The 42,217-nt window shown below is 69.4% G+C and carries 32 protein-coding genes and 1 pseudogene; 14 read left to right on the forward strand and 19 right to left on the reverse strand.

All coding sequences use genetic code 11. The features are described from left to right. Positions 1–214: 214 nt before the first annotated feature. On the reverse strand, positions 215–2,686 hold the full coding sequence (gene leuS / locus ACWD3H_RS42030) for a leucine--tRNA ligase (RefSeq protein WP_451959006.1): 2,472 nt from the start codon (positions 2,684–2,686) through the stop codon (positions 215–217). A 555-nt stretch (positions 2,687–3,241) separates the two neighbouring features. On the opposite strand from leuS, the gene ACWD3H_RS42035 reads away from it, so the two are divergent. Then, positions 3,242–5,539 carry a hypothetical protein gene (locus tag ACWD3H_RS42035; protein WP_451958986.1) on the forward strand — a complete coding sequence of 766 codons (2,298 nt, stop codon included), beginning with the start codon at positions 3,242–3,244 and terminating at the stop codon, positions 5,537–5,539. A gap of 124 nt (positions 5,540–5,663) precedes the next feature. On the opposite strand, the gene ACWD3H_RS42040 is transcribed toward ACWD3H_RS42035, so the two are convergent. From ACWD3H_RS42040 to ACWD3H_RS42055, 4 genes are all read right to left on the reverse strand, one after another. Beyond that, positions 5,664–6,839: a cytochrome P450 gene (locus ACWD3H_RS42040; protein ID WP_355626010.1), complete on the reverse strand. Its 1,176-nt coding sequence runs from the start codon at positions 6,837–6,839 to the stop codon at positions 5,664–5,666. A 109-nt stretch (positions 6,840–6,948) separates the two neighbouring features. Further along, positions 6,949–7,797, reverse strand: coding sequence for an alpha/beta fold hydrolase (locus ACWD3H_RS42045; protein WP_451958987.1), 849 nt, complete (start codon positions 7,795–7,797; stop codon positions 6,949–6,951). 70 nt (positions 7,798–7,867) lie between these two features. Continuing rightward, positions 7,868–9,124: a cytochrome P450 gene (locus ACWD3H_RS42050; protein ID WP_451958988.1), complete on the reverse strand. Its 1,257-nt coding sequence runs from the start codon at positions 9,122–9,124 to the stop codon at positions 7,868–7,870. Positions 9,125–9,201: 77 nt separating this feature from the next. Then, positions 9,202–10,764, reverse strand: coding sequence for a GMC family oxidoreductase (locus ACWD3H_RS42055; protein WP_451958989.1), 1,563 nt, complete (start codon positions 10,762–10,764; stop codon positions 9,202–9,204). Positions 10,765–10,929: 165 nt separating this feature from the next. On the opposite strand from ACWD3H_RS42055, the gene ACWD3H_RS42060 reads away from it, so the two are divergent. Beyond that, a complete protein-coding gene (locus tag ACWD3H_RS42060; protein ID WP_451958990.1) occupies positions 10,930–12,462 on the forward strand; it encodes a long-chain-fatty-acid--CoA ligase in 1,533 nt (510 codons plus the stop codon). Positions 12,463–12,556: 94 nt separating this feature from the next. On the opposite strand, the gene ACWD3H_RS42065 is transcribed toward ACWD3H_RS42060, so the two are convergent. The 5 genes from ACWD3H_RS42065 to ACWD3H_RS42085 form a co-directional block, all read right to left on the reverse strand. Continuing rightward, positions 12,557–14,947, reverse strand: coding sequence for a galactose-binding domain-containing protein (locus tag ACWD3H_RS42065; protein ID WP_451958991.1), 2,391 nt, complete (start codon positions 14,945–14,947; stop codon positions 12,557–12,559). Positions 14,948–15,648: 701 nt separating this feature from the next. Next, positions 15,649–16,908: a class I SAM-dependent methyltransferase gene (locus tag ACWD3H_RS42070; protein ID WP_451958992.1), complete on the reverse strand. Its 1,260-nt coding sequence runs from the start codon at positions 16,906–16,908 to the stop codon at positions 15,649–15,651. Between the two features lie 14 nt (positions 16,909–16,922). Beyond that, entirely contained in the window at positions 16,923–18,281 is a 1,359-nt protein-coding gene (locus ACWD3H_RS42075) for an FAD-binding oxidoreductase (RefSeq protein ID WP_350925905.1), read from the reverse strand. A 110-nt stretch (positions 18,282–18,391) separates the two neighbouring features. Beyond that, a complete protein-coding gene (locus ACWD3H_RS42080) occupies positions 18,392–19,372 on the reverse strand; it encodes an NAD(P)-dependent oxidoreductase (protein ID WP_451958993.1) in 981 nt (326 codons plus the stop codon). 1 nt (position 19,373) lies between these two features. Beyond that, a complete protein-coding gene (locus tag ACWD3H_RS42085) occupies positions 19,374–21,038 on the reverse strand; it encodes a serine/threonine-protein kinase (protein ID WP_451958994.1) in 1,665 nt (554 codons plus the stop codon). Positions 21,039–21,242: 204 nt separating this feature from the next. On the opposite strand from ACWD3H_RS42085, the gene ACWD3H_RS42090 reads away from it, so the two are divergent. The 6 genes from ACWD3H_RS42090 to ACWD3H_RS42115 all read left to right on the forward strand — a co-directional run bounded on the left by ACWD3H_RS42090 (position 21,243) and on the right by ACWD3H_RS42115 (position 25,601). Next, complete coding sequence (locus tag ACWD3H_RS42090) at positions 21,243–22,376, forward strand: CaiB/BaiF CoA transferase family protein (protein ID WP_451958995.1); 1,134 nt, start codon at positions 21,243–21,245, stop codon at positions 22,374–22,376. Continuing rightward, positions 22,376–23,029: a nitroreductase family protein gene (locus tag ACWD3H_RS42095; protein ID WP_451958996.1), complete on the forward strand. Its 654-nt coding sequence runs from the start codon at positions 22,376–22,378 to the stop codon at positions 23,027–23,029. The genes ACWD3H_RS42090 and ACWD3H_RS42095 overlap by 1 nt, the downstream gene beginning before the upstream one ends. 199 nt (positions 23,030–23,228) lie before the next feature. Continuing rightward, complete coding sequence (locus ACWD3H_RS42100) at positions 23,229–24,467, forward strand: cytochrome P450 (protein ID WP_350964217.1); 1,239 nt, start codon at positions 23,229–23,231, stop codon at positions 24,465–24,467. A gap of 196 nt (positions 24,468–24,663) precedes the next feature. Then, entirely contained in the window at positions 24,664–24,804 is a 141-nt protein-coding gene (locus ACWD3H_RS42105; RefSeq protein WP_355558893.1) for a hypothetical protein, read from the forward strand. A 20-nt stretch (positions 24,805–24,824) separates the two neighbouring features. Next, positions 24,825–25,055 (forward strand): helix-turn-helix transcriptional regulator, encoded by a 231-nt coding sequence (locus ACWD3H_RS42110; RefSeq protein WP_350925919.1) that lies wholly within the window; start codon positions 24,825–24,827, stop codon positions 25,053–25,055. Positions 25,056–25,067: 12 nt separating this feature from the next. Beyond that, positions 25,068–25,601, forward strand: a complete 534-nt coding sequence (locus ACWD3H_RS42115) for a hypothetical protein (RefSeq protein WP_451958997.1) — start codon at positions 25,068–25,070, stop codon at positions 25,599–25,601. A 36-nt stretch (positions 25,602–25,637) separates the two neighbouring features. Here the strand turns inward: ACWD3H_RS42115 and ACWD3H_RS42120 are convergent, their stop codons facing one another. Next, positions 25,638–26,105 carry a GyrI-like domain-containing protein gene (locus tag ACWD3H_RS42120; protein ID WP_350925923.1) on the reverse strand — a complete coding sequence of 156 codons (468 nt, stop codon included), beginning with the start codon at positions 26,103–26,105 and terminating at the stop codon, positions 25,638–25,640. A 134-nt stretch (positions 26,106–26,239) separates the two neighbouring features. Between ACWD3H_RS42120 and ACWD3H_RS42125 the strand changes: the two genes are divergently transcribed. The 3 genes from ACWD3H_RS42125 (at position 26,240) to ACWD3H_RS42135 (ending at position 29,390) form a co-directional block, all read left to right on the forward strand. Continuing rightward, positions 26,240–27,679 (forward strand): GuaB1 family IMP dehydrogenase-related protein, encoded by a 1,440-nt coding sequence (locus tag ACWD3H_RS42125; RefSeq protein ID WP_451958998.1) that lies wholly within the window; start codon positions 26,240–26,242, stop codon positions 27,677–27,679. Between the two features lie 248 nt (positions 27,680–27,927). After that, on the forward strand, positions 27,928–28,731 hold the full coding sequence (locus ACWD3H_RS42130; RefSeq protein ID WP_451958999.1) for a general stress protein: 804 nt from the start codon (positions 27,928–27,930) through the stop codon (positions 28,729–28,731). A 383-nt stretch (positions 28,732–29,114) separates the two neighbouring features. Further along, on the forward strand, positions 29,115–29,390 hold the full coding sequence (locus ACWD3H_RS42135) for a hypothetical protein (RefSeq protein WP_451959000.1): 276 nt from the start codon (positions 29,115–29,117) through the stop codon (positions 29,388–29,390). Between the two features lie 141 nt (positions 29,391–29,531). Here ACWD3H_RS42135 and ACWD3H_RS42140 read toward each other — a convergent pair whose 3' ends face one another. The 3 genes from ACWD3H_RS42140 to ACWD3H_RS42150 form a co-directional block, all read right to left on the reverse strand. Further along, positions 29,532–30,482, reverse strand: coding sequence for a carbohydrate ABC transporter permease (locus tag ACWD3H_RS42140; RefSeq protein ID WP_355558907.1), 951 nt, complete (start codon positions 30,480–30,482; stop codon positions 29,532–29,534). Positions 30,483–30,528: 46 nt separating this feature from the next. Then, positions 30,529–31,503 (reverse strand): carbohydrate ABC transporter permease, encoded by a 975-nt coding sequence (locus ACWD3H_RS42145; protein WP_355558910.1) that lies wholly within the window; start codon positions 31,501–31,503, stop codon positions 30,529–30,531. 82 nt (positions 31,504–31,585) lie between these two features. Further along, complete coding sequence (locus ACWD3H_RS42150) at positions 31,586–32,941, reverse strand: ABC transporter substrate-binding protein (protein ID WP_355558913.1); 1,356 nt, start codon at positions 32,939–32,941, stop codon at positions 31,586–31,588. Positions 32,942–33,134: 193 nt separating this feature from the next. Between ACWD3H_RS42150 and ACWD3H_RS42155 the strand changes: the two genes are divergently transcribed. After that, a complete protein-coding gene (locus ACWD3H_RS42155) occupies positions 33,135–34,514 on the forward strand; it encodes a GH1 family beta-glucosidase (RefSeq protein WP_451959007.1) in 1,380 nt (459 codons plus the stop codon). Further along, the gene (locus ACWD3H_RS42160; RefSeq protein ID WP_451959001.1) at positions 34,511–35,509 is read left to right on the forward strand and encodes a LacI family DNA-binding transcriptional regulator; all 999 of its coding nucleotides are present in this window, start codon (positions 34,511–34,513) and stop codon (positions 35,507–35,509) included. Before ACWD3H_RS42155 ends, ACWD3H_RS42160 begins: the two co-directional genes overlap by 4 nt. On the opposite strand, the gene ACWD3H_RS42165 is transcribed toward ACWD3H_RS42160, so the two are convergent. The 5 genes from ACWD3H_RS42165 to ACWD3H_RS42185 all read right to left on the reverse strand — a co-directional run bounded on the left by ACWD3H_RS42165 (position 35,493) and on the right by ACWD3H_RS42185 (position 41,142). Further along, the gene (locus tag ACWD3H_RS42165; RefSeq protein ID WP_451959002.1) at positions 35,493–36,488 is read right to left on the reverse strand and encodes a LacI family DNA-binding transcriptional regulator; all 996 of its coding nucleotides are present in this window, start codon (positions 36,486–36,488) and stop codon (positions 35,493–35,495) included. The genes ACWD3H_RS42160 and ACWD3H_RS42165 overlap by 17 nt on opposite strands. A 9-nt stretch (positions 36,489–36,497) precedes the next feature. Next, positions 36,498–37,916, reverse strand: coding sequence for a GH1 family beta-glucosidase (locus ACWD3H_RS42170; RefSeq protein WP_451959003.1), 1,419 nt, complete (start codon positions 37,914–37,916; stop codon positions 36,498–36,500). Beyond that, positions 37,913–38,764, reverse strand: a complete 852-nt coding sequence (locus ACWD3H_RS42175; RefSeq protein ID WP_451959004.1) for a carbohydrate ABC transporter permease — start codon at positions 38,762–38,764, stop codon at positions 37,913–37,915. The genes ACWD3H_RS42170 and ACWD3H_RS42175 overlap by 4 nt, the downstream gene beginning before the upstream one ends. Further along, positions 38,761–39,735 (reverse strand): carbohydrate ABC transporter permease, encoded by a 975-nt coding sequence (locus tag ACWD3H_RS42180; protein ID WP_355558928.1) that lies wholly within the window; start codon positions 39,733–39,735, stop codon positions 38,761–38,763. The genes ACWD3H_RS42175 and ACWD3H_RS42180 overlap by 4 nt, the downstream gene beginning before the upstream one ends. A gap of 102 nt (positions 39,736–39,837) precedes the next feature. After that, positions 39,838–41,142, reverse strand: coding sequence for an ABC transporter substrate-binding protein (locus tag ACWD3H_RS42185; RefSeq protein ID WP_451959005.1), 1,305 nt, complete (start codon positions 41,140–41,142; stop codon positions 39,838–39,840). A 615-nt stretch (positions 41,143–41,757) separates the two neighbouring features. Here ACWD3H_RS42185 and ACWD3H_RS42190 point away from each other — a divergent pair. Then, a pseudogene (locus ACWD3H_RS42190) lies at positions 41,758–42,123 on the forward strand (FKBP-type peptidyl-prolyl cis-trans isomerase); the annotation flags it as partial. Between the last annotated feature and the right edge of the window lie 94 nt (positions 42,124–42,217).

Raw genomic sequence — 42,217 nt, forward strand, 5'->3', positions numbered from 1 at the left:
CACCCCGCCCCCCACCCCCCCCCCGGCCCCAACCGCTCCACCCCCCCCCCCCCCCGGGCCCCCCCCCCCCCGCCGGCGGGGGGCCGCCCCCCCCGGCGTGTTTTCGGATGACGGTACGACGAGCGGCGGGCAGTGCCCGAGCCGGATGAGCCGAACGTCGGCCGGCCCATGAACGTTCGGGGGCGCACGCTGGACGCGCGCCCCTCTCGAACGTCTACGGGACGATGTTGACCAGCTTGGGCGCGCGCACGATGACCTTACGCGGCGCGCCACCGGGCAGGAACGCCTGGACCTTCTCCGACGCCAGCGCCAGCGCCTTCAGGTCCGCCTCGGAGATCTCCGGAGAGACCTCCAGCCGGTCGCGCACCTTGCCCGCGACCTGGACGACGCAGGTGACGGAGTCCTGGACGAGCAGCGCCGGATCCACCGCCGGCCAGCCCGCGACCGCGACCGAGCCGCTGTGTCCCAGCCGCTCCCAGCCCTCCTCGGCCGCGTACGGCGCGACCAGGGAGAGCATGACCGCCAGCGTCTCCGCGGCCTCCCTGACCGCGGGGTCGGCGGCGCCGGGCCCGGAGTCGATGGCCTTGCGGGCCGCGCTCGTCAGCTCCATCATCCGGGCCACCGCGACGTTGAAGCGGTGGGAGTCGACCAGCCTGGTGACCTCGTCGATCGTGCGGTGCACGACCTTGCGCAGGTTCAGGTCTCCACCTGCGAAGTCGACGCCGGGAGCGGAGGCCGCCCCTGCCTCGGCCATCACGCGGAACGCCCGGGCCAGGAACTTCTGGGACGCGGCCGGCGAGACGTCGGCCCAGTCGATGTCGTCCTCGGGCGGGCCGGCGAAGACGACGGTCAGCCTGACCGCGTCGACACCGTAGGCGTCGATCTGCTCACCCAGGTCGACGCCGTTGCCCAGCGACTTGGACATCGCCTTGCCCTGGTTGATGACCTGCCCCTGATTCAGCAGGCGGGTGAAGGGCTCGACGAAGTCGACCATCCCCATGTCGTGCAGGACCTTGGTGAAGAACCTGGCGTACAGCAGGTGCAGCACGGCGTGCTCGACACCCCCGACGTACTGGTCGATCGGGCCCCACCTGCGGACGCCCTCGACGTCGAACGGGCCGTCCTCGTAGGAGGGGTTGACATAGCGCAGGAAGTACCACGAGGAGTCGACGAAGGTGTCCATCGTGTCGGTGTCGCGCCTGGCCGGGCCGCCGCACTTGGGACAGGAGACGTTGACCCAGTCTTCGGCCGAGGCCAGCGGGGAGACCCCCTTGGGTGCCAGGGCCTCACCCCGCAGGTCGGGCAGGGTGACGGGCAACTGGTCGTCGGGGACGGGGACCTCGCCGCAGTCGGCGCAGTGGATGATCGGAATCGGGCAGCCCCAGAAGCGCTGGCGGGACAGCAGCCAGTCGCGCAGCCGGAAGTTGACCGTGAAGCGGCCGGTGCCCCGCTCGCTCAGCACCTCGATGATCTTCCGGATCGCGTCGGCCTTGGTCAGGCCGTCCAGCGGGCCGGAGTTGACCATCGCACCGTCACCGGCGGTGGCGATGCCGGTCTCACCGGGGTCGGCCAGGCCGGTGTGTACGACGACCCGTACCGGCAGGTCGAAGGCGCGGGCGAAGTCCAGGTCGCGCTGGTCGTGCGCGGGCACGGCCATGATCGCGCCATGACCGTAGTCGGACAGCACGTAGTCGGCCGCCCAGACCGGCATGCGCTCCCCGTTGACCGGGTTGATCGCGTACCGGCCCAGGAAGACGCCGGTCTTCTCCTTCTCGGTGGACAGCCGGTCGATGTCGGACAGCTTGGACACGTCGGCCCGGTAGGCCTCGAAGGCCTCGCGCCGGTCATCGGCGACGATCTCCTCGGCCAGCGGCGCGTCCGGGGCGACCACGAAGAAGGTGGCGCCGTACAGGGTGTCGGGACGGGTGGTGTAGACGGTGACCGGCTCGTCACGGCCCTCGATCACGAAGTTGACGTCGGCGCCCTCGGATCGGCCGATCCAGTTGCGCTGCATGGTCAGCACGCGCTCGGGCCAGCCCCCCTCCAACTGGGCCATGTCGTCCAGCAGCCGGTCCGCGTAGTCAGTGATCTTGAAGTACCACTGGGTCAACTCACGGCGGACGACCTCGGCACCGCAGCGCTCACACCTGCCGTCCTTGACCTGCTCGTTGGCCAGCACGGTCTGGTCGTTGGGGCACCAGTTGACCAGGCCGCCCTTACGGTAGGCCAGGCCGCGCTCGAAGAAGCGGATGAACAGCCACTGGGTCCATTTGTAGTACTCGGCGTCGCTGGTGTGCAGGCGGCTGGACCAGTCGAAGGAGATCGCGTAGCGCTTGAAGGAGTTGGCCTGGGTCTCGATGTTGGCGTAGGTCCACTCGGCGGGGTGGGCATCGCGCTTGATCGCGGCGTTCTCCGCGGGCAGGCCGAAGGAGTCCCAGCCGATGGGGTGCAACACGTTGTAGCCGCGCTGCACCCAGTAGCGGGATACGACGTCACCGATGGCGAAAACCTCTGCGTGTCCCATGTGCAGGTCGCCCGAGGGGTAGGGGAACATGTCGAGCATGTAGCGCCGCTCACGCGGGTCGGCGGGGTCGTCGGAGACCCGGAAGGGGTCCAGTTCCTCCCACCGGCGCTGCCACTTGACCTGCAGGGCCTGCGGGTCATAGTGCTGCTCGTCGCTCTGCATGTCGGCTCGCTCGCTCACGTCGATTTTCCCTCGGGTATGTCTGCGTGGATGGTCTGACCCGCCTGGCCCAATGCAAAAACCCCCCGCTCACGCGGAGGGCGGCCGCATCGGCAGGGCGCTCAGGGGCGGGGAGGCCGATGCGGCCCGGTAAGCAGGCTCGCGGCACGCATAGAGCAAGACTATCGCAGCCCGCAAGGCATATTCGTGGCCTGGGGAAACAGGCCCGATCACGGCAAACAGGAGACAGCCGTCCGAGCAGGTCGGCAGAATGAGGATCTCCGCACTCTCCGGAGCGAACGAGACCCGATGGCTATGCACCTGTTGTGACCTCGTACGTCCTTCGCGTTTACTCTTTTCACCGTGGCACATTCAGTAGAGCCGGGGCGGGGCCCGGATCCGTTGGAGGTCGGCCTGCCCATGCAGGACCCACCGACCGACCCAACCGGACTCCAGTTCAGAGGGGCGTTCTCCAGTTTCCCTGCGAGCCCCCCCGTCTCACGTGAGATCATGCCCAATACGCCTAATTCGGGCACCCACGCGGGAGGTAAGGAAAGCATGGCCTCGGAGCAGTCCAGCCAGTCCCACCTGCCTCCGGCATGGCCGGAGGCTGCCGAACCGTCACCCTCGTGGACGAACGACCCTCTTGGCACCGGCCCCCGGCTCCCCCGCCCGCAGGAGGAGCCGCAGAGCGGCAACGGCTCCTGGCAGACCTCGCCCGGCGGGGGGCAGCGCGTCTCCGACCCGCAGGCCGGTTCGCCCGGCCAGACCTCCCCGGGCGGCGGCTGGGCACAGACCTCCGACCCGCAGAACAACGGCTGGGCGCAGGCGTCGACCCCGCAGAACGACGGCTGGGCACAGGCCGTGGCTCCCCAGAACGACGGCTGGGCGCAGGCGCCGGCCCCGCAGAACGATGGTTGGGCACAGGCATTGGCTCCCCAGAACGACAGCTGGGCACAGACCTCCGACCCGCAGAACAACGGTTGGGCACAGACCTCCGACCCGCAGAACAACGGCTGGGCACAGGCGTCGACCCCGCAGAACGACAGCTGGGCACAGACCTCCCCCGGCGATGGCTGGGCACAGGCCTCGAGCCCGCAGAACGACAGCTGGGGGCAGGCTTTCAGCCCGCGGAACGACAACTGGGCACAGGCGTCCGGCCCGCAGGGCGGCGGCGACCCGCACCAGACCTCCCCCGGCAACGGGTGGCCGCAGCCCACCTCGTCACAGGGCGGCGGCTGGTCACAGACGTCCGGCCCGCAGGGCGGCGCCGACGACCACAATCCGTCCTCTCCCGGCAACGGGTGGCCACAATCCATCCCCACTCCCCAGTCGGACCCTCGGGGCCAGGCCTCCCCGGGCGGCAACGGCTGGGCACAGGCCACCGCGCCCTCGCACGACGGCTGGGCACAGGCGTCCACCCCGCAGAACGACGGCCGGACGCACCCGTCAGGCCCGCAGGGGGACGCGCGCGGGCAGCAGGCTCCCGGCGGGAGTGAGGCGTGGCAGGCCGCACCGCCACGCGACGCCTCCGGCCGCCCTCCGGCTCAGCCGGTGGAGAACAGCGTGTGGCCGCCCACTCCGCCGGCGGAGAACGCCGGCTGGCCGCCCACCCCTCCGGCGTCCGGCACCGCCTGGCCGCCCGCTCCCCCCATGGGAAACCAGGGTTTCGCCGAGGCACAGACCTCGACGTTCCCCTCCTCCTGGGCCGGTCCTCCCGCCGAGGGCCCCGCCGCTCACTTCGGCGACGCCTCCGCGGGCACCGTCCCCCCGGACGGGGGCGGTGGAAACGGCGCCGGAAACGCGCGGCGCAGCTACGGCGTGCCGGACAACCCCGCCATGTGGGCCATGGCCGCGGCGAACGCGGCGGCGGCCTCCCAGGCCCCCTCGCCCCAGGGGGCTCCCGTTCACCCCGGAGCCGCTCCCCAACCGCCACAGCCCCAGCCGGGACAGCCCGCGCATCCGGGGCAGCCCGGCCATCACCTGAGCCGCGACCCCTCCGACCCGAACAAGCCGTTCGTCACCGCCGGCCAGATCAGCGGTCCGAAGACCCCTCCGCCCGAGCGCCAGCAGGAGCTGTGGAACACGGTCTTCGGCGACAACTACCAGGCCATCGAGGACGAGGACGAGTTCGAGGAGCGGGGTCGGCCCGTCTGGATCTTCGCGCTGGCCGGATCTGTGATCATCGCGCTGGTCGGCGCGGTGCTCTGGGCGTTCCTGGCCGGGCCGCTGGCCTCCGCCGAGGAGGAGATCGCCGAGCCCAAGCCCTCGGCGGCTCCCCAGAAGACCACCAAGCCCGCCGCCATCGGTCGCCTGCCACGATTCACCGGCGATCCCTCGCCGGTGGCCGGTACGCTCACCGACCAGCCGGCGGGGATCACCCTGGCCCAGCTCGGTGCCCCGTGGCGGCAGGACCAGCGCCCCAGCGTGCCCACCACCTACGGCTTCACAACCCGCCAGTACCTCCCCGCCGGTACGGACTCCACGGGCAAAACCCAGTTCGCGCAGCTGATGTCGGGCCCGCTCTCGCCTCGTTTGAAGAGCAAGTACACCTCGCCGGAGAACCTCGCCCCGGTGATCAACGCGGTGGCCTCCACCGGTCGCAAGCGGTTCTTCCCCGAGGACAACACCGCCCGCAAGACCGCCCAGCAGACCCTGTCCGTGAACGGCCTGCCCGGCCAGCTCTCCGCGTACGAGATCACCTCGGGCGGTTCGAAGACGACCATGGTCGTGGCGGCCGTGAGCACCGGCGCCGACCTGCCGGCGATCGTCTACATGTCGGTGCCGGACAGCAGGAAGGAACTGCTCCCCGACATCAACACGGTCTTCAAGTCGATCCGCGTGCCGGGGCGGTGACCTCGCCGGTTCGAACGGCCCAGCGGGCGCACTCCATGTTCTGACCGGGCTGGAGTCGCCCGGGCCCGCCGTCCCACCGGCGGTCTCGTTTCGCCCATCACCACCGGCGGGGTGCGGCAGGACCTCAGAAGTCGCAGTCGAGGTGCTTGATTCCGTTGATGAAGCTGGATCGCAGGCGGTCGGGCTCACCGACCGAGCGGATCGCGGGCAGGCGGGTGAACAGCTCGCGGAACATCACGGTGATCTCGCGGCGGGCCAGGTGGGCACCGAGGCAGAAGTGCGGCCCGGGTCCGCCGAAGCCGACGTGCGGGCCCTCGGTGCGCAGGATGTCGAAGCGGTGCGGGTCGGTGAAGACGCTCTCGTCGCGGTTGGCCGCCCAGTAGTAGAGCAGGACCTTCTCACCCTCGCGGTAGAGGTGACCGTTCATCTCGTGGTCGCGGGTGAGGCTGCGGCGCATCCAGGCGACGGGCGAGGCGAGGCGGACGATCTCCTCGACGGCGCCGGGCAGGCGCCCGTCGAGATCCTCGAGCAGCAGGGCCCGCTGGTCGGGGTTCTCGGTGAACAGGTGCAGGCCGTGCGAGATGGCGTTGCGGGTGGTCTCGTTGCCCGCCACCACCAGCAGGATGAAGAACGAACCGAGCTCCTGCATCGTCAGTTTCTCGCCGTCGATGTTGGCGCTGGTCAGAGAGGTGGTGAGGTTCTCTCCGCCCTCGGCGGCCAGGGAGACGACGAGGTCCTGGAGCCGCTGCCCCGCACCGAGGAGCGACTCGGCCGCGAGGCTGATGTCGGCGATGAACTCGGGGTCGCCGCCCGACAGGATGATGCTCGTGGCGTCGAAGACCGTCTGGTAGTGCTCGGGGCCGATACCCATCATGTCGCAGATGATCTTCAGGGGCAGCTTGGCGGCCACCTCGGTCACGAAGTCACAGCCGGGCCCCCTGGCGATCAGCTCGTCCACGATCCGCACGGCGGTCGCCTCGACGTCGGCCTCGAACTGCTTGATCATCTTCGGCGTGAACGCCCGGGAGACGATCCGGCGGAGCCTCGCGTGCCGGGGATCGTCCATGCTGATCATCGAGCCGAAGTACTCGCTGAAGTCGGGGCCGAGGTCCTGGATGGACGTCGCCCCCCGGCCTGAGGAGAAGATCTCGGGGTGGCGGCTGGCCTCGGTGATGTCCGCGTGCCGGACCAGGGCGTAGTAACCGGGGCCGGGAGGCATGAAGGAGATCACCGGCTCGGCGAACAGGATCGGGCCCGGCTGCGCGCGGAGCACCGCGAAGGCGGCCTCCCGTTCGGCCATCGGACGCTCCCAGAAAGCGATGTCCGACAGGTCGATGTCCGCGAGTGAAACCGTCACGCCAGCCTCCACTAGAATCCTATTCGGTTTTACCGATCCTGCCACAGGATCCTCAGCGCAACCACTTGAGAACGATGTCGTTGACTTCCCTGGGCCGTTCCAGATGCAGGAAGTGCCCTGCCTGGAGAACATGCTCCACCCTGGAGCCCGGCGGAAGGAAGGCCGCGGCCTGATCGACCTGCTCCATCCCCAGGCAGCCGTCACAGACCCCGTGCAGGTAGAGGATCGGAACCTGCCCGCCGGTCGCGGACTGCTCGGCGGTGTAGCGGCCGGTGGGGGCCACCGTGCCGAGCATCGCCCGGTAGTAGCCGATCGCGGCGGCGAGATTCTCCGGGGAGCCCAGGGCGCGCCGTACGAACGTGACGTCCTCGGCCGCGTCGTAGCCCGGCGACCAGTCGCGCCACAGTCCCTCGATGAACCCGTCCCGCGACAGGGCGGCCTCGGCGAGCCCGGTCTGGAAGAGGAAGATGTAGAACGACCGCTTGAGCTGCTCGTAGTCGAGGAAGGCAGCCAGCATCGCGCCCATCGGGGGCACCGCCATCGCGACCGCCCTGCGCCAGCGCTCCGGGGCGAAGGCGGTGGCGCCGTAGACGGGGAAGGCGCCCCAGTCGTGGCCGATGAGCACGGCGTCGCCGTCGCCGCCGAGCGCCTCGTGCAGCGCGCAGGCGTCGGCGACCAGCGCCCCGCCCTCGTAGGCGCCGTCGGCGGGGATCGAGGTGGGCGCGTAGCCGCGCATGAACGGCGCGATCGCGCGGTAGCCACGCCCGGCGAGCTCGGGCAGCAGGTGCCGCCATGTGTGCGCGGTGTCGGGGAAGCCGTGCAGGCAGAGTGCGAGCGGCCCCTCCCCCGCCGACAGGTACGCGAACTCGACGCCATTGGCGGTGACGGTGCTGATGTCCATGAGGCGGAACCTAGCATTCGCTTGGCCGACGCGGCGGTGATCGCCCCACCCCCTCGCCCGGCGCCGGCGGTCAGGTCGTGTACGGCAGGTGCTTGACCCCGTTGATGAAGTTGGAGAGCAGATAGGAGGGCTCACCGGCCGAACGGATCTCGGGCAGGCGGGTGAACAGCTCGCGGAACATCACCGTGACCTCCCGGCGGGCCAGGTGGGCGCCCAGGCAGTAGTGGGGGCCGGGGCCGCCGAAGCCCACGTGCGGGTTGGGGTGGCGGGTGATGTCGAAGGCGTCGGGATCGGTGAAGACGCTCTCGTCGCGGTTGGCGGAGTTGTAGAAGAGCAGGACCTTGTCGCCCTTGCGGTACTGCTGCCCGTTCATCTCGTGGTCGCGAGTGACCGTACGGCGGAACTGGATGACCGGGGTGGAGTAACGGATGATCTCCTCCACCGCGCCGGGAATGTGCTTTTCGAAGTCGCCGACGAGCAGTTCGCGCTGCCCGGGACTGTCGGTGAGCAGCTTGAGGCCGTGCGAGATGGCGTTGCGGGTGGTCTCGCTTCCGGCGACCACCAGCAGGATGAAGAACGAGCCGAGCTCCTGCGGGGTGAGGTGCTCATCGCCGTTGACCAGCATGCTGGTCAGGTCGCCCGTGGAGGCGCCCCGGCGCTCGCGGCCGAGCCTGGCCGCCAGCCTGCTCAGCTCGCGCCCGGCGGCCAGTAGCTTGACCAGGCCCCGGGCCACGTTCCAGCGGTTCAACTCGGGATCGATCCCGGTGTACTCGGAGTCGGCGTTGCCCAGGATGATGTTGGTCGCGCGCAGGACCCGGTGATGGAACTCCGAGGGGATGCCCATCATGTCGCAGATGACCTCGACGGGCAGCCGGGCGGCCACCTGGGTGACGAAGTCACCCGGCCCCTCGGCGATCGCCTCGTCCACGATCCGGGTCGCCGCCCGCTGCAGGTCCTCCTCCATCTTCGCCAGGACCCTGGGGGTGAAGGCCCTGGAGACGATGCGGCGGAGTCTGGCGTGCCGGGGGTCGTCCATGTTGATCATCGAGCCGAAGTACACCGCCAGCCAGCGGGGCATGTCGGCGATGCTGTTGGCGGTCGGCTCGCTGCTGAACACCCCGGCGTTCCTGCTGGCCTCGGAGACGTCGGCGTGCCGCACCAGGGCGTAGTAGCCGGCCCCGTGCCCGATGAAGGGGATCTTGTTCTCCTTCGTGAACACCGGCCGGTCCAGCGCGCGGAGACGCCGGAATGCCTCCATGCGCTCCCGCTGGGGAAGCCCCCAGAACGGAATCTCCGACAGGTCGATATCCGCCATGTTCACGGTCATTGCCCTAGATTCATGCAAGTACTTACTTACGTCAAGTGTGAGCCATAGCACACTTTGTGTGCTTATAGTCGGCACCCTTAGCGGTCTGCGGCGATGAGGTCGGCGGCCCTCTCGGCGATCATGACGGTGGGCGCGTGGGTATGCCCTCGGTTGATGACCGGCATGACAGAGGCGTCGACCACCCGCAGACCCGCGATCCCGCGGACCCTCAGGGCGGGGTCCACCACCGACTCGGGATCCTCACCCATCCGGCAGGTGCCGACCGGGTGGTAGAGGGTCTCGCTACGCTCGCGGATCCAGCGGACGAGCTCCTCGGTGCTCCTCGCCCCCCAGTACGGGTCCATCGGGGGCCCCGCGAGCGGCCGGAGCGCCTCGGTGGCGAACAGTTCCCCGGCCTTCCGCAGCCCGGCCACCTGCCGCCGGACGTCGGCCTCCGCCGTCAGGTAACCGGGATCGATCACGACGTCGCGGCCGTCCAGCGAGACGCGGCCGCGACTCTCGGGCTGGAGCAGGATCGAGGCGATGGTCAGGCCGTGGCCGGGCGGCGGGGTGAGGCCGTGGTTGACGAAGGGGCCCGGAGCGAAGATCAGCTCGATGTCGGGGGCGTGCTCCTCGGGAGAGGTGCGGATGAACGCCACGGCCTCACCGACGTTGGAGGTGAGCATGCCCCGGCGGCCGACCAGGAAGCGGAGCAGGTTGCCCGCCGACTCAGCGCCGGCGAGCGTGATCGGCTCGGGGCAGTGCAGGACGACCCCCGAGGCCAGGTGGTCCTGAAGGTTGGCGCCGACCTCGGGAAGTTCGTGGACCGGCTCGACGCCGGCGGCCCGCAGCTCGTCGGCCGGGCCGAGGCCCGACAGCATCAGCAGGTGCGGGGAGCCGATCGCCCCCGCCGACAGCACGACCTCCCTGCGCGCCCGCACCACGGTGCCACCGTCACCGTCACCGCCGCACTCCACGCCGGTCGCACGCCCGCCCTCGATGAGCACCCGGCTCACCTGCGAGGAGGTCAGCACCGTGAGGTTGGGCCGGTTGGCCGCGGGTCCGAGATAGGCGTCGGCGGAGCTCCAGCGGCGTCCCCGGTGCTGGGTGACGGGCGTCGGCGAGCAGCCCTCGTTGGAGGGGCCGTTGAGCTCCTCCAGGCGGGCGATGCCCAGTTCCTCGCAGGCCCGCAGGAAGAGTGCGGTGGCGCGGTTCGGGGAGCGCAGCTCCGAGATGTGGATCGGGCCCTCCGTGCCGTACACACCGCCGCGGTTGGAGCCGGCGCGGCGCTCGATCCGGTGGAAGTAGGGCAGGACCTCGTCGTAGGACCAGCCGGGCACCCCCCAGCCGTCGTAGTCCGCGCGGTGCCCGCGTACCCACATCTGGGCGTTCATCGAGGAGGAACCGCCGAGCATCCGGCCGCGTGGCCAGTAGAGCTCCCTGCCGGAGAGCTCGGGCTGCTTGGCGGTGGTGAAGTTCCAGTCGTGTTCGGTCTTGAACAGCTTGGCGAAGCCGGCCGGCATCCGGACCTCGAGCCTCTTGTCGGAACCGCCCGCCTCGATGAGGACGACCCTCGTGCCCGGGTCCACGGAGAGACGGTTGGCCAGCACGCACCCCGCCGACCCCGCGCCCACGATGACGTAGTCGTACTCCACGCTCACTGACCCCTCCTCGCACAGACGGTCAGCTCGCCTCCCCGTAGCGGGCTCCTATCTACTTACTCCCCCATGGTTTGCCCGTCAATTTGTAACCAAAGTTACCTACCAGTAGGTATCTAGGGGCTGCCAGTATGGGCGAGTCAGAGCTCGCTCGGAGGAGGACGCACGATGCTCAACCTGTCGATCGCACTGGAGGACAGCGCCCGGGAGAACCCCGACCGCACCGCACTGGTCTTTGGTGACCTGCGGCTGCCGTACTCCCTGGTCAATACCGTCGCGAACCAGGTTGCCAACCTACTGGTCTCCAGGGGAATCGGGAAGGGCGACAAGGTCGCGCTGGCCTGCCCCAACCTGCCGTACTTCCCCTTCGTCTACTACGGCATTCTCAAGACCGGTGCCACGGTCGTGCCGCTCAACGTGCTGCTGCAGTCCAGGGAGATCGCCTACCACCTGGACGACTCCCAGGCCAAGGCGCTGTTCTGCTTCGAGGGCACTCCCGAGCTGCCGCTCGGCGAGCGGGGCAAGGCGGGCTTCGAGGGATCGTCGGCGGAGCACTTCTTCGTGCTGCCCGCCACCGCGTTCGCCACCGAGTCCGAGTACGGCGAGACGCTCTGGGCGGCGCTCGACGGCGTGTCCGGCGAGTTCGAGACCGTGCAGACCGCACCCGACGACACCGCCGTGATCCTCTACACCAGCGGCACCACCGGCCACCCCAAGGGCGCTGAGCTCAGTCATCAGAACATGCTGATCAACGCCATGGTCTCCGATGAGATGTTCCCCCGCACCGAGGGCGGCGACGCCTACCTGGCGGTGCTGCCGCTCTTCCACTCCTTCGGGCAGACCGTCATCATGAACGCCGGTTTCCGGCGCCAGGCGACCATCGTGCTCGTGCCGCGCTTCGAGCCGGGACCCGCCCTGGAGCTGATGCGCGCCGAGAACATCACGCTGTTCGCGGGCGTGCCGACCATGTACTGGGCCATGCTGACGAAGATCCACGCCGAGGGTGACGAGGTGCCCACCTCGCTCAGGGTCGCGGTGGCCGGTGGTGCGTCCTCACCCGTCGAGGTGCTCAGGGACTTCGAGCAGACCTTCGGGATCGGGATCCTGGAGGGGTACGGCCTGTCGGAGACCTCTCCGGTGGCCAGCTTCAACCAGCTGGGCAGGCCCACCAAGCCCGGCACGATCGGCACGCCGATCTGGGGTGTGGAGATGAAGCTGGTCGACGGCGACTGGAAGACGATCGAGGGCGAGGGCCCCGGCGAGATCGCGATCCGCGGCCACAACGTGATGAAGGGCTACTACAACCGGCCCGAGGCGACCGCCGAGGTCATGAGGGACGGCTGGTTCCGCACCGGCGACATCGCCACCCGCGACGCGGACGGTTACTACGCCATCGTCGACCGGGCCAAGGACATGATCATCCGGGGTGGCTTCAATGTCTACCCGCGCGAGCTCGAAGAGGTCCTGATCACCCATCCGGAGGTCTCCCTCGCCGCGGTGGTCGGAGTCGCCCACGACTCGCACGGCGAGGAGGTCAAGGCGTACGTCATCCGCACCCCCGGCGCGACGATCACCGAGGACGAGCTCATCGCCTGGGGTAAGGAGAACATGGCCGCGTACAAGTATCCGCGGATCATCGAGTTCCGTGACGCGCTGCCGATGACCGCGACAGGCAAGATCCTCAAGCGCGAGCTGCGCTGAGCGGTCCGCACCCGCCTGGCCGATGAGGCCACGGCGGCGGGGCCGGGTTCCGGGAGGCACACGACGTGCCGTCCCGGAACCCGGTCCCAAGGTGTCAGGCCGGGTAGACCTCGAACTCGCCCAGCTGTGCGGCCGGCCAGCCGGTGTTGCCGGTGACGTCCAACCGGACGTACCGGGTGGACGTCGCGGGGAACGTGATCGTCACCGTGTTGCCGGAGGCCGGGTTGAAGGAGTGGCCCGCCGATCCCGCGAGCGTCGTGAACGACGCCCCGTTGACGCTGCCCTGCACCGACAGCGTCTGCGTGCGGGCCTGCCACGCCGCCGACGGCGGCAGCTTCAGCACCACCCTGCCGACCGACACCGCCGCCCCCAGGTCGACCTGGATCCACTGCGGGAACGCGTTGTTCGGGCTCTCCCAGTAGCTGTTCGCGTCACCGTCGACCGCGTTCGCCGAGCCGAGGTTCTGCGTGTGGCCGCTCTCCGACGTCGCCTTGCCCCGCGCCAGGTTGACGTTGGGGGCGGCGTCCGTGGTCACGGTCACGGTGTTCGACGGGGGCGAGACGTTGGGTACCGCGTCGTAGGCGGTGACGGTGAAGCCGTACGCCGTCGCGGGGCTCAGCCCGGTCACCGTGTGCGTGGTGCCCTGCACGGTGGCCACGACGGTGCCGTCGCGGCGCACCTGGTAGCCGGCCACCCCCACGTTGTCGGTGGAGGCCGACCACGACAGCGACACGCTGGTGGCCGTCTTCGCGGTCACGGTGAGGTTGCCCGGTATGCTCGGCGGCTGCGTGTCGCCGCCGGTGGCGGGCCCGTACACCTCCAGTTCGCCCAGCTGTGCGGCCGGCCAGCCGGTGTTGCCGGTGACGTCCAACCGGACGTACCGGGTGGACGTCGCGGGGAACGTGATCGTCACCGTGTTGCCGGAGGCCGGGTTGAAGGAGTGGCCCGCCGATCCCGCGAGCGTCGTGAACGACGCCCCGTTGACGCTGCCCTGCACCGACAGCGTCTGCGTGCGGGCCTGCCACGCCGCCGACGGCGGCAGCTTCAGCACCACCCTGCCGACCGACACCGCCGCCCCCAGGTCGACCTGGATCCACTGCGGGAACGCGTTGTTCGGGCTCTCCCAGTAGGTGTTCGGATCACCGTCGACCGCGTTCGGCGGGATGAAGTTCATGTTGTGGCTGCTCGCCGTCACCGCCTTGCCCCGCGCCAGGTTGTCGCCGCCCCCGCCGGACACCACGGGTGGGGTGGGGCGGGTGGCGGTGAGGGCGATCTGGCCCTTGAGCATTCTGCCGCCGTCGCCGGTCAGGCGCAGGTAGTAGTCGGCCGAGCAGGCGGTACCGTCCTCGTCGAGGGCGAGCATGCCGGAGTTGGCCGGGACGCTCGCGAGGGTTTCGGCGGTTTTGGCGATCTGGTTGCCCTCGTTGTACTCGTCGAACATGGAGATGTAGATGCCCTGGGCGCCGACGCGGACCATGTTGTAGAACTGGCGCCACATGAAGTCGCCGTGGCGGCGCTGGCGGGTGGTGATGTCTCCGGGCAGGACGCAGGGCTGGTAGTCGATGCCGTGGGCGTCGCAGTCGGCTTGGTCGGGGAGGTTGACGTTGGTGTAGAAGTTGTCGACCTCGGCGATGGTGCTGATACGGCCGACCATCCAGGGGGAGATCATGTGGAAGGCGTGGTAGACGTCCAGGAAGCCGGGGCGGGAGTCTTCGACGCCGCGGCGCCAGTGGGTGGGCACGCCGCCCATGACGTAGCAGCCCTGGTTCTTGAACCAGTTGACGACCTCCAGGCAGGGGGCCGGCGCCCAGGGGCGTTTGGGGTCGTCGAAGCCGAATCCCCAGATGCCGACGACGGGTTTGCCGTTCTGCATGGCGTACGCCGGTGAGGTGGTGTGGGCTTTCATTTTGTTGAGCCAGTCGGTTTTGATCTCCGGCTGCATGTTGGTCCAGTCGGTGACGTCGTACATGATGTAGTACTTGCGGCCGTTGGCCTCGGCGGCGGTACGGACTTTGGCGGCCATGGCGTCGCGGGTGGGGCCTTCGCCGCCCATGGGGTTGAAGCGTTGCAGGGCGGCGGTGTCGATGTTGTTCTCACGCATCCAGCGGAAGTGGGTGTCGACGGTCTGCTGGTCGTAGGAGGAGAACAGGGTGGCGGGCCGGCCGTTGTTGAGGTTGGCGTACGCGGTGGGGTAGGTGTTGGCGTATTCGCGCATGTCGGGCCAGGCGACGATGGTGGTGTTGGAGGGAGAGGGGCTCTGACTCATGTCGTCGCTCCAGTGCCACCAGCCGTTGATCGGGGCGCTGTCGCCCTTGCAGGCGAACCAGCCCTGGTAGCCGACGGTGATCTTCCCGACCACGTCCCCGACGGGGCTGTCGGCGCGGGCCGCGCTGCCCAGCGCGGACAGTAGCTGCGACGACGACACCGCGGCGAGAGCGGACCCGGGCACCACGGAGGTCATGAACCTCCGACGCGAGACGGCCACGTGAACTCCTTTCGTCCGGAGCGGCCATCCGTGCTTCACCGCTCCATCCGGGGGGCGGGGGGTGCCGTGCCGGTGGGCCTGCGCGTTCGGCCGGCGCTCCCCCGCGTGTCACGGAGGGAGCGGGGCCTGACCGGGCGACGGCGGCGGACCCCGGCTCACGACACGGAGGTCGGTCGCCGGGTTGGCCGGGGCAAGGAGCACCACGGCCCGCTCCCTCCTGCCCGGAACACGTTCCGGGCAGGAGGGAGCCGCACACCAGGGGCACGGGGCGGCACGCGTCGTCCCCGGCGCGACAGCGGTCCGCTTGCGTCATCCTGACAGGACGAGATACATAAACGCAATAGTCAGAAACGTTCGTGAAATCTGACGGCATTTCTACGCAAGAATTTGCGTTCGCGACCCGCGGCCGGACCGTTCCAGGATGGGGAACAGTCGACGAACCGGTGACCGGCGGTTTCCCAGGTGGGCTTCGGCGGCGGCCGGCTCCCCGGAGACCTCCGTGGCGAGCAGGCGGGTGAAGGCCATCGATCCCTCGTCCTGCGCCACGAAGCCGTACGGCCCCCGCCGCGAGATATCCGCGACGGGGGCCGTCGGTCCGGCGTGAACGCGTCCGCGTGAGGGCCCGCGCGGATTCTCGTATAGGAACATCCCATATGAGCGTCTCCCGCGCGGGGTCCCGCGTGAGCGCGTGTCCCGGGGGATCAGGGCCAGTCGAGCGAGGGGCGGAGCGGGACGCCGGCCGTACCGTCGTCGTTGAGCTTCACCCCGAGAACCTGGTGGAGCTGGATCTTGTTGCGTTCGAAGCCGACCACGCAGGCCGCCATGTAGAGGCGCCATACCCGTGCCGTACCCTCGCCGACCTCCTGGACCGCCTCGTCCCAGTGCTCGTCGAGGTTGGCGCACCAGTAGCGGAGGGTCTGCGCGTAGTGCTCGCGCAGGTTCTCCTCGTGCCGGATCTCGAAACCGGTGTCCTCGATCTGACGGGCCAGGTAGCCGACCGACTCCAGCTCCCCGTCGGGGAAGACGTAGCGATTGATGAAGCCGCCGGCGTTGAGGGTCTTCTCGGTGCCCGTCGGCCGGGTGATGCAGTGGTTGAGCAGCCGCCCGCCGGGGACGAGCTTGTCGTACAGGAAGCGGAAGTAGAAGGGCAGTTGCTCCTTGCCGATGTGCTCGGTCAGGCCGATCGAGCTGACGGCGTCGAAGCCCGTCTCCGGCACGTCGCGGTAGTCCATGTGACGGACCTCGGCGAGCTCGCCGAGACCGGCCTCCGCGATGGCCTTCTGCCCCCACTCGGCCTGCTGGCGCGAGAGGGTGACGCCCAGCGCCTTCACCCCGTACTCACGGGCGGCGTGGATGACCATGCCGCCCCAGCCGCAGCCGACGTCCAGCAGCCTCATCCCCGGCTTCAGGCTCAGCTTCCGGGCGACCAGCTCGAACTTGGCGTGCTGCGCCTCCTCCAGGGTGGACTCCTGCTCGGGGAAGACCGCGCAGGTGTAGGCCATGGACGGGCCGAGCACCCACGAGTAGAACTTGTTGGAGACGTCGTAGTGGTGGTGGATCGCCTCGGCGTCGCGCTGCTTGGCGTGCCTGCTGCCCATCCGGGCGAGCATGCTGCGCCGCACCTCCTGCGGAGGCGGCGGCATCCGGGTGAGCAGCGGGCGGACCCCGAGGGCTCTGACGGCCGCGAGCTTCTGCCCGACCGGGAGGTCGTTGATCGTGAGCGACCACATCCGGGAGAGCAGCGTGTACATGTCCCCTTGGACATCGAGGTGGCCGGACACGTACGCCCTGGCCAGTCCCAGCTCCCCGGGGGCCTGTGCCAGGTACGCGACGGCCGCCGGAGTCTTCACCTCGACGCTGATGTCGGAGCTGGCCGGACCGGCCTTACTTCCGTCGTAGGCGACGAAGCGTACATCCGCCTCAGGGCCCATCACCTTTTCGAAGATCTCTGCGAGCAACACAGAATCAGCCTCTCTTAACGCCCCCGAACACACTTGTCGTAGAGGTCGAGCAACCGGCCACCCCCGTCGTATGCCCGCTTGACCGGCCAATAGGCGGTTCCGTTATAAAACCGCCAGAATTCATCCTCTGGGTAGAACGAGGTGGAGTACAGCGATTTATGGCCGTCCAGTTCGTGGACCCGGTTCTCGATGAGACGGTTGTGGTAACCGTCGAACTGCCCCCTGGGCAACGGGACCGTTCCCCAGAAGCCGAAATTGACGTACAGCCGGCCGGGCTCCAGCGGATAGAGCGGCCACTCGCCGGTGGACCTCAGCGGGCACATCCAGACCGGCGCCATCCCGACCTTGTCGTGGAAGAAACTCAGGAACTCGGCACCGCGCTCGACGGGCACCTCGATGTCCTGGATGACCGACTCCTGCACCGGCAGGTCGCGCCAGCGGTCGATCCTGGCGATCACCCCGTACTTGCGGTCAAGGCCCACGAGCTTGCGGTAGACGTCCGAGCGCATCCACTTACGCGGCATCAGGGAGCGCACCAGCGCGGTCTGCACGCCGAAGGCGCGCGAGCACCAGAACCAGTCGGTGTCCCAGCGCCACAGGTAGTCGCGGACGGTCAGCCAGTCGCGGGTCCTGGTCTGGATCGACCGGTAGTAGATGCGCATCCCGGTGTAGTCGGACAGGTACGGAGCACGCTCGGCGAAGCGTCCCACGGTGATGTAGAGCTCGCCCGGACCGAAGAACGTGCCGTCCACGAAGTCGACGCGCTCGCCCTCGTACTCGCCGCTGTCACAGATCTCGCGCATCGCGAGCATGCACTTGTCGGCGTCCCCGAACGGGATGTGGGTCAGCCTGACGTACGGCTGGACGGGCTTGAGCTTGATCCGGATCCGCAGGGCGTAGCCAAGCGTGCCGTAGGAGTTGGGGAACGCCCGGAACAGGTCGCGGTGCTCGTTGTCGTCACGGGCCACGACGATCCTTCCGTCGCCGGTGAGGATCTCCAGCTCCTCCACCGACTCGTGCGGCAACCCGTCCCTGAAACTGGTGGACTCGATGCCGAGCCCCGTCACCGCCCCGCCCAGCGTGATCGTCTTCAGCTGCGGCACCACGTACGGCATGAGCCCGTGGGCGAGCGTGGCGTCCACCAGGTGCTCGTAGGTGGTCATCCCCTGGACCTCGGCGGTCATCGTCTCCGGATCGACCGCGATGACCTGGTCCAGGTCCCTGGCGGAAAGCTTCGCCGACCGGGCGCCCTCTCTGAAGCGGAACAGGTTCGTGGTGGCCTTGGAGAGCCGGGGCACCGCGTCGCCGGGAATGGCGGCGTAGGAATCCCTGATCTGCTCCACCGCTTGCCGGTGCGCCGACATTTCTGTCATCTGTCGCACGGTAATCACCCCCATGACCATCGTTGGAAAGATCGCCCCTAGGCACGTTATATCTCGGATGTCTCCGGAGCCAGGCGGGGCGCGTTAAACACTGGAAAACTCTACGACTGCCCTTCCAGGAACCTGCGGCCGACCACCGGATCAACCCCGTTGACCACGTTCGTCACCGGGCGGCCGTCGATCGCGGCCTCCAGGTTGTCCAGCACGCAACGGATCAGGCGGCCGGTCGACTGCGGGGTCACCCCCGCCACATGCGGTGAGAGCAGGACCCTGGGACTGCTCCGCAGCGGGTCGTCCGGCGGCAGCGGCTCGGTGTCGAACACGTCGAGCGCGGCGCCGCCCAGGTGCCCCGACTCCAGGGCCGACAGCAGCGCCGCCGAGTCGACCACCTGCCCCCGGGCCGCGTTGACGAGCAGCGACCCCGCGGGCATCAGGGACGGGTCGATCAGCCTCCTGGTCCCCTCCACCAGCGGGATGACCAGGACGAGGACCTGGGAACTCGCGACCAGCTCGGCGAGCCCCCGGTAGGTGTAGGGCACCTCGCGCGGCGTACGTGTCCAGTAGGAGACCTCGCACCCGTGGGCGGCGAACATCCGCGCGCAGGTCTCGCCGATCGGGCCGAAACCGACGATGCCGACGCGCGAGCCGTACAGCTCGGTGGGCCCGAGATCCAGCTGCGGCCAGCGGCCGACGCGGACCGCGGCGTCGGCCTCCATCAGCCGCCGCGACAGTGCGAGCGCGGCCGCGAAACACCACTCGGCCACCCCTGTCGCGCTCACCCCCGCGGTGTTGGCCAGCGGCACACCGGCCTCGGCGAGCGCGGCGAGGTCGTGGCCGTCCACGCCCACCGACGGCTGCTGCACGAACGCCAGGTTCGGGGCGGACCTGACCGCCTCGGCGTCCAGGACGAGCTCGCCGCTCCAGTCACCGACCACGATCTCGGCCTCGCCGAGCGCGGCGAGCAGCGACTCCCGGTCGCGGGCCGCGGGGACCGACACCGCGACCCGGTCGCCCAGCGAGCCGAGCAGGTTGCGCACCGCCCCCTCGGGGAGCGGCGGTAGCGCGAGCACCTTCCAGGTCATGTCACTCGCCTCCGCGGGGATGGAAACTGCCGAACACTCGGTTCATGAGGGACCGCTGGGCATCCCAGTCGCCGTCGTGGGTGGTCCAGCTGAGCAGCATGACCGTATCGCCCACCTCGATGAAACGCTGCACCTCGTGGTAGGTCACTCCAGCCGTGGCCCAGGGGGCTCCGCCGTTGTCCTTCATGCTCCAGGTGAACTCCCACTGAAGTCCGGAGCCGTAGGCCAGGGGGATCTTCGCCGTGTCCTCGGAGTGGATCTCGCTCCACTGGACCACGTTCTCCTTGACGATCTCCTGGAGGGAGGCCAGACCGTCGGCGTTCGCCTCCAGCACCTCCACCGACAGATGGGCGGCCCCGTCCCTGCGCAGCCACTGGGTGTAGCCCGTCTCGGCCGCCCAGTCGCCGTTCCAGCCGGCCGGATAGCTGATGGACCAGTTCTCCGGCGGACGGGCCCGCCACACCTTCAACCCTCCGGTGGGCACCACCGCTCTGGTCCTGGTGGGAGTGGGGGTGGGAGTGGGAGTGGGCGTCCGGGGCCTGGTCTCCTCCACCGGTTCGGGCGTCGCCTCCGCAGGGGCGGGCTCGGCGCGCGCCACCGGCTGCGATTCCGGCTGTGACATCGCCACGGCCGCGACGGCGCCACCGGCGGCCAGGAGCACGACGGCCGCCAGGACCAGTGGGATCCGGCCGCCGCTTCGCCCCCCGCCGCGCCGCCCCCCACCGCGCCGGCGGCCGGACGCGGGCGAGGTCTCGGTCTCGCGCCTGTCCCACTCCCCGGCACCGTGCGGATTCTCAGCGGTCCGTGCCGTACGGTGGATCGCCCTCTCCCCGGTGCGCCGGGCCGCGGCCGACGGGTCGTCAAGGACCTCCGCCAGCATGGCGTCGGCCTGCTGGGCGGTCAGCCGGTGAGCGGGCTCGCGCTGGAGCATGCCGGTGAGCACCGCGCGCATCTCCAGGGGCACCCTGCCGAAGTCGGGTTCCTCGGTGAGGAGCGCGCCGAGGGTGGCGATGGCGTCTCGGCGTTCGAAGGGGCCGTGCCCGACCAGTGCCGCGTAGAGGGTGGCGCCGAGCGCCCACAGGTCGGACCAGGGGCCCGCGTCGGTGCCGGTGGCGCGCTCGGGCGGCAGGAAGCTCGGCGAGCCCGTCACCATGCCGGTCTGGGTCAGCGAGGTGTCGCCCTCGATGGTGGCGATGCCGAAGTCGGAGAGCACCGCGCGGCCGTCGGCCTCCAGCAGGATGTTGCTGGGCTTGACGTCGCGGTGCAGGATCCCGGCCTCGTGTGCCGCGCGCAGGGCCGAGAGGACCTGACGGCCGATGTCGGCGACCTGGCGCACCGGCAGCAGACCGACCTCGTCCAGCCCGCGGGCCCTGACCAGCTCCATGATGATCCAGGGGCGACCGTCCTGCTCCGCCACGTCGTAGATCGCCACGATGCTCCGGTGGTTGAGCCGGGCCGCGGTCCTGGCCTCGCGGGAGGTACGGGTCAGCTGGAGTTGGTGCTCGGCCGGGGAGAGGTTGGGCGGCAGGAGCACCTCCTTGACGGCGACCGAGCGGTTGAGGAGGGTGTCGTAGCCCTCCCAGACGACGCCCATGCCGCCCCTGCCGAGCTCCCGCAGCAGTCGATAGCGCCCAGCGACCACCCGTTCACTGTGCGGATATGTCATCGCAAAACCCCTAGGTCCCATTCGGCGAAGGCGCAAGTTTCCCATACGCACGCGGGCACCACATGGCTCATCGCGATGTGTCTTGCCACGGAAAGCCGAATGTTGTTCTACTTGGACGGAGGGAACGGTCGCACATCACACCAAGCGCTTGCTTGTGTGCACTGTACCGGACTAGAGTCAATACCGCATCCGAGGAGAATATCGATGGAGCGCGTGACCAGGAAGGGCCCGCTGGCCGGAGTCCGCGTGCTCGAACTGGCGGGGCTGGCCCCCGGGCCGTTCGCCGGGATGATGCTCGCCGACCATGGGGCCGAGGTGCTGCGCGTCGAGCGCGCGAGCGTCGTCGCCAAGGCGGGGGACAGCCCACGCGCCGACGTGATGGACCGGGGCAAGAGAACGGTCGGCCTGGATCTGAAGTCCCCCGAGGGGGTGGCCGCGTTCAAGGAACTGGCCCGCCATGCCGACGTGGTCATCGAGGTCTTCCGGCCCGGGGTCGCCGAACGCCTCGGCATCGGCCCCGACGACCTGCACGCGATCAACCCGCGCCTGGTCTACGGGCGGATGACCGGCTGGGGCCAGGACGGCCCGCTCGCGCCGACCGCCGGGCACGACATCGACTACATCGCCGTCTCCGGCGTGCTGTCGATGCTCGGCCGCGACGGCGAGCGCCCCACTCCGCCGATCAACATCCTCGGCGACTTCGCCGGGGGCGGCCTCATGCTCGCGTACGGCGTGCTGCTCGCGCTGATCGAGCGGGAGCGGACCGGTGAGGGCCGGGTGATCGACGCCGCCATGGTGGACGGCGCGGCGACGTTGTTCGCGATGTTCTACCACGGGGTGCAGACCGGCTTCTGGGGCCCGCGCGGCACGAACCTGCTCGACACCGGCGCGCCGATGTACGACACCTACGAGACCTCCGACGGCGGACATCTGGCCGTCGGCCCGTTGGAACCGCAGTTCTGGGCGGAGATGGTCAAACTGATGGGGCTTGAGGACCTGCCCGACCGCAACGACAGGAAGCAGTGGCCCGCGCTTCGCGAGCGGCTGGCCGAGGCCTTCCGATCAAGGACCCGCGCCGAGTGGGAGGCGGTCTTCGACGGCTCCGACGCGTGCGTCTCCCCCGTCCTGGAGGTGGGCGAGGCCGCCGAGTATCCGCACAACAAGGCCAGGGGCACGTTCGTCGAGGTCGGCGGCATCCGGCAGCCCGCCCCCGCGCCGCGCCTGCTCGGCGTGGCGGAGCAGGACCTCTCCCCCGCCACCCGGCTGGCGGATCTGACCTCCTGGGGCCTGTCCGACGAGGCCGCGGCCGAGCTGCGCGAAGCGGGGGTGCTGGCCTGATGGACGTCTTCGAGGCTCTCTACACGACCAGGGCGATGCGCCGGGTCAAGCCGGACCCGATCCCCGAGGAGGTCCAGCGAAGCATCCTGGACGCCACGGTCCGCGCGCCCAGCGGCGGCAACGTACAGAGCTGGCGCTTCCTGCTGGTCGACGACCTCGCGGTGAAGGAGCGGCTCGGGCCGCTCTACCGGAACGCGCTCGGACAGCTCTTCGAGGGCCACTACCGTCCGATGCGAGAGAGAGCCGAGGCCGAGGGCGACACCCGGACGCTCAACGTCCTGAACTCGGCGAAGCACCTGGCCGACCACTTCGAGGGCTACCCGCTGCTCCTGTTCGCGTTCAACCGCAACGACCCGTCCGGCGGCTCGATCTTCCCCGCGGTGTGGAACGCGCAGCTGGCCGCCCGCGCCCACGGCGTGGGCAGCGCGCTGACCAGCGTGCTCGGCCTCTTTCACGCGGAGGAGACGCTGCGGGTGCTCGGCGTGCCCGAGGGCAAGGGCTGGACCCTGGCCGCCACGGTCACCTTCGGCTACCCGACCGGACGATGGGGCGTCGCGCCCCGCCGCCCGGTGCACGAGGTGAGCTACCGCAACCAATGGGGCCAGGACGTGGGCTTCGAGATTTCCGAACCCCTGTGGAGGCCGGCGGACTGAGCCCCGGCGGCGCGGGGCCGCCCATCCGACGACGGCACGACCTCGCCCGGACGCGTTGGCGCGACCGATCGGGCGGCTCGGCACAATCACCCGATGTTCCGGAGCTGACCATGCTTGATCACGCCATTCACACCGCGGCGGGCGCCGGTGGCCCCGCCTCCCTCCCGGGACGCCTCGAAGGGCTAGGGAGGGATCTTCGATGACCAGCCCGTTCTCAGAGGTGGGCCAGGAGATCGGGCGCCGCGTCGCGGCGGCGCCCGCGTCTCCCGAGTCACCCGGTGCCGCCGGGATCGATCTGCTCGACGGCGACATGTACGCCGGCGACCCTGGACCGGTGTACGCCTGGCTGCGCGAGCACGCGCCGGTCTATCACGACGCGGAGAACGCACTGTGGGGCGTCTCCCGGCACGCCGACATCTCGGCGATCGAGCGCGATCCGAAACTGTGGTCCAACGCGGGCGGCTACCGGCCGCAACTCCCCAGCGACCCGTCGATGATCGGGATGGACGACCCGGAACACGCCGAACGCCGACGCCTGGTCTACCGGCGCTTCACCCCGCGCCACGTGGCGGAGCGGTACGCCGGCCGGATACGCGCCGTCGTCACCGAACTCATCGACGAGGCGCTGGAGAGGCGCGCCGTGGACGCCGTGCCCGCGCTGGCCGCGCCGCTGCCGGGCCGGATGATCGGCTGGCTGCTCGGCTTCCCCGAGGAACGCTGGCCGGAGCTGGTGCACTGGTCGGAGACGACGGTCGCGGCCGGGGGCGGCCTGCGCTATGTCACTCATGAGGCCGCCGTCGCCGCCGGGGAGTTCGCCACCGCCGTCCTGGAGCTGGCCGCCGAGCGGCGCGGCTGCCCGCGCGACGACCTGACGTCGATCTGGAGCCGGGAGGCCGGCTACGACGACGACCACCTGGCCAACGAGGCGCTGCTGCTGCTCGACGGCGGCGCCGAGACCACCAGGACCGTCATCGCCACCGCCATCGGCGCGCTGATCGACCACCCCGAGCAGTGGCGGATGCTGCGCGAGGACCCCTCGCTGATCGGGAACGCCGTCGAGGAGTTCATCCGCTGGACCACCCCGATCCTCAACATGTGCCGGAGCGCCACCCGCGACACGGTCCTGCACGGCCGGCGGATCCCCGCGGGCGGTCAGGTCCTGCTGATGTACGGCTCCGCCAACCGGGACCCCTCGGTCTTCACGGACCCGGACGTCTTCGATGTGACCCGTCCCGGTGGCGGCCACATCGCCTTCGGTCTCGGCACCCACTTCTGCCTGGGGGCGGCACTGGCCCGGCTGGAACTGCGGATCTTCTTCGAGGAGTTCGTCCGCCGGATCGGTTCGGCCGCCCGGGCGGACGAGCGGGGCCCGCGCATCCTGCCCAACGCCTTCGTCCGAGGGGTCACCTCCTTCCCGATCGTCCTGGAACCCCGCTGAACGCGCGCCCCCGGTGGCCGTCTCCTTTCCAGCCGTCCTGAAACCCCGCTGAACACGCCTCCCCGCCCACCGGCCCGACCCGCCCCTCGTCTTCCGATCGACTCGGCCACCTCACCAGCGGCACGTCTGCCATAGACGTGCCGCTTTTCGTCGTAGGTGTTGATTCGAATGTAGTAGGTGTACTACATTCATACACATGAGTACTGCACCGAACGGTCAGAAACCACAGGCGGCGTGCGGGGCGACCGAGGTGGCGCGGGGCGTCGATCCGCGTCTCCGAAACGAGCCCCTCGTCCCCCACGACCAGGCCCGGCCATCGGCCGCGCGGGTCTCCTGAGCGCCGGGAGACCCACTCGGATGCCTTCGGAGGACGTGTACAACCGGATCTCGGTGCTGAGAGCCGAGCGCGGGATCTCACGCAAGGATCTGGCGGCCGCGCTGGGGGTCCACTACCAGACGATCGGCTACCTGGAGCGCGGCGAGTACAGCCCCAGCCTGTTCCTCGCCCTGCGCATCGCCGAACACTTCGAGGTGCCGCTGGAAGTCGTCTTCTCCCTCAAGCCGTTCCCGCGGCTCGGCAGCAACTAGTCAGGTGGAGTCATGAACACCCAGAAAAAAGGCAAGCTCCCGACCCGCGTTGAGATCATGCAGCGCGACTACCTGCCCAGCTGGTACGCCACCCGGGGCCGCAGGCGGCTGCTCGCCTCGGCGGTGGTCCTCGCGACATCGCTGCTGTGGGTGGACGCGGCCATCTCCTGGGCCGTTCCCCGGGACGACCGGAGTGCCCTGGCCGGCCTCGCCCTGCTGGCGATCGCGATGGTCGTCTACCTACCGGCCGTCACCCTGCTCAACGTCGCCACCCGTGGTGTCGTCGAGTTGCGCGAGCGCGACCTGGACGAGCGTCAGGTGGGCGAGCGCCTGCGGACGGTCGCCATCGCCCACCGCGTCACGACCGGCATCCTGGTCGCGCTCGCCACCGTCGCCATCGGGGTGGGCATCGCCCGGGGCCGCGACCACTCCCTGCCGTGGGATGCGCTCGTCTCCGTGACGATCGCACTGTTCCTGACGCACTTCGTGCTGCCACTGATCATCTCCGGCTGGCGGCTGCCCGACCCGCCGAACGACGACGACTGAACCCGCCCCGGCGCGACGGGAGCCGCTCCGAACCGCTCAGCGCATCGGGGACAGGACCGCCGCGTAGATGTCCGCGCCCCCGGGGTGGTGCACCTCCACGTCGGTGGTGAAGGCCCTCGGCGGGGTTCCTCCCGACTCGGTGTGCTTCCACAGCCGCTGCCACTCCTCGGTCAGCGCGTCCGGCATCGGCCCTCTGGCCTCCAGCTTCAGCGAGGGCACCCCCGGCACCCGTACCGCCACCATGCCCTCGGGCAGCGCCGCGGCACTGCGCACGGCGACCCCGACGATCTGGGTGTAGGCACCGTTGTGGTCGCTCTCGTAGTCGGTGAGCACGGCGTAGATGTTCTCGTCGACCCGTCCCGGCACGTGCGCGAAGGCCCCGGGGGCCCCCGCCCTCGCCCACAGCGCGCGGAGCCTCCCCCGACCCGGCTCCATCTCGTCGGCGTTCGACGTTCGTACGGCATGGCCTACTACGAGCATCTCGGGCCGATCAACCAGGATCACAGCGCCTCCTCTTGGCCACCCATTATTCACGCAAACCGGATCTTAGCCTCCGCTCCGACCTGCTGGATCCTCTTGGAGAGCATGGAAAGGGGGAACGCTCACCTCTGGCAATTCGCGGGATAAGGTGGAATAACGTGAAATTTCTCAATGAGTCGGTACCGGCCTACGACCTGACCTACAGCGACGTGTTCATGGTCCCGTCGCTCTCCTCCGTCGGCTCACGGCTCACCGTCGATCTCTCCAGCAGGGACGGCACCGGGACCACCATCCCCGTCGTGGTCGCCAACATGACGGCCGTGGCGGGGAAGCGGATGGCCGAGACCGTCGCGCGCCGGGGCGGCATCACCGTGATCCCGCAGGACATCCCGATCGACGTGGTCGCAGGCGTCGTCGACTGGGTCAAGAAGCGCGACCTGGTCCACGACACACCGCTGACGCTCACCCCGCACGACACCGTCGGCGAGGCGCTCAACCTGCTGCCCAAACGGGCCCACGGCGCGATCATCGTCGTCGACTGGGAGAACCGCCCGGTCGGCGTGGTCACCGAGGGCGACTGCTCCGGCGTGGACATGTACACGCAGCTCTCCCGGGTGATGTCCGACAACCTGCTCACCCTGCCCGCCGGACTCGACCCGCGCGAGGTCTTCGACCGCCTCCACGAGGGCCGCCACCGGCTCGCCCCGGTCGTGGACGGCGACGGCCGGCTGGTCGGCATCCTGACCAGGACCGGCGCGCTGCGCGCCACCCTGTACCAGCCCGCGGTCGACGACTCGGGCAGGCTCCGCGTCGCCGCGGCCGTCGGCGTCAACGGCGACGTGGCCGCCAGGGCCAAGGAGATCCTCGACGCCGGGGTGGACTGCCTGGTGGTGGACACCGCCCACGGCCACCAGGAGAAGATGATCAGCGCCCTGCGGGCGGTCCGCGCGCTCGACCCCGGCGTACCCGTCGCGGCGGGCAACGTCGTCACCGCCGAGGGCGTGCGCGACCTGGTCGACGCGGGAGCCGACATCCTGAAGGTCGGCGTCGGCCCCGGGGCCATGTGCACCACCCGGATGATGACCGGCGTGGGCCGCCCGCAGTTCTCCGCCGTGCTGGAGTGCTCCGCCGAGGCCCGCAGGCTGGGCCGCCACGTGTGGGCCGACGGCGGCGTCCGCCACCCCCGCGACGTGGCCCTGGCCCTGGCCGCCGGGGCGTCCAACGTGATGATCGGCTCCTGGTTCGCCGGTACCTACGAGTCTCCCGGCGACACCCGTACCGCCCCCGACGGGCGCAAGTACAAGGAGAACTTCGGGATGGCCTCGGCCCGCGCGGTGATGCTGCGCACCGCCGAGGACTCCCCCTTCGAGCGGGCCCGCAAGGCACTGTTCGAGGAGGGCATCTCCACCTCCAGGATGTATCTCGACCCGGCCATGCCCAGCGTCGAGGACCAGATCGACGCCATCGTGGCCGGCCTGCGCTCCTCGTGCACCTACGCGGGCGCCTCCACGCTGGAGGAGTTCCACGAGCGCGCGGTGATCGGTGTGCAGAGCGCGTCCGGCTACACCGAGGGCATGCCGCTCCACCAGAGCTGGTAGTTCACCCGCCGGGGACGGGGGTGGGCGCCGCCGTCCCCGCGGCGCCCACCTCCGTCCCCAGCGGTGATCGCAGTCCCCCGTGGGTCATCACCGTCCGCCCTCGCCGGTGACCGGCACCGGGCTCGCACCGCGCTGCCCCGCCCGGAGTCGCCACACACGACAAGATGCCGATACCGGCAGGCATCCTCCCTCGGTCACGGGGTAGTCCGACCGTCGAGTCGTCCCCCACCCCCGAAAGGCGAGCACCCATGAACGAGACGCCCACCGGCCTGGACACGCAGGTCGTGGTGGACCGGAGGGTCCTGGCAGGCTACGACAACTACCTCGCGGCGCAGCGAACCGTGGACGGGCTCTCCGACGCGGGATTTCCCGTCGAGAACGTGGCGATCGTCGGCAGCGACCTGAAACTTGAGGAGACCGTCACCGGCAGGGTGACCAACGGCCGGGCCGCGCTCACCGGAGCGGGCAGCGGCGCGGCCTTCGGCGCCGTGGTCGGGATGTTCCTCGGGCTGTTCACCTCGACCACGCTGTCGTTCATCGTGCTCGTACTCTGGGCCGCCCTGTGGGGCGCCGTGATGGGCGCCGCGTTCGGGTTCATCAACCACGTCTTCACCGGCGGCAAGCGGGACTTCGCCTCGCGCAGCGCGATCGTCGCCGGCCGCTACGACGTGCTGGTCACGGCCTCGCACCTGGACCACGCCCGCGCCATCCTGGAGTCGTCGCTCCCCGGTCCGGCCGACACCGTCGTCGTGGAGGTCCCGCCGTCGGCCGGCATGTACGACCCCGCCGCCGCGCAGACCACCGCCCCCGGCCACGCCACCCCCGCGCAGCCGCTCACCACGGACCTCCCTCCTCAGCCGACCGCCCCCGGTCTCTCCGGCCGCCCGGTCACCTCCGACCTCCCCCCGCAGCCGGTCACTCCCGACCTCTCCGCGCGCCCGGCCATCTCGACTCCGCCTCCGGCCAGGCCGGTCACCTCCGCCCCGGACGCCCCCGCCCCCACGCCGCCGAGCACCGCGGAGCGGCCCGCTCCGGAACAGCCCCGCTCCTGAAACACACCCGGTACGCCCCGGGCGCCAGGGGCGTACCGGAGGGCCGCCGGCACCCGCAGGGGCGGCAGAAAAGGCGCGTGGCACATCGTTCTTCGCCCCGGAGGTCCGCCGGGAATCCGAACCTGCCCCCTCCGCTCCCGCTTCTCGCCTCCCTCTGATGAGGTGGGCGACGGCCGATCCCTGACCGTTTCGAACACCGGAACCACAACGGGAACGATTCAACTGCCAGACAAAACCGGCAATCCACTCGCTAAGCATAATGATCCGGATTCCCAGCGAAAGCACTCCAACAAAGCCTGATTTTCCGGTCAACCAGCCCTTTGCCTAAGACGTCTCACAAGCGGCACATTCCCCTTTTTCAGGAGCCCTGCTTGTTGAGACGTTTGCTCGCCGTCGCCGCCCTGGTCGGCAGCGCCATGATCGCGCCGACTGCGGTCGGTGCCGTCCACGCCGCCACCACGGTTTCCGCGCCCGTCGCGACCTCGGCTGCCGGATGCACCTACCGGCGCGACGGTCAGGTCTGGCGATGCATCACACCGGGCGCGTTCTGCCCGGCGGCCGCGCACGGCAAATACGGATACGCGAAGGTGACGAACAAGAAATATAGGTGCATAAAGGCCAGCGGGGACATCAGATGGCGATGGAAGCCCGTTCGCTGACCCCGGGCACGAAACTCCGACGAGAACGTGCGGCAGAATAGGGCATTTTCCAGATTTGTCGGAAATTCCTGGGCATCTCGCTCTCTTTATCCGGGTGTTCACCGCGTGTGTGAACACCCGGATCGAGGAGAGCCCGGGGCCTCAGCCCTTGACGCTGCCGGCGAGCAGGCCACGGACGAAGTAGCGCTGCATCGACAGGAAGACGATCAGCGGGATGACCAGCGAGACGAACGCGCCCGAGGTCAGGCGCTGCCACTCGTTGCCCCTGGTGCCGGCCATCTGCGCCAGCCGTACGGTCATCGGCGCGCTGTCCGGGGTACCGCCGGCGAAGATCAGGGCCACCAGCAGGTCGTTCCAGACCCAGAGGAACTGGAAGATGGCGAAGGTGGCCAGCGCGGGACCGACCAGCGGCAGGACGATCGTGCGCAGCACCTTCCCGTGGCTGGCCCCGTCCACCCTGGCCGCCTCCATGAGCTCGCCGGGGAGCTCGGACATGAAGTTGTGCAGCAGGAAGACGCCCAGCGGCAGCGCGAAGCAGGTGTGGGCGAACCAGACCTGGATGAAGCGGGCCGGCCCCTCCAGGTCCCAGGCGGGCAGCAGTTGGACGCCGAAGACGGCCACGCCCTCGGAGAAGAACGACAGCAGCGGTACGAGTGACATCTGCAGCGGCACGATCTGCAGCGCGAAGATGCCGATGTAGATCCACTCTCGCCCGCGGAACGGCAGCCAGGCCAGCGCGTACGCCGCGAAGGTGGCCAGCGCCAGCGGGAAGAGCACCGACGGGATCGTGATGACCACCGAGTTGATCAGGAAGCTCATCATCTGGCCGGACGACGAGGAGGTGCCGAACAGGACCTGCTGGTAGTTCTCCAGCGTGAGCTGCGGATCGGAGAAGAACGTCCACCAGCCGGTGGTCTTGATCTGGTCCTCCGGCCGCAGCGAGGAGAGCAGCAGGCCGAAGGTCGGGGTGGTCCACAGGACGGCGATGACGATCGCGACGGCACTGGCGACCCGGCCGCTCAGCCGCCGCCGTACGCGTTGCGGCGCGTTCTCCGCCCGGGTCCGCACCGCGGTATGGGTCAACGTGGCCACGTGGCCTCCTCCGTCCGGGGCGTGCTCGCGCAGCCTGATCGCCCGGTCACCTCAGGGCCTCCCTGCGCTGGCGGATCTGGTAGATCACGATTGGGGTGACCAGTACGAACAGGAAGACCGCGAGGGCCGCGCCCTTGCCCGTCTCGCCGTACCTGAAGGCCTGGTTGTACATCTCGTTGGCGATGACGCTGGTGTCGAACTGGCCGCCGGTCATGGTCCGGACGATGTCGAACAGCTTGAGCGTGCCGATCGACTGGGTGACCATCACGACCACGATGGCCGAGCGGATGGACGGCAGCGTCACCCTGAAGAACATCTGCAGCGGGGTCGCCCCGTCCAGCTTGGCGGCCTCGATGATCTCAGCGGGGATGCCCTTGATGGCCGCCGAGAGCACCACGGTGGCGAAGCCCGCCTGGATCCAGACCATGACCACGATCAGGAAGAGCGTGTTGAGCGGGGGTTCCTGGAGCCACTGTTGCGGCTCGCCGCCGACGGCGACCACGAGCTGGTTGAGCAGGCCGATCTGGTCCTGTTCCTCGGCGCGGTAGGCGTAGACGAAGCGCCAGATGATGCCCGCGCCGACGAAGGAGATCGCCATCGGCAGGAAGACCAGCGACTTGGCGAGCGACTCGAAGCGGGTGCGGTCCACCAGGACGGCGTAGACCAGGCCGATCGCGGTCACCAGCAGCGGAACGAGCAGCACCCAGATGAGGGTGTTGCGCAGTACGGTCACCGCTTCCGGCTGGGTGAACATCCAGCCGTAGTTGTCCATGCCCACCCACTGCTTGCCGTCACCGCTCATGAACGACAGCAGGGTGGTCCTCACGGCCGGAACGACCAGGCCGATGGTGAGAAGCAGGACTGCGGGCAGCAGCAGGATGGTGGCGTGGGTCCAGGCGCGCCGTCGCATCGGGGCGCGGTCGACCAGCACCAGTATCACCGCGACCACCACGAGGAACGCGGCGACGCCGATCAGCAGTTGGACGAGTTTGGGCAGTTCGGCGGCGAAGTCGAAGTCCATCGGAGGATCTCCCGGGAGGATCGGGCCGGGGGGAACGACGGTCCGGTCCCGCATCACGCGGGACCGGACCTATCGAGTTATGTCAGGACTTGGGCCAGGAGGCCTCGATGTAGTCGAGGACCGTCTTGGTGTCCTTGCCGTTGATCCAGTCGGTCATGCCCTTCCAGAACGTGCCCGCGCCCACCGCGGCCGGCATCAGGTCCGAGCCGTCGAAGCGGAAGATCGTGCTCGGGTCCTGCAGCATCTCCATGGAGAGCTTGTCGATCGGGTTCTGGGCGTTGGCCGGGTCGACGCCCTTGCGGGCGGTGACATAGGTGCCCAGCTTCATCCGGGCGGCGGGGAACTCCGCGGAGGCGAGGTAGGCCTGGACGGTCTGGACCTCGGGACGGTCGGCGAAGGCCGCCACGAACTCGCCCGCGCCGAGCACCGGCTTCTTGGCCGGGTCGTTGCCCGGCAGGTAGAAGGCGAACACGTCGCCGTCCTCGGCGACCTTGGTGCCCTCGGGCCAGAAGTTGGCGTAGAAGGACGCCTGGCGGTGCAGGGCGCACTTGCCCTCGGTGATCGGGACGCCGCCCTCCTGGAAGGCGGTGCTGGCGATCGACTTGACCGGGCCGTAGCCGCCGTTGACGAACTTGTCGTTCTTGAGGATCGCGCCGACCTTGTCCACCGCCGCGACGACCTTGGGGTCGTTGAACGGCAGTTTGTGGCTCACCCAGTCGTCGTAGCCCTCGGGGCCGATCTCCCGGAGCAGGATGTCCTCGATCCAGTCGGTGGCCGGCCAGCCGGTCGCGTCACCGGACTCGATACCCGCGCACCACGGCTTGATGCCGGTGCCGGCGATCGTGGTGCTGAGCGTCATGAGCTCGTCCCAGGTCTTGGGGACGGCCCAGCCCTTCTCGGTGAACATCTTCGGCGAGTACCACACGAAGGACTTCACGCTGGCGCCCAGCGGGGCGCCGTAGAAGGTGCCGTCGACCGTGGAGTACTTGGCCCAGTCCGCAGACCAGCCCTCGCCGGTGAGCTTCTTGACCTCTTCGGAGGCGGGCTTGAGCTTGCCGGCCTTGGCGAAGCGCTCCAGCAGTCCCGGCTGGGGGAAGAAGGCGATGTCGGGAGGGTTGCCACCGTCCGCGCGGACCTGGATCTGGGCCTCGAACTCGCCGGTGCCCTCGTATGTGATCTTGATGCCGGTGCACTGGGCGAACGGCTTCCACGCCTGCTCGAAGAGGTCGGCCTCCGCGTCGCGGATCGGCGAGTAGATGCTGACGGTCTTGCCCTCGTGCTTACCGTACTGGCTGAAGGCGGCGCATTCGGGGGACGTGCTGCTGCCGCCGCCCGCCGATGGCTTGGCCTCCGTGGATCCGCATGCGGTGGCGACCAGCGCCAGCCCTATGGTGCCCGCCACCAGGACGGCACGATTAGGCCGAGAGAGGAGCGACATGGACCTTCCTCCATATGTACATTGCCGGGGAGTGAGAGAGCGCTCTCTGGAAGAATTGTCCGCACACCACTCAATGTCAAGAACTGTGATATTACGGTTACAGTCTCATTTTTCTTGACACGATCCGTGCGCTACCGTGATGCTCGTGAGAGCGCTCTCACGGAACAGCCACACAGAATGGGACGGTGAGGACATGACCATGTCCGCCGAAAAGTCCTACGACCTTCGGGACTCCGGCGTGCTGAGGTTTCCCGAGGGCTTCGTCTGGGGTGCCGCGACCGCGGCCTACCAGATCGAGGGCGCCGCCCGGGACGACGGCAGGGGGCCCTCGATCTGGGACACCTTCTCCCGGACCCCTGGCAAGGTCTACTCGGGCCACACCGGTGACGTCGCATGCGACCACTACCACCGCTATCCCGAGGACGTCGCCATCATGCGCGACCTCGGCCTCGCGGCCTACCGCTTCTCCATCTCCTGGCCTCGCCTGCAGCCCGACGGCTCGGGCCCGGTGAACCCGCGCGGTCTGGACTTCTACGACCGCCTGGTCGACGAACTCCTCGGCGCGGGCATCACCCCGATCGTGACGCTCTACCACTGGGACCTGCCGCAGACCCTGGAGGATCTCGGTGGCTGGACCAGCAGGGAGACCGCCGCGCACTTCGCCGACTACGCCGCGATCGCGCACGGCCGGCTGGGTGACCGGGTCGAGACCTGGACCACCCTGAACGAGCCCTGGTGCTCGGCCTTCCTCGGCTACGCCTCGGGCATCCACGCTCCCGGCCTCGCCGATCCCGCGCTGGGCTTCGCCGCCACCCACCACCTGCTGCTCGGCCACGGCCTGGCCGTCCAGGCACTGCGTGCCTCGGGCGCCACCAAGGTCGGCATCACGCTCAACCTCGCCCCCGTGCTCGGCGACGACGTCGCGGCGACCGAGCTCGTCGACGGCCTGCAGAACCGGATCTTCCTGGACCCGGTGCTCCGCGGCGAGTACCCCGCCGACGTCGTGGAGCGGGCCCGCCGTTTCACCGACTGGTCCTTCGTACGGGACGGGGATCTGGATACCATCAGCCAGCCGATCGACCTGCTGGGCGTGAACTACTACCACCCGCAGACCGTGGCCGCCCGCACCGGTGAGCCCGCCAACCCCGTCTACCCGGGCAGCGAGGGCATCGCCTTCGGCCTCGCCGACGCGCCGAAGACCGCGATGGGCTGGCCGGTCCAGCCGTTCGGCCTGACCGATCTGCTCCTGCGGCTCTCGCGCGACTATCCGGGCACCCCACTGATCATCACCGAGAACGGCGCCGCCTACGACGACGTCGTCGAGGACGGCGAGGTGCACGACGTCGGCCGCCTCTCCTATCTCGACGGGCACCTGCGCGCGGCGCACGCGGCCATCGAGGGTGGTGCGGACCTACGCGGTTACCTCGTCTGGTCCCTGCTGGACAACTTCGAGTGGGCCGAAGGCTACCGCAAACGCTTTGGCGTCGTACATGTCGATTACGGAACCCAACGCCGTACCCCCAAGGACAGTGCCCTGTGGTACAGCAAGGTAGTACGCCGGAACGGACTGTGAGGGCCCGTCCAACCCTGGAGAAGGTGGCCGCCCGGGCCGGTGTGTCCCGGGCGACCGCCTCACGCGTGGTCAACGGCTCCACGCGCGTGGCACCGGAGATCCGCGAGGCGGTCAACCGTGCCGTGGACGAGCTGGGCTACGTGCCCAACCAGGCGGCGCGGAGCCTGGTCACCCAGCGGGCCGACTCGATCGCCCTCGTCTTCCCCGAACCGGCGACCCGGGTCTTCTCCGAGGATCCCACCTTCTCCGGGATCATCCGGGGGGTCAGCATGGAGATCGAGGAGGCCGACAAGCAGCTCGTGCTGATGCTCACCGGCCTGGCCGGCGGTTACCAGCGGGTCGAGCGCTACGCCACCAACGGCCACGTGGACGGCGTGATCATCGCCTCGATGCACGGAACCGACCCGCTGCCCGGCATCCTCGCCAGGCGCGGCGTGCCGGTGGTGTGCAGCGGCCGGCCCAGCGTGCCCAGCAGCCTGCCGTACGTGGACATGGACAACGTCGGCGGCGCCGAGCGTGCGGTGCGGCACCTGGTGGAGCAGGGGCGCCGCCGGATCGCGACCATCGCGGGACCGCAGGACATGATCGCCGGGATCGACCGGCTCAACGGCTACCGTGCCGTGCTCCGCGACTCCGACCGCCGCTCCATCGTCGCGGTCGGCGACTTCACCCGCGAGTCGGGTACGTCGGCGATGCGGCAGCTGCTCGCCGACGACCCGGAGCTCGACGCGGTGTTCGTGGCCAACGACCTGATGGCACTGGGCGCGCTTACGGCCCTGCGCCAGGCGGGACGGCAGGTCCCCGGCGACGTCGCGGTGGTCGGCTTCGACGACATCCCCGCCGCGTCCTACACCGAGCCCCCGCTGACCACGGTCAGGCAGCCGACCGTCGAGATGGGGCGGAGGCTCGCCCGCATGGTGCTCGACCTGGAGGAGAAGGCACAGGTGATGCTCCCCATCGAGCTGATCGTCCGGGGATCTACGACGACGCCCTGACGACCAGTTCGGTGGAGACGATCACGGTTTCGGCGGGCCCCCCGTCGAGGAGGCCGAGCAGGAGACGGACCATGGCCGCGGCCTGCTCGGCGTGCGGGGTGTGGATGGTCGTGAGCGGCGGGTCGGTGTAGCGGGCGGCCTCTATGTCGTCGTAGCCGACGATCGCGACGTCGCCGGGGATCTGCCGCCCCGCCTGGCGGAGCGCGTGCATGGCGCCGATCGCCATCAGGTCGTTGGCGGCGAAGACCGCGTCGAGCTCCGGGTCGTCGGCGAGCAGCTGCCGCATCGCGACCGCCCCGGACTCCCGGGTGAAGTCGCCGACCGCGATGATCGAGCGGCGGTCGGAGTCGCGGAGCACCTCGCGGTACCCGGCCAGCCGGTCCTGGCCGCCGATCATGTCCAGCGGTCCCGCGATGGTGGCGATGCGCCGCCTGCCCCGCTCCAGCAGGTGCCGCACGGCGGTGGCGGCGCCGGCGACGTTGTCGTTGTCGACATACGGCATCGCGACCGGCACGGCCGGCCTGCCGTAGGAGACGACCGGGACGCGCAGCCGGGTGAGCGCGACCGGCAGCGGGTCGGCGCCGTGGCTCGACACGAGCATGACGCCGTCGACGTGACCGCCGGCTATGTAGTTCTCCACCCGGGCGTGGCTCTCCGGCGACCCGGCCAGCAGCAGCACGACCTGCTTGTTGACGGCCTCCAGCTCCAGGCTGGCCGAGCGGATGACCGTGGAGAACATCGGATCGTCGGAGAACACCCGGTTCGGCGACTCCGAGACGACCAGCGCGACCGAGTTGGTCCGCTGGGTCGCCAGGTTCCTCGCCGCCCCGTTGGGGACGTAGCCGAGCTCGTTCACCGCGCGCATGACCAGTTCTCGGATGTCGGCGGTGACCGTGGTCTGGCCGTTCACCACCCGGGAGACGGTCGACCGGGAGACCCCGGCACGGGCGGCGACCGCCTCCAGGGTGGGTCGTTTCATCGTGTTCCCCTACAGTCCGTTGCGCGCGATGACCTCGCGATACCAGAGCGCGCTGTCCTTGAGCAGGCGCCGCTGGGTGGCGAAGTCGACATGTACGATCCCGAATCTCCGCCGGTACCCCTCGGCCCATTCGAAATTATCCAGCAGCGACCAGACCAGGTAACCACGCACGTCCGCCCCGTCCGCGATCGCGGCGTGCACGGCGCGCAGGTGGCCGTCCAGATAGTCGGTCCTGCGCGCGTCGTGGACGCGGCCGTCCTCCACGACGTCGTCGAATGCCGCGCCGTTCTCGGTGATGATCAGGCCGACCTCCGGGTAGTCGTCGGAGAGCCGCACCAGCAGGCGGGAGAGCCCGTTCGGCACGATCGGCCAGCCCATCGCGGTGGCCGACACGCCGTCCGCCGGGCAGAACCTGATGTCCTCGCTACCCGGCCACGCCGCGTCGGCCGCCTGGCCGGGACCCGACTCCACCACGCATGGGTTGTAGTAGTTGATACCCAGCAGGTCGATCGGCTGGTTGATGATCGCCAGGTCGCCGTCCCGGATGTGGTCGACGCCACCGTTGCGCCCGACGATGTCGAGGAACTCGGCGGGATACTCCCCGCGTACCGCAGGGTCGATGAACTGCCTGGTCAGCAGGGTGTCGATCCGGCCGACCGCCTCCGCGTCCGCCGCCGAGGGCGCGGCCCCCGGATCGGCCACCTGGGCCGGGGTGATCACCGGCGACAGGTTGAGGACCAGCGAGATCTCCCGCGCGCCCGCCTCGCGGAGCGCCCGTGCCGCCAGCCCGTGTCCCAGCAGCATGTGGTGGGCCGCGCGGAAGGCCGCCGCGGGGTCGGTCCTGCCAGGCGCGTGCACCCCGTTGCCGTAGCCGAGGAAGGCCGCCACCCACGGCTCGTTGAAGGTCGTCCAGTTGTGGACGCGATCCCCCAGCCGCGCGTACACGGCCGCCGCGTACTCGGCGAACCGGTAGGCGGTGTCGCGCTCGGGCCAGCCCCCCGCGTCCTCCAGCGCCTGCGGAAGATCCCAGTGGTAGAGGGTGACGTACGGCGTGATGCCCGCCTCCAGCAGCCGGTCCACCAGGCGGCTGTAGAAGTCGAGGCCCCGCGCGTTGACAGGGCCGCTCCCGTGCGGCTGGACCCTGGGCCAGGCCACCGAGAACCGGTACGCCGCCAGGCCCAGCTCGCTCATCAGCGAGACGTCGTCGGCGTGACGGAAGTAGTGGTCGCACGCCACGTCGCCGGTGTCGCCCCCGGCGACCTTGCCCGGGGTACGCGAGAAGGTGTCCCAGATCGAGGGCTCGCGGCCGTCCTCGCGCACGGCCCCCTCGATCTGGTAGGACGCGGTGGCCGCGCCCCAGACGAAACCGGTGGGGAAGTCCGCACGCCCTTCCGTAAGGGTGGCCCCCCGAGTGCCGACGACGGTCATCCCTTCACCGCTCCCTGCATGATTCCTCCGATGATCTGTTTACCGAGAAGAGCGAACACCAGCATCAGCGGCAGGGTGCCGAGCGTGGTGCCCGCCAGGCCGAGCACGTAGTCGTTGACGTATCCGCTGGCCAGCGTGGACAGGGCGACCTGCACCGTCGGATCCTCCGGGGTCAGCACGACCAGCGGCCAGAAGTAGTCGTTCCAGACCGACATGAAGGTGAGCATGCCCAGCACCGCCGCCGCCGGGCGGGCGGTCGGAAGCACGACGTGCCAGAACAGGCCCCAGGTGCTGCAGCCGTCGACCCGGCCGGCCTCGAGCAGCTCGGTCGGCAGCGCCCGGGAGAGGTACTGGGTCATGAAGAACACGCCGAACGCGTTGACGAGCGCGGGCACGATCAGCGCGTACATGGTGCCGGTCCACTCCAGCTTCACCATCAGCATGTACAGCGGGATGATGCCGAGCTGGGTCGGCACCATCATGGTCGCCACGGTGAGCAGGAGCAGGGCGTTGCGGCCGCGGAAGCGCAGCTTGGCGAAGGCGAACCCGGCCAGCGTGGAGAAGAACATCACCGCGATCGCGACGGAGCCGGAGACCAGGACGGAGTTGGCCATCGCCAGGGCGAAGGGGACGGTGTCGAAGACGCGGGCGACGTTGGCGAAGAAGTTTCCGCCGGGCAGCAGCGGCGGTGGGACGTCGGCCAGGGCCGCGTTGTCGCGTGAGGCCACCACGATGCTGTAGTAGAGCGGCAGCATGGAGAAGAACGCCACCGCCGCCAGCGTGAGATAGGTGAGCCTGCGGGCGGCCGTGGAGCGCCGGGCTCCGGAGACGGCGGTACGGGCGCTCACGTCAACCCTCCCTTCGCGCGGCGGGTGATCAGGTAGTTGACGCCGGCGACCAGGACGATGAAGACGAACATCATCCAGGAGATGGCCGAGGCGTAGCCGAAGTCGAGCTTGGTGAAGTTCTCGTAGATGAACAGCGAGAGCGTCTGGTACTGCCGGTCCACCCCTCCGGTGATGAGGTAGGAGCCGAACAGCAGCGGCTCAGCGAGAATCTGCATGGCACCGATCGTCGAGGTGATCACGACGAAGACGATCGTGGGCCTGATCATCGGGATGGTGATCCTGCGGAGCTGGGTCATGTCGCTCGCGCCGTCGAGGGTGGCCGCCTCGTACAGCTCACGCGGCACGGCCTGCATGGCCGCCAAGAAGATCAGCGCGTTGTAGCCCGTCCACCGCCACATGATCATGATGGAGATGGCGACGTGGGAGCTCAGCACGCCCTCGTTCCAGGCGACACCATCGACGCCGAACAGCGACAGCGTCCAGTTGATCATGCCGAAGTCGCGGCCGAAGAGCTGGCTGAAGATGACCACCACCGCGACCACGCTGGTCACGTTGGGCAGCAGCAGCGTGACGCGGAAGAAGGTCTGCGCCCGCAGCGGCCGGTTGAGCAGGTGGGCCAGCCAGATGGCCAGCAGCAACTGCGGAACCGTGGACAGCACCCCGATGGACAGGGTGTTGAAGGTGGCGTTCCAGAAGTAGTCGTCGGCGAGCAGTGTCCTGAAGTTCTCCAGGCCGACGAAGGGTTGTTCGTCCCGGAGCAGCGTCCACTCGTGCAGGCTCACCCAGGCGGTGTAGGCCAGGGGGAACAGCCCGAAGGCGGAGAACAGCAGGAAGAACGGGGCCACATACGCGTACGGCGAGCCTTTGACGTCGAGCTGGTGGACCAGGTGGCGTTGGAGGCGGCGGCGACGAGGTCCCGTCGGCTTGCCCGGTGGGACCGCCGCCAGGCGATCGGGTGCCCGAGTGGCCATGGCAGCTCCTTTCGATGATTCGCTGGGGAAGACAGGCGTGCGGCTCAGGTGGACGACAAGCAGGTGGCCGACCGGTGCGAGACCAGTCGGCCGAAGGGGCGGCTACTTGATCCTGCTGACGTCCTCAAGCGCCTGCTTCCAGGCTTCCTCGGGGTTCTGCTTGCCCTGGTCGACCCGCTGAAGGCCGTTGCCGATCGCCTGCAGGACGTCACCGCCCTTGGGACCGACGGGCTGCGGCTTGAGCGCCTTGGCGGCGTCGGTGAAGATCTTGCCGATCGGCGCGTTGCCGAAGTACGGGTTGACGTACTCGGACACCGCCGGGTCGTCGTACAGTGCGGGCAGCGAGGGCAGCGCGCTGGCCTCCTTGAAGAGCTTGATCTGGCTCTCCTTGCTGGTCAGCAGGTTGATCAGTTCCGCGGCCTCCTTGGGGTGCTTGCCCTGCTTGGGCAGCATCAGGTGGGTGCCGCCCTGGTTGCCGCCGCCGCCGGGCACCGCGGCGATGTCCCAGGTGCCCTCACCGGGCTTCTGGTCCTTGATCGTGCCGGTCTTCCAGGCCGGGCAGACCATGGTGGCGAAGGTGCCCTTGGCGATTCCGGTGTTCCACGGCGGCGAGAAGGCGGCGAGGTTGGCGGAGAGACCGTTGTCGATCATCTGTACGCCCGTGTCGAACGCCTTGCGCACCTCGGGGTTGGTGGCGGCGACGATGTTGTACTGGTCGTCGTAGAAACCGACGGGGGCCTGCTCGACCATGGCGCGGAAATGCTCACCGGGACCGTCGGTGAACTTGGCGCCCGCCACCTTGGCCGCGACGAACTTCTTGCCGGTCTCGATGTAGCCGTCCCAGGTCGGCCAGAGCGCCGACACCTCGTCACGGTTAGTTGGCAGGCCGGCCTTCTTGAACAGGTCGGGGCGATAGCACATGGCCAGGCCGCCGACGTCGGTGCCCAGTCCCATGAGCGAGGAGCCGTCGTTGGAGACGCCCAGCTTCCACTTCCAGTCGAGGTACTCGCTCTGGCGCGAGTCCAGGCCGTAGTCCTTGAGGTTGTAGAACTTGTCGGGCACCGGCGTGAAGGAGGCGATGTAGCCGCCCTCGACCGCGACCACGTCCGCGGCGCCCGCGCCGGTGGTGAGCTGCGTGATGAGGTTGGTGTGGTGGTCGTTGAACTGCGCGCGGCGCTCCACGATCTCCACGTTGGGGTGGGTCTTCTTGAACTCCTCGTACAGCGGCGCGAAGTGGAAGTCGCTGAACAGCCCGACGGTCAGCTTGATCTTCTCGGCCGGCTGGGAGGCCGCCCCACCGTCTGCGGCGGTACCGCCGCTGTCGCCGCCGCCGCAGGCGGTGAGGCCCAGGGCCAGGGCGGAGACGGCGACCATCGGGGCGAGGAACCGGTGGCGTGACTTACGCATGGAACCCTCCTAGGGTCCTCATAAATGATCATGGAGAGAGCGCTCCCTGAGCAGATTGATACCAACGGGGTTGCGTGTCAACGGCCCCCCGAATGCCGACCTGCGTCCCGAAGTCGGCTTTTCTTGGAGAGCGCTCTCCCAGGCTTTGGGGCGTTTTCCCAGGTCAAGCATGTTTAAGAGTTAGATTTAGCAGTGGATGGAGCGCTCCCACAATAAAAGGTCACATTAAGGTCGCGTTTCCATCGTGTTCCCCGATGCCGCTCCACACCCTTGACACTCCTCGCGAGCCGGGTCACTCTCTCAACCAGAGAGCGCTCCCCAATGACTCTCAGCAGGGCTCCACCCGTCGCCGGCCACCCGCGGCGTGGATGCCGCCGACTGTGGACCAGGTGGCCCGACGACTCGTCCCACGGTCGGGTCCCAGCATGCCCACGCGCGCCGTTACTCCGGTGGTGAATCCCGTGCGCCTCGCCTCCCCGCCCGCTCCACGATCCTTTCCCGAAGGACGACGCGGGAGCCATCCCGTCCCCGTGGCTCTCGTGGCGGCGCCGGACCCCGTAGAGTCGTCCGGCCGGTCGGAAATCGACCGGCGCGTATCCAACCAAGGAGAACCACGTGGCACTGGAGAAGCCGGAGATCGACTTTCCGGAAGGCGCCCCGCCCTCGGAGCTGGAGATCGTCGACATCGTCGTAGGGGACGGCCCGGAGGCCAAGCCGGGGCACCAGGTCACCGTGCACTACGTCGGCGTGGCCTTCTCGACGGGCGAGGAGTTCGACGCGTCGTGGAACCGCGGCGACGCCTTCCAGTTCCCGCTGGGCGGGGGCCGGGTCATCGCGGGCTGGGACCAGGGCGTCGCGGGCATGAAGGTCGGCGGCCGTCGCCGTCTCACCATCCCGCCGCACCTCGGCTACGGCAACGCCGGTGCGGGTAACCGCATCAAGCCCGGCGAGACGCTCATCTTCGTCGTGGACCTGCTCGGCGCCGCCGAACAGCGCCAGGCCCCTCACCACGACCACCGGCGCCGACGGGTCGACGTCCGGGCTGCTGTGCACGTCGAAGCCGCCGAAGATGCCG

This window comes from Streptosporangium sp. NPDC002607 (assembly GCF_053592655.1).

Excerpts from the sequence above, each read along its gene's own strand:
- leuS (WP_451959006.1), bottom strand. The coding sequence starts at position 2,686 with ATGCAGAGCGACGAGCAGCACTATGACCCGCAGGCCCTGCAGGTCAAG.
- ACWD3H_RS42035 (WP_451958986.1), top strand. The coding sequence starts at position 3,242 with ATGGCCTCGGAGCAGTCCAGCCAGTCCCACCTGCCTCCGGCATGGCCG.
- ACWD3H_RS42040 (WP_355626010.1), bottom strand. The coding sequence starts at position 6,839 with ATGGCCGAACGGGAGGCCGCCTTCGCGGTGCTCCGCGCGCAGCCGGGC.
- ACWD3H_RS42045 (WP_451958987.1), bottom strand. The coding sequence starts at position 7,797 with ATGGACATCAGCACCGTCACCGCCAATGGCGTCGAGTTCGCGTACCTG.
- ACWD3H_RS42050 (WP_451958988.1), bottom strand. The coding sequence starts at position 9,124 with ATGACCGTGAACATGGCGGATATCGACCTGTCGGAGATTCCGTTCTGG.
- ACWD3H_RS42060 (WP_451958990.1), top strand. The coding sequence starts at position 10,930 with ATGCTCAACCTGTCGATCGCACTGGAGGACAGCGCCCGGGAGAACCCC.
- ACWD3H_RS42075 (WP_350925905.1), bottom strand. The coding sequence starts at position 18,281 with ATGACAGAAATGTCGGCGCACCGGCAAGCGGTGGAGCAGATCAGGGAT.
- ACWD3H_RS42080 (WP_451958993.1), bottom strand. The coding sequence starts at position 19,372 with ATGACCTGGAAGGTGCTCGCGCTACCGCCGCTCCCCGAGGGGGCGGTG.
- ACWD3H_RS42085 (WP_451958994.1), bottom strand. The coding sequence starts at position 21,038 with ATGACATATCCGCACAGTGAACGGGTGGTCGCTGGGCGCTATCGACTG.
- ACWD3H_RS42090 (WP_451958995.1), top strand. The coding sequence starts at position 21,243 with ATGGAGCGCGTGACCAGGAAGGGCCCGCTGGCCGGAGTCCGCGTGCTC.
- ACWD3H_RS42095 (WP_451958996.1), top strand. The coding sequence starts at position 22,376 with ATGGACGTCTTCGAGGCTCTCTACACGACCAGGGCGATGCGCCGGGTC.
- ACWD3H_RS42100 (WP_350964217.1), top strand. The coding sequence starts at position 23,229 with ATGACCAGCCCGTTCTCAGAGGTGGGCCAGGAGATCGGGCGCCGCGTC.
- ACWD3H_RS42105 (WP_355558893.1), top strand. The coding sequence starts at position 24,664 with ATGAGTACTGCACCGAACGGTCAGAAACCACAGGCGGCGTGCGGGGCG.
- ACWD3H_RS42110 (WP_350925919.1), top strand. The coding sequence starts at position 24,825 with ATGCCTTCGGAGGACGTGTACAACCGGATCTCGGTGCTGAGAGCCGAG.
- ACWD3H_RS42115 (WP_451958997.1), top strand. The coding sequence starts at position 25,068 with ATGAACACCCAGAAAAAAGGCAAGCTCCCGACCCGCGTTGAGATCATG.
- ACWD3H_RS42130 (WP_451958999.1), top strand. The coding sequence starts at position 27,928 with ATGAACGAGACGCCCACCGGCCTGGACACGCAGGTCGTGGTGGACCGG.
- ACWD3H_RS42145 (WP_355558910.1), bottom strand. The coding sequence starts at position 31,503 with ATGGACTTCGACTTCGCCGCCGAACTGCCCAAACTCGTCCAACTGCTG.
- ACWD3H_RS42150 (WP_355558913.1), bottom strand. The coding sequence starts at position 32,941 with ATGTCGCTCCTCTCTCGGCCTAATCGTGCCGTCCTGGTGGCGGGCACC.
- ACWD3H_RS42155 (WP_451959007.1), top strand. The coding sequence starts at position 33,135 with ATGACCATGTCCGCCGAAAAGTCCTACGACCTTCGGGACTCCGGCGTG.
- ACWD3H_RS42165 (WP_451959002.1), bottom strand. The coding sequence starts at position 36,488 with ATGAAACGACCCACCCTGGAGGCGGTCGCCGCCCGTGCCGGGGTCTCC.
- ACWD3H_RS42170 (WP_451959003.1), bottom strand. The coding sequence starts at position 37,916 with ATGACCGTCGTCGGCACTCGGGGGGCCACCCTTACGGAAGGGCGTGCG.
- ACWD3H_RS42180 (WP_355558928.1), bottom strand. The coding sequence starts at position 39,735 with ATGGCCACTCGGGCACCCGATCGCCTGGCGGCGGTCCCACCGGGCAAG.
- ACWD3H_RS42185 (WP_451959005.1), bottom strand. The coding sequence starts at position 41,142 with ATGCGTAAGTCACGCCACCGGTTCCTCGCCCCGATGGTCGCCGTCTCC.